This window comes from Chitinophaga sp., from assembly GCF_036569185.1.
Lineage (GTDB): Bacteria > Bacteroidota > Bacteroidia > Chitinophagales > Chitinophagaceae > Chitinophaga.
This window is the reverse complement of record NZ_DATCRD010000239.1, coordinates 1-53,121: the sequence shown is the minus strand read 5'-3', so window position 1 is coordinate 53,121 and position 53,121 is coordinate 1. Positions and strand designations below refer to the sequence as shown.

51 protein-coding genes are annotated in these 53,121 nt (G+C 46.6%); 25 read left to right on the top strand and 26 right to left on the bottom strand.

Annotated features, from left to right (window positions below):
• Positions 1-452: 452 nt before the first annotated feature.
• The 9 genes from VIM72_RS18350 (at position 453) to VIM72_RS18310 (ending at position 15,165) form a co-directional block, all read left to right on the top strand.
• On the top strand, positions 453-3,521 hold the full coding sequence (locus VIM72_RS18350; RefSeq protein ID WP_332004283.1) for a TonB-dependent receptor: 3,069 nt from the start codon (positions 453-455) through the stop codon (positions 3,519-3,521).
• Positions 3,522-3,532: 11 nt separating this feature from the next.
• Positions 3,533-5,260 (top strand): RagB/SusD family nutrient uptake outer membrane protein, encoded by a 1,728-nt coding sequence (locus VIM72_RS18345; protein WP_332004282.1) that lies wholly within the window; start codon positions 3,533-3,535, stop codon positions 5,258-5,260.
• Positions 5,261-5,296: 36 nt separating this feature from the next.
• The gene (locus VIM72_RS18340) at positions 5,297-8,092 is read left to right on the top strand and encodes a TonB-dependent receptor (RefSeq protein ID WP_332004281.1); all 2,796 of its coding nucleotides are present in this window, start codon (positions 5,297-5,299) and stop codon (positions 8,090-8,092) included.
• Positions 8,093-8,121: 29 nt separating this feature from the next.
• Entirely contained in the window at positions 8,122-9,792 is a 1,671-nt protein-coding gene (locus tag VIM72_RS18335) for a RagB/SusD family nutrient uptake outer membrane protein (RefSeq protein ID WP_332004280.1), read from the top strand.
• A gap of 35 nt (positions 9,793-9,827) precedes the next feature.
• Positions 9,828-11,378, top strand: a complete 1,551-nt coding sequence (locus VIM72_RS18330; RefSeq protein ID WP_332004279.1) for a right-handed parallel beta-helix repeat-containing protein — start codon at positions 9,828-9,830, stop codon at positions 11,376-11,378.
• 47 nt (positions 11,379-11,425) lie between these two features.
• Positions 11,426-12,268 carry a glycoside hydrolase gene (locus tag VIM72_RS18325; RefSeq protein WP_332004278.1) on the top strand — a complete coding sequence of 281 codons (843 nt, stop codon included), beginning with the start codon at positions 11,426-11,428 and terminating at the stop codon, positions 12,266-12,268.
• A 295-nt stretch (positions 12,269-12,563) separates the two neighbouring features.
• The gene (locus tag VIM72_RS18320; RefSeq protein WP_332004277.1) at positions 12,564-13,466 is read left to right on the top strand and encodes an NAD(P)H-binding protein; all 903 of its coding nucleotides are present in this window, start codon (positions 12,564-12,566) and stop codon (positions 13,464-13,466) included.
• Between the two features lie 14 nt (positions 13,467-13,480).
• Positions 13,481-14,218: an SDR family oxidoreductase gene (locus VIM72_RS18315; RefSeq protein ID WP_332004276.1), complete on the top strand. Its 738-nt coding sequence runs from the start codon at positions 13,481-13,483 to the stop codon at positions 14,216-14,218.
• 32 nt (positions 14,219-14,250) lie between these two features.
• A complete protein-coding gene (locus VIM72_RS18310; RefSeq protein WP_332004275.1) occupies positions 14,251-15,165 on the top strand; it encodes a helix-turn-helix domain-containing protein in 915 nt (304 codons plus the stop codon).
• 10 nt (positions 15,166-15,175) lie between these two features.
• On the opposite strand, the gene VIM72_RS18305 is transcribed toward VIM72_RS18310, so the two are convergent.
• From VIM72_RS18305 to VIM72_RS18275, 7 genes are all read right to left on the bottom strand, one after another.
• Complete coding sequence (locus VIM72_RS18305) at positions 15,176-16,096, bottom strand: hypothetical protein (RefSeq protein WP_332004274.1); 921 nt, start codon at positions 16,094-16,096, stop codon at positions 15,176-15,178.
• A gap of 169 nt (positions 16,097-16,265) precedes the next feature.
• Positions 16,266-17,156 (bottom strand): DUF2268 domain-containing putative Zn-dependent protease, encoded by an 891-nt coding sequence (locus VIM72_RS18300; protein ID WP_332004273.1) that lies wholly within the window; start codon positions 17,154-17,156, stop codon positions 16,266-16,268.
• A gap of 137 nt (positions 17,157-17,293) precedes the next feature.
• A complete protein-coding gene (locus VIM72_RS18295) occupies positions 17,294-18,031 on the bottom strand; it encodes an SDR family oxidoreductase (protein WP_332004272.1) in 738 nt (245 codons plus the stop codon).
• 93 nt (positions 18,032-18,124) lie between these two features.
• Positions 18,125-19,018 (bottom strand): SMP-30/gluconolactonase/LRE family protein, encoded by an 894-nt coding sequence (locus VIM72_RS18290; RefSeq protein ID WP_332004271.1) that lies wholly within the window; start codon positions 19,016-19,018, stop codon positions 18,125-18,127.
• Complete coding sequence (locus VIM72_RS18285) at positions 19,011-20,177, bottom strand: mandelate racemase/muconate lactonizing enzyme family protein (RefSeq protein ID WP_332004270.1); 1,167 nt, start codon at positions 20,175-20,177, stop codon at positions 19,011-19,013. Before VIM72_RS18285 ends, VIM72_RS18290 begins: the two co-directional genes overlap by 8 nt.
• A 28-nt stretch (positions 20,178-20,205) precedes the next feature.
• Positions 20,206-23,031, bottom strand: coding sequence for a glycoside hydrolase family 2 TIM barrel-domain containing protein (locus VIM72_RS18280; protein WP_332004269.1), 2,826 nt, complete (start codon positions 23,029-23,031; stop codon positions 20,206-20,208).
• A 2-nt stretch (positions 23,032-23,033) separates the two neighbouring features.
• Positions 23,034-23,753, bottom strand: coding sequence for an RraA family protein (locus VIM72_RS18275; protein WP_332004268.1), 720 nt, complete (start codon positions 23,751-23,753; stop codon positions 23,034-23,036).
• Between the two features lie 177 nt (positions 23,754-23,930).
• Between VIM72_RS18275 and VIM72_RS18270 the strand changes: the two genes are divergently transcribed.
• Positions 23,931-24,812, top strand: a complete 882-nt coding sequence (locus VIM72_RS18270) for an AraC family transcriptional regulator (protein ID WP_332004267.1) — start codon at positions 23,931-23,933, stop codon at positions 24,810-24,812.
• Positions 24,812-24,997 carry a hypothetical protein gene (locus VIM72_RS18265; protein WP_332004266.1) on the top strand — a complete coding sequence of 62 codons (186 nt, stop codon included), beginning with the start codon at positions 24,812-24,814 and terminating at the stop codon, positions 24,995-24,997. The genes VIM72_RS18270 and VIM72_RS18265 overlap by 1 nt, the downstream gene beginning before the upstream one ends.
• A gap of 93 nt (positions 24,998-25,090) precedes the next feature.
• Here the strand turns inward: VIM72_RS18265 and VIM72_RS18260 are convergent, their stop codons facing one another.
• From VIM72_RS18260 to VIM72_RS18245, 4 genes are all read right to left on the bottom strand, one after another.
• On the bottom strand, positions 25,091-26,755 hold the full coding sequence (locus VIM72_RS18260) for a RagB/SusD family nutrient uptake outer membrane protein (RefSeq protein WP_332004265.1): 1,665 nt from the start codon (positions 26,753-26,755) through the stop codon (positions 25,091-25,093).
• A gap of 20 nt (positions 26,756-26,775) precedes the next feature.
• Complete coding sequence (locus VIM72_RS18255; RefSeq protein ID WP_332004264.1) at positions 26,776-30,234, bottom strand: TonB-dependent receptor; 3,459 nt, start codon at positions 30,232-30,234, stop codon at positions 26,776-26,778.
• A gap of 157 nt (positions 30,235-30,391) precedes the next feature.
• The gene (locus VIM72_RS18250) at positions 30,392-31,534 is read right to left on the bottom strand and encodes a FecR family protein (RefSeq protein ID WP_332004263.1); all 1,143 of its coding nucleotides are present in this window, start codon (positions 31,532-31,534) and stop codon (positions 30,392-30,394) included.
• Positions 31,535-31,631: 97 nt separating this feature from the next.
• Positions 31,632-32,213 (bottom strand): RNA polymerase sigma factor, encoded by a 582-nt coding sequence (locus VIM72_RS18245; protein ID WP_332004262.1) that lies wholly within the window; start codon positions 32,211-32,213, stop codon positions 31,632-31,634.
• 620 nt (positions 32,214-32,833) lie between these two features.
• Here VIM72_RS18245 and VIM72_RS18240 point away from each other — a divergent pair.
• From VIM72_RS18240 to VIM72_RS18230, 3 genes are all read left to right on the top strand, one after another.
• Entirely contained in the window at positions 32,834-33,400 is a 567-nt protein-coding gene (locus VIM72_RS18240) for an isochorismatase family cysteine hydrolase (protein ID WP_332004261.1), read from the top strand.
• Positions 33,401-33,510: 110 nt separating this feature from the next.
• Positions 33,511-33,816, top strand: a complete 306-nt coding sequence (locus tag VIM72_RS18235; RefSeq protein WP_332004260.1) for an HP0495 family protein — start codon at positions 33,511-33,513, stop codon at positions 33,814-33,816.
• Positions 33,817-33,943: 127 nt separating this feature from the next.
• The gene (locus tag VIM72_RS18230; RefSeq protein ID WP_332004259.1) at positions 33,944-34,615 is read left to right on the top strand and encodes a YceI family protein; all 672 of its coding nucleotides are present in this window, start codon (positions 33,944-33,946) and stop codon (positions 34,613-34,615) included.
• Between the two features lie 138 nt (positions 34,616-34,753).
• On the opposite strand, the gene VIM72_RS18225 is transcribed toward VIM72_RS18230, so the two are convergent.
• Positions 34,754-35,218 carry a hypothetical protein gene (locus VIM72_RS18225; RefSeq protein WP_332004258.1) on the bottom strand — a complete coding sequence of 155 codons (465 nt, stop codon included), beginning with the start codon at positions 35,216-35,218 and terminating at the stop codon, positions 34,754-34,756.
• Positions 35,219-35,416: 198 nt separating this feature from the next.
• On the opposite strand from VIM72_RS18225, the gene VIM72_RS18220 reads away from it, so the two are divergent.
• Genes VIM72_RS18220 through VIM72_RS18210 form a run of 3 tightly spaced genes read left to right on the top strand, consistent with a single transcriptional unit; the run spans position 35,417 to position 37,378 of the window.
• Positions 35,417-36,496 (top strand): sensor histidine kinase, encoded by a 1,080-nt coding sequence (locus VIM72_RS18220; RefSeq protein ID WP_332004257.1) that lies wholly within the window; start codon positions 35,417-35,419, stop codon positions 36,494-36,496.
• Positions 36,497-36,506: 10 nt separating this feature from the next.
• A complete protein-coding gene (locus VIM72_RS18215; RefSeq protein WP_332004256.1) occupies positions 36,507-37,220 on the top strand; it encodes a LytTR family DNA-binding domain-containing protein in 714 nt (237 codons plus the stop codon).
• Positions 37,221-37,225: 5 nt separating this feature from the next.
• Entirely contained in the window at positions 37,226-37,378 is a 153-nt protein-coding gene (locus VIM72_RS18210) for a hypothetical protein (protein WP_332004255.1), read from the top strand.
• A gap of 66 nt (positions 37,379-37,444) precedes the next feature.
• Here VIM72_RS18210 and VIM72_RS18205 read toward each other — a convergent pair whose 3' ends face one another.
• The 7 genes from VIM72_RS18205 to VIM72_RS18175 all read right to left on the bottom strand — a co-directional run bounded on the left by VIM72_RS18205 (position 37,445) and on the right by VIM72_RS18175 (position 42,284).
• Entirely contained in the window at positions 37,445-38,302 is an 858-nt protein-coding gene (locus VIM72_RS18205) for a class I SAM-dependent methyltransferase (RefSeq protein ID WP_332004254.1), read from the bottom strand.
• 101 nt (positions 38,303-38,403) lie between these two features.
• Positions 38,404-39,204 carry a helix-turn-helix domain-containing protein gene (locus VIM72_RS18200; protein WP_332004253.1) on the bottom strand — a complete coding sequence of 267 codons (801 nt, stop codon included), beginning with the start codon at positions 39,202-39,204 and terminating at the stop codon, positions 38,404-38,406.
• Positions 39,205-39,443: 239 nt separating this feature from the next.
• A complete protein-coding gene (locus VIM72_RS18195; protein ID WP_332004252.1) occupies positions 39,444-40,019 on the bottom strand; it encodes a YdeI/OmpD-associated family protein in 576 nt (191 codons plus the stop codon).
• A gap of 13 nt (positions 40,020-40,032) precedes the next feature.
• Positions 40,033-40,413, bottom strand: coding sequence for a DoxX family protein (locus VIM72_RS18190; RefSeq protein ID WP_332004251.1), 381 nt, complete (start codon positions 40,411-40,413; stop codon positions 40,033-40,035).
• 6 nt (positions 40,414-40,419) lie between these two features.
• Positions 40,420-40,887 carry an SRPBCC family protein gene (locus VIM72_RS18185; protein WP_332004250.1) on the bottom strand — a complete coding sequence of 156 codons (468 nt, stop codon included), beginning with the start codon at positions 40,885-40,887 and terminating at the stop codon, positions 40,420-40,422.
• A gap of 1 nt (position 40,888) precedes the next feature.
• Positions 40,889-41,209, bottom strand: a complete 321-nt coding sequence (locus tag VIM72_RS18180; RefSeq protein WP_332004249.1) for a metalloregulator ArsR/SmtB family transcription factor — start codon at positions 41,207-41,209, stop codon at positions 40,889-40,891.
• Between the two features lie 94 nt (positions 41,210-41,303).
• Positions 41,304-42,284, bottom strand: a complete 981-nt coding sequence (locus VIM72_RS18175; RefSeq protein WP_332004248.1) for a hypothetical protein — start codon at positions 42,282-42,284, stop codon at positions 41,304-41,306.
• 110 nt (positions 42,285-42,394) lie between these two features.
• Here VIM72_RS18175 and VIM72_RS18170 point away from each other — a divergent pair, with 110 nt between their 5' ends.
• Together VIM72_RS18170 and VIM72_RS18165 are read left to right on the top strand one after the other, a co-directional pair.
• Entirely contained in the window at positions 42,395-42,802 is a 408-nt protein-coding gene (locus VIM72_RS18170) for an AraC family transcriptional regulator (RefSeq protein WP_332004247.1), read from the top strand.
• A 53-nt stretch (positions 42,803-42,855) separates the two neighbouring features.
• Positions 42,856-43,611 (top strand): SDR family oxidoreductase, encoded by a 756-nt coding sequence (locus VIM72_RS18165; RefSeq protein ID WP_332004246.1) that lies wholly within the window; start codon positions 42,856-42,858, stop codon positions 43,609-43,611.
• A 60-nt stretch (positions 43,612-43,671) separates the two neighbouring features.
• Here the strand turns inward: VIM72_RS18165 and VIM72_RS18160 are convergent, their stop codons facing one another.
• Positions 43,672-44,460: an AAA family ATPase gene (locus VIM72_RS18160; protein ID WP_332004245.1), complete on the bottom strand. Its 789-nt coding sequence runs from the start codon at positions 44,458-44,460 to the stop codon at positions 43,672-43,674.
• Positions 44,461-44,646: 186 nt separating this feature from the next.
• Between VIM72_RS18160 and VIM72_RS18155 the strand changes: the two genes are divergently transcribed.
• Positions 44,647-45,360, top strand: a complete 714-nt coding sequence (locus VIM72_RS18155) for an SDR family oxidoreductase (RefSeq protein WP_332004244.1) — start codon at positions 44,647-44,649, stop codon at positions 45,358-45,360.
• 64 nt (positions 45,361-45,424) lie between these two features.
• On the opposite strand, the gene VIM72_RS18150 is transcribed toward VIM72_RS18155, so the two are convergent.
• Positions 45,425-46,909, bottom strand: a complete 1,485-nt coding sequence (locus tag VIM72_RS18150) for a tetratricopeptide repeat protein (RefSeq protein ID WP_332004243.1) — start codon at positions 46,907-46,909, stop codon at positions 45,425-45,427.
• A gap of 304 nt (positions 46,910-47,213) precedes the next feature.
• On the opposite strand from VIM72_RS18150, the gene VIM72_RS18145 reads away from it, so the two are divergent.
• The 5 genes from VIM72_RS18145 to VIM72_RS18125 all read left to right on the top strand — a co-directional run bounded on the left by VIM72_RS18145 (position 47,214) and on the right by VIM72_RS18125 (position 50,240).
• Positions 47,214-48,323: an alpha/beta hydrolase gene (locus VIM72_RS18145; RefSeq protein WP_332004242.1), complete on the top strand. Its 1,110-nt coding sequence runs from the start codon at positions 47,214-47,216 to the stop codon at positions 48,321-48,323.
• Positions 48,324-48,362: 39 nt separating this feature from the next.
• Positions 48,363-48,575 (top strand): hypothetical protein, encoded by a 213-nt coding sequence (locus VIM72_RS18140; protein WP_332004241.1) that lies wholly within the window; start codon positions 48,363-48,365, stop codon positions 48,573-48,575.
• A 62-nt stretch (positions 48,576-48,637) separates the two neighbouring features.
• A complete protein-coding gene (locus VIM72_RS18135) occupies positions 48,638-49,090 on the top strand; it encodes a DUF6265 family protein (protein WP_332004240.1) in 453 nt (150 codons plus the stop codon).
• Positions 49,091-49,127: 37 nt separating this feature from the next.
• Complete coding sequence (locus VIM72_RS18130) at positions 49,128-50,078, top strand: hypothetical protein (RefSeq protein ID WP_332004239.1); 951 nt, start codon at positions 49,128-49,130, stop codon at positions 50,076-50,078.
• 24 nt (positions 50,079-50,102) lie between these two features.
• The gene (locus VIM72_RS18125; protein ID WP_332004238.1) at positions 50,103-50,240 is read left to right on the top strand and encodes a hypothetical protein; all 138 of its coding nucleotides are present in this window, start codon (positions 50,103-50,105) and stop codon (positions 50,238-50,240) included.
• A 36-nt stretch (positions 50,241-50,276) separates the two neighbouring features.
• Here the strand turns inward: VIM72_RS18125 and VIM72_RS18120 are convergent, their stop codons facing one another.
• From VIM72_RS18120 to VIM72_RS18100, 5 genes are all read right to left on the bottom strand, one after another.
• Positions 50,277-50,783: a DinB family protein gene (locus tag VIM72_RS18120; protein WP_332004237.1), complete on the bottom strand. Its 507-nt coding sequence runs from the start codon at positions 50,781-50,783 to the stop codon at positions 50,277-50,279.
• Positions 50,784-50,786: 3 nt separating this feature from the next.
• Positions 50,787-51,209: a PaaI family thioesterase gene (locus VIM72_RS18115; RefSeq protein WP_332004236.1), complete on the bottom strand. Its 423-nt coding sequence runs from the start codon at positions 51,207-51,209 to the stop codon at positions 50,787-50,789.
• Positions 51,210-51,264: 55 nt separating this feature from the next.
• Positions 51,265-51,894, bottom strand: a complete 630-nt coding sequence (locus VIM72_RS18110) for a GNAT family N-acetyltransferase (protein WP_332004235.1) — start codon at positions 51,892-51,894, stop codon at positions 51,265-51,267.
• A 173-nt stretch (positions 51,895-52,067) separates the two neighbouring features.
• Positions 52,068-52,820 carry a TlpA disulfide reductase family protein gene (locus VIM72_RS18105; RefSeq protein WP_332004234.1) on the bottom strand — a complete coding sequence of 251 codons (753 nt, stop codon included), beginning with the start codon at positions 52,818-52,820 and terminating at the stop codon, positions 52,068-52,070.
• A gap of 32 nt (positions 52,821-52,852) precedes the next feature.
• A partial coding sequence (locus VIM72_RS18100; RefSeq protein ID WP_332004233.1) for a DUF2200 domain-containing protein occupies positions 52,853-53,121 on the bottom strand: 269 nt, incomplete at its 5' end.

Sequence of the window (53,121 nt, the reverse complement as noted above, 5' to 3'; positions counted from 1 at the left end):
GAAAGCCACCTTTGATGAAGCCACCCAGGAAGTAATGGTAGGAGGTAAGGTGTTCAAGATGTAAAGCGCGGATTTTGTCTGACTTAGGATTTAGATGATTTCGCTGATTACGCTGATTTGATTACTTTGGATTTAAAAGGATTTGGGGAGATTTAAGCGAATACTTTCGCCTAAATCTCCCCAAATCTTTTTAAAATCATTACAAAATCAAATCAGCGTAATCAGCGAAATCATCCTAATCCAGAGTCAGACAATCTCACATTCCTGATCTCACCCCCTAAATAGGCGAATCTCTCCCCCTTGTTTCAGGATGAATCATCCGAATTTTACCCCTGTCAACCAATGTAATGTGTGGCACATGGCTGCCGTCATTTTCAAAAGTAATATCCAACGTTATGAAGAAAAGCTACTGTAGTGTGTGGTCTTTTTTACGGATAACATATGTTGTCCTCTTGTCCCTGACCACTTTGCCACTCTTTACTTTTGCCGCCGAAAAACCGGCTGGTGTCATTATTACCGGTAAGGTAACCGATGAAAAAGGCAATGCCCTGATAGGTACCACTATTGTGGTGGAGGGCACCCAGAAATCCACTTCCGCCGACGCGGATGGTAATTACCGGATAGATGTGCCCGATGGCCGGCGGGTACTGGTATTTTCCTGTATAGGATATATTACCCGTAAAGTGCCGCTGGGTAGCGGGTCTGTATTGAACGTAAAAATGCAGCCCGACGAAAAGAACCTGGGGGAGGTAGTAGTGGTGGGTTATGGTGTGCAGAAGAAAGTGACCGTTACCGGCGCGGTGGCGTCTATCGGTACAAAAGAATTACTGCAGTCGCCCGTGGCCAACGTATCCAATATGCTGGTAGGGCGCTTACCCGGCCTGATAGCTGTGCAACGCAGCGGGGAGCCGGGTCAGGATGGTTCCAGCCTGAAGATCCGTGGTATTGGTACCCTGGATGCCGGATCCGGCTCCGATCCGCTTATCATGGTAGATGGTATTGAACGCTCCAATATCAACCAGATAGATCCCAACGAAATAGAAACCATCAATATCCTGAAAGATGCGTCTTCTACCGCAGTGTACGGGGTGAGAGGCGCCAACGGCGTTATCCTGATCACCACCCGCCGTGGGAAACTCGGGCCCCCCAGGCTGAGCTTAACCTCCAACCTGGGCCGGCAAAGTCCTACCCAGCTGCCCAAAATGGTGAGCAGCTATGATTACGCTCTCCTGAAAAATGAAGCGCTGAAAAATGATGGGAAGGAGCCTTATTTCACACAGGAGGACCTGGAACTGTTCAAATCCGGGAAAGATCCGGTGTTCCACCCCAGCGTAGACTGGTTTGATGTAATGCTGAAACCCTATTCATTGCAGTCGCAGCACAACCTGAATATCAGCGGTGGCACCCAGCTGGCGAGGTACTTTATTTCAGGTGGTTATTTTGATCAGAACGGGGCATACCGGTATGCCGACTATAACCCCGAGTTCAGCGCCAATCCAAAATACAAGCGGTATAACTTCCGCTCCAACTTCGATTTTGATGTAACGCCACTGTTTACGGTGAAGGTAAATCTTGGCGGACAGGTAGAGAATCAAAACTACCCGGCCAAATCTGCCGGTGATATTTTCTTTGATGTGCTCTCTGCCAATCCCTTCAGTAGTCCCGGTATTGTAGATGGCAAGCTGGTAACCATTTCCGGCGCCGTAAATGGCAGGAACCCGTTGCTCACCATGCTCAATGCAGGCTACCAGCAACTGTTCAAAAGTAACGTGAATTCTTCCGTTATCCTGAACCACAAACTGGATTTTATTACAGCCGGTTTATCAGCCCGTGGTACCATTGCCTATGATAGCTGGTACAGCCACTCTGTGAGGCGCTCCAAGAATAATGTGACTTACCTCGCTGTGAAAGACCCTGCCAATGCCGGTAATGTTTTGTATGTACCGCAGGGCGAAGAGACCACGCTTGGCTTCAGCGAGGGATATGATAAGAACCGCAAAATATACGGTGAACTGGCGCTGGATTATAACCGGACTTTTGGCCCGCACAATATAACCGGGTTGCTGTTGTATAATCAAAGCAAAGCCTATTCGCCCAACCTTACCTATAAAGTGCCCAATGCCTACCTGGGCATGGCCGGCCGCGTTACCTACAATTACAAAAGCCGCTATCTGGTGGAATTCAACATGGGATATAACGGTTCGGAGAACTTCCCGGAAGGTAGCCGGTTTGGCTGGTTTCCCGCGTATTCAGTTGGTTGGGTAGCCTCCGATGAGCCTTTCTTCCCCAAAAATAAATACCTCACTTTCCTGAAAATAAGAGGTTCTTATGGAGAAGTAGGTAATGATAAACTGTCAGATATTTTCAGGGGTGGCTCGCGCTTCCTGTACCTGCCTTCTGCTTTTGTGTATGGCGGTGGATATAATTTCGGAGAGGTGGGCTCTTCTTACCAATGGTATGGAGGTTCTTATGAAGGTAAACTTGGCAACCCCGATGTTACCTGGGAAAGAGCAAAGAAATCGAATATTGGTTTGGAGATGAAATTGTTTGATAACCGCTTCTCTTTTACCGGTGATTATTTCCAGGAGAAGCGCAACAATATCCTGGCCATGCGCGGCGCGGTGCCTGGTATTGTGGGTGTGAGCGACCTTCCCGCGTATAACCTGGGCAGGGTAAGCAATAAAGGTTTTGAAATGGAAGCCGGTTATAATGATCATGTAGGCAAGGTGAATTACTGGCTGAAGGCCAACTATTCCTTTGCCCGTAACAAGATAGAATTTAAAGATGAGGCCCCGCGTTCCTATCCTTATCAGAATGAAACCGGTAACCCGGTAGGCCAGTACTTTGGCCTGGTGGCGGAAGGATTGTTTAACAGCTGGGATGAGATCAATGATGCAAAAAGACCGCAATCCTCTTATGCTCCCGGTGTGAACGGCCGCGATGCCCTGCAGCCCGGTGATATCCGCTATAAAGATGTGAACGGCGATGGTATTATTAATAACGACGACCAGATGCCTATAGGCTATTCACAGTTCCCACAGATCATTTATGGTTTTTCCTTTGGTGGGTCCTTTAAAGGATTTGATGCGTCCCTGTTGTTCCAGGGTGCAGGCAGGGCGTCGGTTTACCTGGAGCAAATGGCGGCATGGCCTTTTGATACCGACTGGCGCAATGCTATGACTGTTCACCTGGAACGGTGGACAGAAGAAAGATATAAGGCAGGAGAGAAGATCACTTTCCCGCGGTTGTCGCAAAGCCCTGCCGGTAATAACTATCAGCGTTCCAGCTACTGGCTGAAAGATGCCAGTTATCTGCGGTTGAAGAACGTGGAGATCGGTTACACATTTACCGGCGGTATTTTAAAACGTGCAAAGATCGGGAGCGTGAGGATGTATGCCAATGGTATGAACCTGGTTACGTGGTCGTCGCTCAAAACCTATGACCCTGAAGCGCCGGATGGCCGTGGACAGTTTTATCCGCAGCAAAAAGTGTATAACGTAGGGTTGAATCTGCAGTTCTAAAAAAACAAACTATGCAACAAGTAAAATACTATATCATATTAAGCCTGCTGTTGGGCGCTTTCTTTTCCTGTACAAGGGATTTTCTTGAAAAACCGCCATCCGTGGATATTACAGAGGATACTATTTTCTCGAAGATCAGGAATGCAGAAACATTTTTATACGATGTATACAGCAACAGCATGCCTTCGGGCCTGCCAACCGGGTGGAGCAATTCCACCAGCGGCGGTATTGTAGCCGGCGTACTTGCAGCCGCCTGTGATGAAGGGGATATTGCCGACAGCTGGCCTGGCGCCAACCGTTTTAACGAAGGGCAGTGGGATGCCAACGACAACCCCGAAGATGATTTCAGTACCCACTATAAAGCCATCCGTAAGGCCAATATTTTTATGGAGCGTATTGACGGCGTACCGGATGCCAGCGGGGAATACAAAACACAGCTGAAGGCGGAAGCCCGCTTCCTGCGCGCCCTGCAATATTTTGAGCTGGTGAAGCGCTACGGCGGCGTGCCTATTGTGGACAGGCGTTTGCTAAACAGCGATAACCTGAAGCTGCCCCGTAATAAACTGGAAGATTGTATCAATTTTATTGTGTCCGATTGTGACGCCGCTCTTGGCGCATTGCCTGCTGCGCAGGAAGGTTTCCTGCGGGGCCGTATCAGCAAAGGCGCGGTGCTGGCGCTGAAATCGCGGGTACTGTTATATGCGGCAAGTCCCTTGTTTAACAGCGCTACTGCTTATGTAGCCACCACCGATGCCACAGCTACCCTGGTAGGCTATCATAACTATGATGCAGCCCGCTGGCAGAAAGCGGCCGATGCCGCCAAAGCGGTGCTGGACTGGGCGCCTACCGGCAGCTGCCGCCTGATCACCGAATTCGGAGTGGATAATAATTATGAATATGTATGGTCGCAGCCGGATAATGCGGAGATCATCCTGGCTAATAAATCCAATGGCCGTTGGGGTATTTACGGCGACTATTTCAACTTCACCATGCCGGTAAATATTTATGGAGGATGGTATGGTATTTCTGTGCCGATGAATTTTGTAAAACTCTATGAGAAGAAAACCGGCGGCGCCCAGATCTGGCCACAGTCGGGCGATAATGCCAATGCCATGTACGCTTCGCTGGACCCCCGCTTTGCGCAATCTGTAGGGTATAACGGGGCCAGCTGGAACAGTGAAATAGGCGCCGTGCAGATGTATATCAAACCGGATGGAAAACCGGCGCTGCATGGAGGCGACCGTGGCGGCGGGCAGTGGATGCACAAATTCCTGCCACGCAGCGTTACCTGGTCTACTTATGGCGCTACCATCAACTGGCCTGTGTTCCGCCTCGCAGAATTTTACCTCAACTATGCAGAAGCGCTGAATGAAGCGCAGGGGCCGGTTGCAGAAGTATATACTGCTGTGAATACCATCCGCGCCCGTTCAGGCATGCCTGCACTTTCAGGTAAATCAAAAGAGGAAATGAGAATGGCTATACGAAATGAGCGGGCAATAGAACTGGCATTTGAAGAGCACCGCTACTGGGATGTACGCCGCTGGAAAATTGCCGGTGATGAAGGTGTGATGAACGGAAAGATGTATGGGCTGAGATTAAAGCCTATCGACGGCAGCAGCGAATTTCATTTCGAACAGGTAGTGTTTGAACAACGGGTATGGAATGATAAGATGTACCTGTATCCATTTCCCAACACGGAAATATACAAGCAATACATCGTGCAAAACCCCGGCTGGTAAGCAGGGCGCCTGATCCTAAACTTCAAATCTGAAAAAATGAACTGTATATATAAATTAAGAACAACAGCATTGCTAACGGTAACGGGCACACTCTTTTCCCTTGCCGCATTAGCGCAATCTGCTACAGATACCGTTCCGGCAACCGCAGATACCACGCTGCAGGTACCAGTGGCATATGGAGAGCAGCCATGGTGGAAAGTAACCGGCGCTTATGGAAGAGTGAATGGCAGCGTGTTAAGGAAATCGGCGGCCGCTACGCTCAGCAATGGCCTTTACGGCCGCATACCCGGCCTCACGGTAATGCAGGGCAACGGCGAACCGGGTTATGATGCGCCTTCCATGGCTATACGCGGCCTCAGCTCTTACCGTGGTGCAGGGCTCCTTATTTTTGTGGATGGTTTTGAAAGTCCTTTTGACCAGCTGGCTGCAGATGAAATAGAAACGATCACTGTGCTGAAAGATGCCGCCGCCACCGCTATGTATGGTATCCGCGGCGCCAATGGCGTATTGCTGGTTACCACTAAAAGAGGCTTCAGCGGTAAACCTAAAATATCTTTCCGTGCGCAAACCGGTTTCCAGCGGCCGCAACGCCTGCCTGAGTTCCTGGGATCATACGATTATGCCACGCTTTATAATGAAGCATTACGCAATGAAGGCAAAACAGATAAGTATTCACCTGCCGACCTGGAGGCATATAAAAATGGAAACGATAAATACTTCCATCCTGATGTGAACTGGTATGATGAGGTGCTGAAGAAATCGGCGCCTATGTCGGAATACAACCTGAACCTCAGTGGAGGCAACAGCAATGCCACTTATTTTGTATCGCTGAATGTACTGAAGAATACAGGACTGTATAAAAATACCGATTCAAAAAGAGAGGAAAATTCCAACGCAAATTTCCTCCGGTATAATTTCCGTTCCAATGTAGATATTAAAGTGACAAAGCGGCTGAGCACTTCGCTTGACCTGGCGGGCAGGGTGGAAGACCGGAGCTATCCCGGTGCAGGCGCTCCTGAAATATGGGGCAATATGATGCTGATACCACCTAACGCATTTCCTGTGCGTAACCCCGATAATTCCTACGGAGGCACTTCGGTATACCGTGGCAACCCCGTAGGACTGGTACTTGGCCGCGGCGTAGCCACCACGCATGCCCGGGCATTGCAGGCCACCATGCGTTTCAGTTACAGCCTGGACCAGGTTACACCCGGCTTAAAGGCCGGGGCGGCAGTATCTTTCAATAACTGGTTCCAGGGCAATGATGATAAAACCAAACAGTTTGCTGTATTCCAGCTGCTGAAAGATCCTGCGGGCGATACCATCTATAATAAATTTGGCGATAACACCAGCATCGCGCAGAATGATGGGGTAAACGACCAGTGGAGACGCACCAATACCCAGTTCACCCTTACCTACAACCGCACTTTCGGGGAACATAGTATTGATGCATTGGCGCTTTACCAGCAGGATGTATATACTATTTCCGGTAACAACGTTCCCTATGCTCACCAGGGTACGGCAGGCAGGGTAACGTATGCGTATAAACGAAAATACATTGGTGAATTTTCCTTTGGCTATAATGGTTCCGAGAATTTCCCCAAAGGCAGGCGCTTTGGCTTCTTCCCGGCAGTATCCGCAGGCTGGATCCTGTCTGAAGAACAATTCCTGCAGCAGGCGCAGTGGATCAGTTTCCTGAAGCTGAGAGCTTCTTACGGGCAGGTGGGCAACGACCAGGTAGGTGGGCGCCGCTTCCCCTATAAGCAATATTATAACGGTGGCGCGGGCTACTACTTCGGTACCGATAACCGCTATGCCGGCGGTATGGACGAAGGAAGTCTTGCCAACCCGGACATCACCTGGGAAAAAGACCGCAGGGCCAATATCGGTATTGACGCTTCGCTGCTGCGTAACAGGGTCACCCTGGCATTCGACTTCTTTGATGAAAAAAGAAAAGATATCCTGGCCGAAAGATATGGCGCTATTCCCGGCTATATTGGCGTAGGACTGCCAGCAGAAAACGTAGGCAGTGTAAGGAACCGTGGCTTTGAATTGCAACTGGGCTACCAGAGCGAAGTAAAACGCAGCTTCAGCTATTTTGCTTCCGCTTCCGCTGCTTTTGCCCGTAATAAAATATTATACATGGCAGAAGCGCAACAGCCCTATACCTACCTTAACCGCACCGGGCAAAGCATTGGCCAGCCTTTTGGATTGCAGGCTATCGGTTTCTTTAAAGATGAAGCCGACATCAGCGCCAGCCCCCAGCAGATCTTTGCGCCTGTGAAGCCTGGTGATATCAAGTACAAAGACCAGAACGGCGATAACATCATTGATATATACGATGAAGTGGCCATTGGCAAACCACTGTTGCCGGAATGGACATTCGGTTTGCACCTGGGTGTACAGTACAAAGGATTTGATCTCGACGCATTTTTCCAGGGCGTTGCCAATCGCAGCGTGATGTTGTCCGGCCCGCTGGTATGGGCATTTGTGAATGACGCCAAAGCCGCCCCCATCGCCATGGGAAGGTGGACGCCCGAAACTGCGGCAACTGCTACCTACCCACGGCTCACCACTGCCGCCAACGACAACAACTACCGCTCTTCGGATTTCTGGCAACGCAACGGCAGCTTTGTAAAGCTGCGCAATATAGAACTGGGATATACTTTCCCCACATCATTATTGTCGCGCATCAGGATGCAACAGTTACGGGTATACGTAAACGCCGTGAACGTATTTTCATTGGATCATATTCATTTTGCAGATCCTGAAACATTAAGCGGATATCCTGCCATGCGCTCTGTGAACGCTGGTATACGTGTGCAATTATGATCATCATCTCAACAAAAAATTTCAATGTTATGAAATATAGATTTTGGTTACTTTTTACAGGAGTGGTTACCATCATTTCCCTTTCCTGTAAGAAGGATTTCCTGGACAGGCAGATCAGTACAGAGCTTACCAAAGATGAAGTGTTTTCTTCGTATGCCCGTACCCGTGATTTCCTGATAGGCACCTACGCTTACCTGCCTGATGGCTTTAACCGGCTGGACAATGCCATGCTGGACGCCGCTACAGATGACGCAGAGTTTACCTGGGAAGGCAGCGCCATTCAACGTTATAATAACGGCAGCTGGAATCCCTACATCAACCCGGACGATAACTGGAATGCCAGGTACACGGCTATACGCCGCACCAATCTTTACCTGGAGCAATCCGGTAACGTGGACCTTAATATGTATAAGCTCAACCCGGACCCAACCGCGCAGCAGACCTACCGCAATATGACGGCCGACCTGGAGCGCTGGCGTTATGAGAACCGCTTTCTCCGCGCCTATTTTTATTTCGACCTGGTTACCCGCTATGGAGGCGTGCCGCTTATTACCAAAACACTGGGATTGTCAGATAGTCTTAACCTGTCACGCAATTCCTATGATGAATGCGTACAGTTCATTGTTTCGGAATGCGATTCCGCGGCGGCGCACCTGGGTGTAACTGTAGCCGACAATGATCTTGGCCGGGCTACCAAAGGAGCTGCACTGGCGCTGAAAAGCAGGATGCTGCTTTACTATGCGAGCGACCTGAATAATAAAGGACATGTGAAGGAACGATGGATAGCAGCGGCCAAAGCAGCCAAAGAAGTGATTGATCTGAATGTATACCAGCTGGAAAGCAATTACCGGGGACTGTTCCGCAGCACTACCAGCAAGGAGATCATTTTTGCGCATCGCTATGCGCCCGGCAATGGCTTTGAACGGGCCAACTATCCCATTGGTTATGACGGAGGCAGCAGTGGCACCACGCCTACGCAGAACCTGGTAGACGCCTATGAGATGACTGATGGCAGTGCGTTTAACTGGAATAATCCCGATCATGCGCAGCATCCGTACGATAACCGTGATCCTCGTTTAGCCATGACCGTGATCCTCAATAATTCACAATGGAAGGGCCGCGCCGTGGAAGCCTTCACCGGCGGCCGTGAAGGAGCAGGGGTAGACCGTGCTACCAAAACAGGTTACTACCTGAAAAAGTACGTGGATGAAAACCTGGACCTGTTACTGAATAAAACCAGTGTGCATACCTGGATCTTATTCCGCCTGGGTGAAATATATCTCAACTATGCAGAAGCCATGAACGAGGCATATGGCCCCGACCAGGATCCGCAGGGCTTTGGCTTAACAGCTGTCCAGGCCGTGAATAAGGTACGCGACCGCAGTTCTGTGAAGATGCCGCTGCTGCAGACCGGCCAGTGGAATACCGCCACCCTGCGTACTAAAATACGGAATGAAAGGAGAGTGGAGCTGGCATTTGAAGAGCATCGCTACTGGGATGTGCGTCGCTGGGAACTGGGCGTGGCATTGTTTAACTCACCTGTATATGGCGTAAAAATAACCCGTATCAATCCCACTACGTTTAAGTATGAAAAGATGGAAGTGGAAGGAAGGGTATTCCAGCCAAAAATGTACTGGTATCCCGTGCCGCAGGCGGAGAAAATGAAATCGCCTGCGCTTACGCAAACACCGGGCTGGTAAGTACGGGATCATGGATATTTTAAAAGATGATTGATATGAATATTGGAAAGGTGCTCCGGGGCGCAGTAATATGCGTCCTGGGCTTAAGCTTACATGCCGGCGCTGCCGTGCCCCGCACTTATTATATAGATGCGCTCATGGGGAACGACGCCAATAACGGGTTATCGGAACAACAACCCTGGCGCAGTTTACAGCGGGTGAATACGCATGTTTTTGAACCGGGCGACCAGATCCGTTTTCGCTCCGGCCGTATTTACGAAGGACAACTGAAGCCGGAGGGCAGCGGCCATGCAAAGCAACTGATCACTATTGATCAGTATGGAGAAGGATACAAACCGCGTATTCAGGGTAATGGCGTTATGCCCGCGGCCTTATATTTACTGAATGCAGAAGGTTGGGAGATCCGCAACCTGGATATTTCCAACTATGGTCCCGATATAAAAGCTCAGCGTGCCGGCGTGCTGGTGCAGTTAACCAACTATGGCACCGGCTCCGCTATTTACCTGAAGCAGCTGGATGTGCATGATGTGAATGGAAGTCTTGTTAAAAAAGACGGAGGCGGGGCAGGCATTATTTTCAGCAATGGAGGCCGGCAAACCCCTTCCCGGTTCGACAGTATCCTGGTGGAAGATTGTACCATCAGGCGCTGCCAGCGGAATGGCATCCTGGTGAATGGCAACTGGTCGAGGTCCGACTGGTTTCCCAATGAACATGTGGTGATCCGTGGCAACCTGATAGAAGGCGTGCCAGGCGATGGCATTGTGCCCACCGGCTGCGATGGCGTGCTGGTAGAACATAATACTATGCGGGATTGCCCACGGTTGTTGCCCGACAGCGAATCTGCCGCAGGCATATGGCCATGGAGCTGTGATAATGCGCTTATTCAATACAACGAAGTAAGCGATCATAAAGCTCCCTGGGATGGCCAGGGTTTTGACTCCGACTGGAACTGCAACAACACCGTGATCCAGTATAATTACAGTCATGATAACGACGGCGGCTTTTTACTGGTATGCGATGATGGCAGCGCCCGCGCCCCGCAAAGCTGCGGTAATAAAGGCACCATTGTGCGGTTTAATGTAAGCGTGAATGATGGATTACGTACAACCGGCAAACATGCCGGTTTTGCACCGGTATTTCATATAACCGGTCCCGTAGTGAATACCCGTATTTATAATAACGTCATTTACCTGCCGGAAAGGGATATTAAGATGGATAGCACACTGGTGGAAATGGGCAACTGGTTTGGTTATGCCGACAGTACCTGTTTTGCCAACAATATCTTCTACACAAATAATACGGCAGATTATGTGATGAATCAAAGCAAACGTAATTTTTACAGCAACAATCTTTATTTCGGTACACACCTTAACCGCCCGGCAGATAAAGCAGCAGTTATAAAAGATCCGCAATTCATTGCAACGCCACTACCCGGTATGCCGGGAATGGAAGCGCTGAAAGTATTCCGGTTGCAACCGGGATCGCCCGCTTTGCAAAAAGGTATTGCATTACCGGATACTATCGCCACTGATCTGTATGGGAACAAGTTACAGGTGCACCAGAATATAGGAGTAGATGGGAAATAGGGAAGTGAGATAAACGCATTTTATTTTTCACTATAAAAATTCCATTTATGAACACAAGTATGAAAATCCTACTGGCGCTTACCTGCGCAGTAACCCTTTCCTGCGGTAAACAATCGGCCACCGCGGATCTTCAACCCATTGCAAAGGAAAAGAAATCGGCCGTTGCTGCTACTGTTACCTGGGAAACGGTGATTGACAACAGTTCATTTGCCAGCTATTCCGCATTTGAAGCAGCCTGGAACTACCTGTATCCGTGGGGCTCTGATCATAACGGTACCGCACGTATGTACGGAAGTACATCAGATCACAACCACATTTACCTGAATAGCGGCGTGCTTACGCTTAAGGCGGCACGGATCAACTGGAATGAAGGGAACAGCAGCAGCGATCCGTATTTGCCTATCCATTATCATAGCGGGGCAGTACATGCCAAGGCGCAGGTGCTGGTGAATGACCAGTTCCCCGACTGGGAAGTAAAGGGCGATTTCCAGGCGCCTTCTGTAGCCGGTTCCTGGCCTGCATTCTGGCTTACCGGTGTAAACAGCTGGCCGCCGGAAAGCGATATCCTGGAATTCAAGGGAAACAGCACCAACTGGCAGAATACTTTCAGGACCTGGCAGGATGTATCCAGTATTTTAACCAATGTTTCATCTCCTGGCAGCTGGCATACTTACCGTGCGTGGATCACCAAAGTGAGCGCTACCGATGTGAATATTCATTATTATATAGATGGTGTATGGAAAGGCATGCACACGGCTAATTTCGTGGGCAAGCCCATGTATATTATCATCAACCTGCAAATGGAAGGATCCAGTGGCAGCAATGGCCCTGCAGGGGATACTTACTATAATGCAAGAAATATTTATGTAGGACGCAACCGGGTGTCGTAATAATGAAGAGATAAAATCCCATATGCTGCCATGGCATATGGGATTTCTGTTACTGTTTAGCGGTTTGTACTAACTCCCTGATATAGTTGTTACCTCTGTCTCCCCCGTATAATATGTATAGTATAATAGTTTAAGTGATCAATGCTGTTTACCCCTTAAAAGACGACGCCGGAATCATACCATTACATCATCTTTTTTATACAAAATACTCATTTGAGTTAAGGAATTCCCCATTCAGGTTACACCCGCTTGCTGGTCTTTGTTCACCTTTGCAATAACAAAAAACAGGTATAAAATGAATATCGTTATTACAGGATCTTTAGGGAATATAGGAAAGCCTTTAACCCAGGAACTGGTACAGAAAGGGCATGCCGTAACAGTTATCAGCAGGAAGGAGGAAAGGAAGAACGAAATTGAAGCAATGGGCGCCAAAGCCGCCATAGGCGCTATGCAGGATGCCGGTTTCCTGGCCGCCACCTTTAAGGGAGCGGATATTGTTTACCTGATGGAGTCGTGGGAAGGCATGGGCAGTTTATTCGACAGGGACGCAGATTTTGTAGCCGCTTTCCGCAACATCGGGAATAACTACAAACAGGCGGTAGAACAATCAGGTGTAAAACGGATTGTGCACCTCAGCAGTATAGGCGCTCATACGGATAAGGGAACCGGTAGCCTTTTTCTTCATCATACCGTGGAAAACATCCTGCAACAATTGCCCGGTGATGTTGCTATAAAGTTTATGAGGCCGGTGAGCTTTTACACTAATATATTCAGGTATATGGAAACCATCAGGAAGCAGGGAGCTATTATACAAAGCTATGGCGGTGATCGGAAAGAGCCCTGGGTGTCGCCCCTGGATATTGCCGCTACTGTTGCAGCAGAAATGGAAAAGCCTTTTAACGGAAGAACCATACATTATTTAGCAAGCGAAGAAGTATCCCCCAACGAAGTGGCTGAAATTATAGGCGAAGCCATTGGAAAACCGGATTTGAAATGGCTGGTAATCCCCGGGGAACAGATGCTGGATCATATGTTGGAGGCAGGTATGAATGAGTGGATCGCCAAAGGTTTGGTGGAGATGCAGGCCGCACAGGGAAGCGGCAGCCTGTACGAAGATTATTATAAAAACAGACCTGTTATGGGCAAAGTAAAACTGGCAGATTTTGCGAAAGAATTTGCGTTCATCTATCATAAATAAAAAAATAAAAAGAAATGAAAAGAGCACTCATTACCGGGGCTAATAGAGGTATTGGTTTTGAAACCGCCCGCCAGTTGCTGCAACAGGGATATTACGTTTACCTTGGCAGCCGTAGCGCAGAAAATGGCCAGGCGGCAGTAGAAAAGCTTAAAGCCGCAGGATTAAATAATGTGATGGCTATACAACTGGATGTTACCGATCCTGGTTCGGTAAAAGCCGCCCGTGCCAGCGTAGGAAGGGAAACTGATGTGCTGGATGTGCTTGTGAATAATGCGGGTGTTCTCGGCGGTTTCCCCCAGGCGGCACTTTCATCAGGGATAGAGGAATTTAACGAAACGCTGGATACCAATTTATATGGGGTTATAAGAGTGACACAATCATTTGTGGATTTGTTGCGGAAATCTCCCCAGCCGCGTATAGTCAATGTCTCTTCCAGCGGATGTTCACTTACCCTGCACTGCGATCCCACCTGGAAATATTACAGCCATAAAGCGGTGCTCTACAATTCCTCCAAAGCAGCACTCAATATGTATACCATTAACCTGGCCTACGAATTACGCGATACGCCATTTAAGGTGAATGCCGTATGCCCCGGTTTTGTTGCTACTGATTTTAACAATTACCGTGGAACAGGCACTGTACAGGAAGGCGGCGCCCGCATTGCCAAATATGCGATGATTGGTGATGACGGCCCATCAGGGAAATTTATCAGCGAGGAACATAACCCCGAAACCGGGGAAACGCCCTGGTAATACATAACAGATCTATTTCGTAAATTTATAGTATGAAAAAGGAAGAAAATACGTTTTATAAATTTGAATCATTATCCGACTTTCACCGGGTGTTTGGGCTGCAAAAGCCCTTACACCCCCTGATCAGTTTTATTGATATCAAAAATATGCAGTTTAATGCCGATGGGTTTCCTCCTTCTATTGTGCTCAATTTTTATAAGATTGCCTATAAAATATATGTTTGCGGAAAAGCCAGGTACGGGCAAAACTACTACGACTTTGGCGAGGGAGGATTAGTGTTCACCGCACCTAACCAGATATTTGAATCTCCCGATGATACAGCGCATTCGGGCTATTTGTTGCTTATACACCCTGATTTCTTTTTATCCTATCCCCTGGCAAAGAAAATAAGGGAGTATGGTTTCTTCTCTTATGCGGCCAATGAAGCATTGTATTTGTCGGAGAAAGAAAAGGCCACTATTATGGCAATATTCTCCATCATGGATGAAGAATTAAACAGCCGGATAGATGATTTTAGCCAGGATGTAATTATTTCCCAGATTGAGTTACTGCTGAATTACAGTAACCGTTTCTATAAGCGCCAGTTCATTACAAGAAAGGCAGCCAACAGCGGAGTATTACAAAAACTGGAAGAAACGCTGGAGGCATATTTTAATACAGAAAAGCCTTCCACGCAGGGAATCCCTACTGTACAATATCTTTCGGAGCAATTAAATATATCGGCGAGTTACTTAAGCGATATGCTGCGCTCCTACACAGGACAAAATGCACAGCAGCATATCCATCATAAGATCATCGAAAAAGCAAAGGAGAAATTATCGACCTCAGATTTATCCGTTGCTGAAATTGCTTACCAGCTGGGTTTTGAGCATCCACAATCCCTCAGCCGCCTGTTTAAAACAAAAACAAAGCAGTCGCCTTTGGAATTCAGGCAATCATTTAACTGATAACAGCTCATTAGTAGAATACAGCTATGCTGTCTGGTTTCCAGTTGGTATCGTTAAGGTCTACCTCTATGCCACTGCCAGCGGGAGGAAAGAGATTCCCTTTAAGAACGGTACGTTTGCCGGTTTCAAACTTCACATCCTTAATCACCTTGCTGGCCAGCAGGGTGCCATTATTGCCCCAGCACATCACCGTGATAGACGGAACTGTGTAACTGCCCTGCAAAGGAAAATAGGCCTGTGTTTTAAAGCCTGGTTTACCCTGGTTGTAAGCAGGTATCTGGAACCGGTAACCGGTGTAATTGGAGTAGGCGGTTCCGTTAGCAGGGTTACTCACTTCCCCGGTAGGGAAATTGAATACTCTCGGTATGCCGCCAAAGCGGATGTCCATCCACGCGGCATCTGCGGGCAACGGATCCTGGATAATGAATTGCAGCCGGGCTACAATCCTGTCGAGTGATACTTTTGCATTGGCTGGTCCGTTTACCACCATTTCAAAGTGCGTACTGAAGGCATCACTGCCAGGGTATTTGAAACCCGCGTTGGTAACGTGGGAGAGGTATTCATCTCCGGTGGCTAATAATGTAAATTTATAATTGCCGGGTGGCAATGTATCCCTGATAATACCAAAAGAAGCAGTTCCCGCCTCCTGTACAATTACACGTTTTATAGCTGCCTGCGCGCCTGTGCCGTACACTTTGTAATAAAGGTATTTTACGTGCCCATCCAGGGAGTCTTTTGCAAGTGATGCAGCATCGGATGTTTTTCTTCCAAAACTATCCAGCTCCTGTGTAAAACCTCCGGCATCGAAGGTAACAGGGAATGCAGTTTCATCGCTGTTTCCGGGTACTGTAGTATTGCCGGATGATTCTTTTTTGCAGGAAAGCAGTAGCATAGCCGCGGCGAGCGATACGAGGGGAATGTAGGTAGACATGGTTGAAGAATTTAGCATGTTTAAGTTATGCTTTATCTGTCGCCTTTTTTGTTACTTGTAATAGTAAACTTTGAATCATGTAAACGCATATTGGTAGCTGGTTCCAGGTATATTAAAATCGTAGAGGCCAGTCTGCAGACCGGCCTCTACGATTTTATCCAAATATTTGTTACATATATTTTTTCAGGTACCCGCTTTTGGCAAGGAAGGCTTTATAATCTTTTATATCAAGGATTTCTTTTATTGCCTGTTTTTTATCTGTAGCCTTAATAAAATATTGCTGCGTAATTTTATAGCCCATCCAGTAACCGAGATCGCGGGGCCGGTCATCTTTCCTGGAAACATCATACAGCCAGTCTTTGAACTCAGTGCTATCCATTCTTGTTACAAACTCTTTGCATAACCAGTCTTCGTTTTTGTTCCCATAGTCAACTACAAGCTGGTTGGTATTTGCGCCGGATATCAGTTCCCCTAAGAAATCAGCGCTGCCTTCCACGATGCTTTGTTGTAATAGGGTAGGGTGTTCCAGCCAGTGCTTCTGTTGAAAATGGATCAGTTCATGTGCTACGATGAACGGCACGTTGTTGATGTCGGATTGTTTTTCGGCACCAATAAACAGCCCATCTTCGTTAAAAGTACCGCCGGAATTCCAGGCGCCTATCACGAAGTAAACAGGTGGATATTTAGCTTCCCGGTACCAATATTTTAACGCATAGAATGCGCTCCTGCATTGTTTTTCCTTTTCTTTCATCAATAGGGTGGTGGCTCTTACTTTTTCGTATTCAGCCTGGCGTTTTTTAACCATTCCGAATAAATGGCTGGCGCTCCTGATCCTGTCGGGGATAAATCCTTTCACACCGGCACTACCGATATCGATATAGCCGCTGCCAAAGGGGTTGACCGTAGTATCTTTTTTAAAGAGATCAAAAGCTTTCCAGAAATTATCAATGTCTTTTGTGAGAAAAACAGCACTGTCGGGATCACTTGAAAAAACGGTTTGGGCTTGAGTACGGGCACTAACAATTACAAATGCCAGCAATGGCAGACAAAATTTTAACATAGCAAATTGGTTTTAAAATGGCAGGCGCAAAATAGAATATTCCGGGAAGAAAAAAAATTACCGGGGAGATAATTTGTTACCTGGAACGTGTCATGTATTTATGCCCCGGATGTTTAAACCTGTTGAAGAAAACTGGTTTAAACATCCTGCATTAATGCGGATCTGCCGCCATCTACCAGGTAAGTGGTGCCTGATGAAAACGCTGCGTAGGAGCTGGCCAGGAATACGCACCAGCCCCCAATTTCTTCCGGTGTGCCCAATTTTTTTACCGGGTGCAGGTTTTCGGTACGTTTTCTTTCCTCCTCGGGTGAAGGAAATGAATTGAACCAGGTTTGATTTCCAGGTGTGTCAATAAAACCAGGCGCTACGCCTACCGTGCGTATCAGCGGGCCCCATTCAATAGCAAGACTCCGTACCAGCCCTGTAAGCGCGGTTTTGGCAACATTGTAGGGAAAACATCCGGGTATGGTAGAGAAGGCGTGGTTGGAGGTGATAATAATGATCACACCATTTCCTGTTTTTTCAAGATGTGTTTTGCAGGCCCTGGCAAGTTCCCAGTGCGATGCCAGGTTTAATTGGATATTCCGGTTCCAGTCATCTTCAGAACAATTCGCGGCGCCGGTGAAAACATTGCCTCCTGCGCATGAAATCACAATGTCGATACGCCCCTGCCGCTGCGCTACGGCGTTTACAAAACCAGTAACGCTACTCTTGTCTGTTACGTCTACTGCAGTTATCCCGGCGCTCCCGTTAATATCGCAGCCTTCTACAGTAGCGCCGGCGCGGGCCATCATTGCTGCAATGCCGGCTCCTATACCCGACGCTGCACCGGTAACAATGACCACTTTCTTGTCCAGGTTTATTTCAAGCGACATACCATCTGTTTAAAATTGTTTTGAAAGACAGGCATCTTATTATCTCCCCGGAAATTACAAATAAACCACCACTCCATAGGCAGGCATACAGTTCTAAACGCATAATGCCGGCATGGAAAATGTTTGTGCAGGCACACCGGTGAAAGGAAGTTGTACGGCAAACAAAGAGCCGCTATCGGGATAAGTTTGCAGTTGCTGCTTTGTTAACCCGTCTTTTGCAGTGGTAATAAAAAGCTGGTTCATACCGGCGCCGCCAAAGGTGCAGGAGGTTACATGGGGGGCATCTACCCATACTTTACCAGTCAGCTCACCGGTGCGCGGATGATACCGGTGTACGGCATTGCCTCCCCACATGGCTACCCAAAGCATCCCTTCATGATCAATGCACATGCCATCCGGTAAGTCCTTTGTTGTGGTAACGATCCTGCTATTGCCCAGGGTACCTGATAGCAGGTCGAATTCATACGCCCTGATATTGCGTTCCAGGGTATCAATGTAATACATGGTTTTATTGTCGGCCGACCAGCAGATGCCGTTTGAAATACTGATCCCGTCCAGCATTTTTCTCAGGGTGCCGTCGTAACAGTACAATGCGCCCTTATAAGGAAGCCCTCCTGTATGCATGGTGCCAAACCACAGGCGTCCCATGGCGTCGCATTTACCATCATTGCATCGCAGCTCCGGGGCTTCGGCCTCAACAGGGGTAAGCACCAGGGGAGGCATACCGTTTAACGAAGACATAACCAGTCGCCCCTGCATAGCCAGCAGGAACCGGTCGTTACCGGCAGGAATAATCAGGCTGGTAAGACTGCCTGTATTCCACCGGCGATGCGCCCCGGAAACCGGGTCAAAACAATGGACCCGCCGGGAAAGGATATCAACAAAGTATAATTGCCGGCGATGTCCGTCCCATACCGGTCCTTCGCCAAGCGCAGCATCCGCCGGGTAAATCACCTGCGCCCTCCACTCTCTGTACCTGCTATACATAAAAGCCCGGTTTTGGTTGAAGGATACCGGGATGCTTTTCCATCTCCGTTTCCACGAGGTCAACGCCCAAACCCGGGCGGGCGCTCAGGTGAAGGTGCCCGTTTTTAACCATATCTGCAATCGGGTGAGTGATGATGGTATCTCTCCAGGGTACATCGTTAAACATAAATTCCTGCCGGAAAAAATTCGGAACTGCTGCACATACCTGCGCCGATGCCAGTGTGGAAAGCGGACCGTTAGGATTATGCGGCGCCAGCAGCACATTGTAGGCTTCCATCATAGCGGCCATTCTTTTCATTTCCGAAGGGCCGCCACAGCGGGTAATATCAGGCATCATGATATCGCATACATTTTTTTCCAGCAAAGGCCGGATGCCATGCCGGGTATAATGGCGCTCTCCCACGCAAATAGAAACATTGGAAGGGATACGCTCTCTCATTGCCCGGAGATTGTCTGCGCTTTCCGGTCCCGCAGGTTCTTCATACCAGGTGATATCCAGCGCTGCCAGTCGCTGCGCCATTTTTACCGCCACCCTGTAGTTCAGCATGGCATGGGTTTCTATCATGATATCGAAATCGGGGCCTACCGCTTCCCTTACCGCCTTGCTTACTTCAAATGCAAGATCCTGTTGTGCGGGCGTAAGCGTAAGGTTGGAAGAAAGATCTTCTCCGTATAAATAATTGGTATGTGCAAACGGGTCAAATTTTAAACCGGTGAAGCCGGCGGCTTTTACTTTCTTCGCCTGGGCTGCGTAATCAGCTGCATTATGACCACCGCCGGTAAACCAATAGTTGGCATACAGCTGTATTTCCTGCCGGTAGGCGCCGCCGAGTAACTCATAACAGGGCACTCCCAGCGCTTTCCCTTTCAGGTCGAGCAGGGCCATGTCAATGCCGCTGATAGCGCATAAACTGGCGCCATATGGTCCCATCCAGTTCAGATCGCGGTAAAGTTTTGTCCAGATAAAATCCGTTCTCATCGGGTCCAGGCCAATAATACGCTCGCCTACATGTTTGGCAGCATTGTAAACAATAGGGCTGCCGGGCCAGTTGGTGGCTTCGCCCACACCGGTAAGCCCGGTATCGGTATAAATTTTCAGCAGGGTCCAGTTATATTTCACTCCCTCAACAAGCCATACTTTTACATCAGTTATTTTCATGATCAGTATTTTTAATCTTTTGATTTGCTCATGGCAGACTTAATGTCATCGTTCCTTTCAGCGTTTTATTTTTAATATTGATCTTCCCGTCTGAATGAGGCGATCCGTAAAAAGGCTCCGATCCGTTATTGCTGTAATCCGCAATCAGCCACTGGATAGCGGCATCCTGCCACCAACAGCGGGAATGTTGTTTGCTGTCAGACAATACCTGTAATGTATTGCCCGTCTTATCAGAAAGGGAGGCATGCCAGATGAATTTTTTGGTAGACCTGAAATCATTTGATCCCAGTTCATTGGCATCATCTTTCCAGGGGCCTTTGGGCATCACGCCAAATTCTTCCACTGCATTCAGCTGCTTCGCATTAAGATGTGCTTCACCACTATTCCTGCCTATATCATCGGGGTTATAACTGCTGAATTCTCCTTTACGCACCCAGCTAAGGGTTTCAAATGTTGGCGGAAGCTGCATGAGCAGGCCATACTGGTAAGGAATGGAATCGGTTCCCTGGTAATTTACTTCGTAGGTGGTGATCAGCTCACCGGAGGGCGTAAACAGGTACGACTGCTTTCCTTTCCCGGCAGTATAGGTAAGATCAGCATCTACTCTAATACCGGCAGGCGACTGACTGGCTTGAATCCCGCTGGAAAAAATGGTATACAGCGGGTAGTTTTTTAACGGAGAGATGTTGTTCTGATAAGTTTCCCCTGCTACATTGGGCTTTCCGCCATCGTCGCTGTTGGCAGGCGCCACACAGAATACAGGTCCCTGGCGCAGGAGGGTGTCCGTATTTTTACGGAGGCTGGTAATGATGCCTTTGGTTTTACTGATGGTGTAGGTGTAAGGGCCTTGTTGTATAAAAATAGCGCCGTTGTTCTCTGTCATGCTGAGCGTATAGTTAGCTTTTGGAGATACAACAGGAGGCGCTTCTCCCAATTGTTCCTCCGCGCATATAAATCCCCGGGGATCTGTAAATGTAAGATGAACCGGCCCGTCTTTTTCTTTGGGTATGCGTAGCGTACCGGTGCTGCCGGCAGGAATGGAGGAGGAGAGGAGCTGTCCGTTGGCGCTGATCTTTACTGCTTTTAAAGAAGTGAAATCATACCGGTTCTGGATGGTGAGCTCAATATAGCCGTTACGTTCACGCATACCCGTTATCTTCACAGGACTATAGGCTTTTTTTACGCCGGCGTATTCCGGCTTAGGTCTTCTCCATGCATCTATAGGGCCCCAGGGGCCGTATCCAACAATTTGTCCGCCTGGCAGGTGGAAGATATCATCTATACCACTCCATATAGCGCCGCCAAGACATCCCTTATAATGATAGATAGAATCATAAAACGTTACCAGCGGCGCATTGTAAGCGCTGCGGATGCCCGGGTCTGTAGCCAGCTCGCGGCGGTTGTAACAGGAGAGATGCGCGTATTCGCCAAAAAGAACAGGTCTGACGGATTTCGCTGCATACGCGGGCCCGTTGATATCCGGGTAGTGATATACCGCGATATCTGCCTTGCTATGTGCATTATTGTACCCTCCCCAGCATTGGTCGTGGAAGGTAGTGGGGCGGGAAGGATCTGTTTTCTTCACAAAGGCCAGCACCTTTTCCCAGAGCGGGCTCCATAGGGATTCATTGCCCAGCGACCAGATAATCACTGAAGGATGATTTCTTCCTGCATGGATGTTATCGGCGTTAGCCTGGATCATATACGGCAGGAATTTCTCATCTTTATAATTCCACAGTTTCCAGATGGGCGATGCGCCATGTTGCACCCAGGTGAGCGCGGCTTCGCTTTCCACGAACAAACCCAGTTCATCTGCCGCGTCCAGGAATTCTTCGGAAGGTGGGTAATGGGAAGTCCGGATATAATTGCAGTTGGCATCGCGGAACAGCAGCGCATCCTGGCGGCTTAACGCAGGCGTGATACTGCGGCCTGTGAGCGGATGCACATCATGACGGTTCACCCCGCGCATTTTTACCGGCTTGCCGTTTACCAGCAGTTCATTGCCTTTCACGGCCACCTGTCGGAAGCCGGTTTTATAGTGAGTGACAAATATGGTTTTCCCGTTTTGCAGTAATTCCACCTGTAGCTGGTACAGGTAAGGATGTTCCGGATTCCATTGTTGGGGCGCTTTTACGGGAAGATGATATTCTTTTTGCAGGCAGCCGCCCGGCGCAATACCGGCTTCAGGCACGCTATTGAATTGCTGTACTGTTTTTCCTGTGGCGTCTTTTAATGTAAAGCGCAGGGAGGTAACAGCCGGCGTAGCTGATTCGTTGGCCGTTTCCGTGGAGATGTGCAGCGTAGCGTTTTTGTATTGAGGATCAAACGTGGTGTTGATGGCAACATCTGCCAGGTTCACCGCTGGCAATGCAAACATGCTTACTTTACGGATTAAGCCGCCAACGGTATGCACGGCGTATTGGGAGGTGCATGCCAGGTAATCGCTGATGGTGAGCGCCTGTACTTCAACGGTAAGCGTGTCTGTTCTGCCGTTCAGCGCATCGGTAATATCCATTTCGAAAGGCACAAATCCGCCTTCATGTTCTCCCACTTTTATGCCGTTTACTTTCACCAGGGCATGACTGCTTACTGCATCAAAACGGAGCTTTATGCGTTGTCCTTTCCAGGATGCCGGAACAGGGAGTGCGCGGGTATACCGGGCTGTTTCGCCTTCGTTCACTGTAAAGCCCTGCATCACCCATTCTCCCGGTACCTGGATGGGGTACTGCTCCTGGAAGGTCCAGGTGCCGTTCAGGGAAATCACTTCCTCCGGCCGTGGCGACAACCGTTGTGTTTGCGCTGAGGCAGAAAGGAAAAGGACGGTGGTAATAATTGTCAGTATCCTCTTCTTCATGATTACATTATTCCGTATTTCTCAAATGCCTCGGTGGCGCTCATGCCTTCCAGGATTTTTTGTTGCACCATTTTTTCTCCTCTTGCTTTCTCTATGGCCAGCGAGAAAATTTCTTCTTCTGCGTCGCGCGGAACGATGCAAACACCGTCTATGTCGCCAAGAACAATATCGCCCGGCATTACTTTCACGCCCCGTATTTCCAGTGGCACCCTGAAGTCTATTACTTTACCGCGAGGCGCCTGGTCCTGTGCATACCTGCCGTAGGAAAATGTAGGGAAACCCAGCTGCAGGATACCGCGGGTATCGCGGGAATATCCATCTACAACGGCGCCTGCTGCACCCAGTTGCATGGCGCGTGTGCTCATCAGCTCCCCCCACAGCGCATAAGCAGGCGAAGCCCCTGTGCAAATATATACCTCATTCTTCTTCAGATCATCCAACGCCTGCAACATCAGTCCAAAGGGTTGCTTCAGTAATTCATTGCGGCCTGTTCCAGGTTTGTCTGCAAATACATCTGCTTCCAGTACCGGCATAGCGCGGCCTACTACGAACATATCTGTATGAAGCGGTTGTATTTCCGGTGGCAGGAACTGGTGCATTAATCCTGATTTATCCATAATGTCGCCCACCACCGCAGTGTATAACTCCTGTTTTACAATGGCGAACAGCTCATCATCATTCTTCCATAACCGGCTTACCGCATGGTTGCTGTGCTTATTCATATCTTTCCTGGTTTTTGCTTGTCAATGCGCCGGTACTATTTACCAGCGCTGGTTTCGGTTGGCAAAATAGTAGCTGTGGGCCGGTTGTTTCATAACTATTTTAGCTAAAACATTAACGATATTATCCATTTTTACTGTTTTTTTCAATAAATAGGTAATAATAGTTATCTTTCGGAGATGAAAGCAAGATTGATGGACACCGGGCTTGGTGCTAACAGGCAATTCCGCGTGAAGCATGTGGACGAGTATTTTTTGAATTCACCTTTTCATTTTCATGAGAGTTGTGAAATTGTGTTGATTGAAGAAGGGCACGGGAAACGTATTGTAGGGGATCATATCGATGATTTTGACAAGGGGGATCTTGTGCTGATGGGCCCCAATCTTCCCCATATCTGGCAGAACGATAACAGCTACTTTCAGAAACGGAAAAATCTCCGGGTAAAAGCTACCGTATTATATTTCGAGCCGGCAATGATCCTTAACCTGGTAGAAGGAATGGAGGCGGCTGCAGCGGTAAAATCCCTTTTCATTCATGCAGGCAGGGGACTGGTTGTTAAAGACGACACCCACGCGAAACTGCTGGAAAAAATTCATACTATACGCGCTACCGACGGGCTTAAAAGGATGTCTGTTTTCCTGGATATTATTGACACGCTTTCAAAGAGCAGCGACTATGAACATCTTGCCAGCGATCATTACCGTAATGCTATGTCGGTGAAAGATGCCGGCAGGTTCAATGATGTTTACCAGTTTCTTATCACTAATTTCTATCGTGAAATCCCGCTGGAAGAAGTAGCTGGTGTTGCGAAAATGTCGCCCACTGCATTCTGCCGTTACTTTAAAGCGAGAACACAGAAATCATTTGTTACTTTCCTGCAGGAAATACGCGTATCCCATGCCTGTAAGTTATTACGCCAGGATAAATTGTCTGTAACGGAAGTGGCCATGGAAAGTGGTTATAACAACCTGGTGAACTTCAACAAATGTTTTAAAGGAATAACGAAACTCAGTCCTTCTGAATACCGCAAGAAAACAAAGAATGAAATGGCGACTGCCTGATGTATACCTGTACCAGGGAAAATGGCAGCAGGCTGCCGATGCGCCAGCGTATCCGCCATGAGCGTCGCATTGAATTTGCCGGAGAAGGGCTTTATTATTCCGATTACCTGATGCCATTTCCGCAGGGGTATATTGACAATGACCCGAATATGAAAGGACAGCAGAATCCGGGTTACGGTCAGTAGGTTTTTGGGTGAAATATAAGAGGTACTGTTTTAATTTCCAGATAATTATCTGGAAATTAAAACAGTACCTCTTTACGGTATCGCTATTCCCTGCTACCAACCGGAATTCTGTGGCGCCAGGTTCGGATTTAAGTTAAGTTCCTGCAATGGAATCGGCAGCAAATACATTTTATCATTCCAGGTGCGCGATGTAATGGCATATGGACGTACATAGGAATTGCTGTTTACCACCACATTGCTTACATCATAGGTGTATTGTGCTCTCATAGCGGGCAACAGTTTCATTCCCAGGATGGTTTCGTTGTTATTGATAAGCGGTCCTGCATGCCATCTGTGAAGATCGTCGAAACGGAATCCTTCGGTAGCCAGCTCAATGCGGCGTTCTCTTCTTATTTCATCTATCAATATACTCACGTCAGGGAAATGTGTTTGCGGGTCCCGTTGGAGGCTGGCCAGTTCCATATGTGGCATGCCTACCCTATCCCTGAGCTTATTAATGGTATTATCCAGCACATCCTGGGTACAGGTGCCCAATTCTGCTCTTGCTTCGGCATCAATCAGCAGCGTTTCTGCATAACGGAATATGAAGAAATCATAAGTGGAATTGTTCGCATTCCAGGCGCTTATGCTGGACGAGCGGCCTTTTATACCCTGGTACCCGGTAGAAGTAACATTGGTGCCTACTCTTGGCAGGGTAATCAGGTCTCCATTCAGAAAATCAAATCCCCTTGTTGCAATGGTTTGTTTAAACCTGGGATCCCGGTTTATGATTTCCATGCCCAGTGAGTCGTCGCCTTTATACCGGGGGCTTAATGCGGTGGGCAGCCCATCTGTACACAGATAGGTACGTACAAAGTCTTTGCTGTATCCATCGCCGGATTCTCCCAGCTGTCGGTCTACGTTATTGTAGGTATTGGCAGAGGCCATATAGCGCATAGACATGATCGCTTCAGGATTGCCTTTCAGCTCGTCCTGGATAAAGAGGTTATAATAATCCGACTGTGGCTTACCGGTAGAATAAATGCTATAGTTTTTTGAGTTGATGAGCTGTTCGGCGGCATCAGCAGCTGCCTGGAGATAAGCGGTACCATCGCCGGCCTTGAAATATTTCCTGTAGGTACCTTCCCATAAACTTACTCTTGCCTTGAATGCAAGCGCCTGGTACTTGTTAAGCCGTCCGTCCTGCGAAGGGGCTACCGGCAGATAGCTCACAGCGGTATTGAGGTCTGTCAGCAGGGCGTCCATCACTTTTGCATGAGATGTTTTGGGGCCGAATAACTCAGCGGTGCTGGTATCTGTGAGATAACTGGTAATATAGGGCACATCCCCATATGATCTGACAAGATTGAAATACTGCATGGCACGGAAGAAAAGCGTTTCGCCGACGTAGATATTTTTGACGGAGTCCGGGATATTCGCTTTCTGATAACTCATCAGGAACAGGTTACAGGCCCTGATATTGGTATAAGGCGTATTCCAGTTTGCGTCGCTTTGTGGAACTGTATATGTTCCCGCCAATAATGCATTCAATGTCTGGGGAGCCTTATCATCCGATTGAGCATCCGCGTTTACCAGGAATTGAGTGGGCAGCCATGCATAATATTGGTTGCAATATACCTGCAGATCACTTTCAGTATTAAAAAAGGTTTGCGGTGTAATAGCGCTCAATGGCTGCCTGTCGAGGAACGCATCCTTCCGGCACGAACTTATTGCGCACGTTACTACTGCTATAAAAATAATATTAATCAGCTTTTTCATAATAATACGTTTGAATCGTTTTATAAACCAACCTGAATACCAGCAGACAACGTTTTATTAAGCGGGTAAGTGGTGTAGCCGGAAATCAGGTCCGGGTCAAAACCGCCGAATAAAGAAGTAATTTTAAAGAGGTTTTCCCCGGTTACATATACCCTTACATTTTTGATCTTCGAATTTCCAAACAGGGCATTGGCGAAAGTATAACCCAGGGTTATTTGTTTAAACCTGGCATAGGCTACATTTTGCAGGTATTTGGTTTGTGTTTGCTGGTTGCCGCTTCCGTTAAACCTGACCCGTGGGAAATACGCATCGGTATGATCGGGTGTCCAGTAATCCATTGCGTATGCGTAAGGGATACTCCATTCGCCGCCTGCAAAAGCATTGAATACATTGGTGCCGGTTGGACTGAAATTCTGTTTCAGCAAGCCTTGTACAAAGGTGGTGAAGTCGAAGCCTTTATATTCCAGGTTGATGTTGATCCCAAACCTGTAACGTGGCTGGCTGTTACCGATAACGGATAAGTCGCCATGATCTGCCAGTGTTCTTTTCCCGTCATTTATTTTTTTATCGCCATTCAGATCTTTGTATTTTATATCTCCCGCCAGCCAGTTATATCCTGCCAGCCGGCTGTTATCTACTGCCTTTGCTTCTGCGTCTGTCTGATAAAATCCATCGGTGGTATATCCCCATATTTCGCCCATCTTTCTGCCAGGGTTCAGGTCATTGATGCTCTGCGTCGGATTCTGGTTGTATTTAGTAACGGTGGTTACAGCGTCTGAGAGGTTAATGCTAACCGCATAGTGGAGCTTATCATTTATTATTTTGTCCTGCCAGGTGATATTGAACTCCCAGCCATTTGTGCGGAGAGAGGCGGTGTTTTGCCTGGGCGCACCAGTTCCGAGCACTGCCGGAAGTTGCTGACCGGCGGTAATCAACCCGGAAGTATTGGTAACGAAGTAATCGAAGCTGCCACTTAGTTTTTCTTTCAGGAGCGAGTAGTCGAGCCCGAAGTTAGACGTGGCTATCTTTTCCCAGGTCAGATCACTGCGTACCAATCCGGCGGGCGTTACTACGATCCCTGGCTGATTATTGAACAGGTATCCTGTAACACTGTTTCCCATTGTAGATAATGTAGGATAGAAATTGCTGATGGAGATCGTGTTATCAGCAGCACGCTGATTAGGCAGATTTCCGTAAGAAGCACGCAGCTTTAACTGGTTGATCAATTTTACATCCTGCATAAAGCCTTCCCGGGAGATATCCCAGCCTGCAGACACGGAAGGAGAAAATACATACCGGTGTCCCTGCTGAAACCTGGAGGTACCATCATACCTGCCATTTACTTCCAGCAGGTATTTATCTTTGTAGGCATAGTTAACCCGGAAGAAAGTCCCTATCAGGGCATATTCTGCTTCCAGGCTATTGATGGAAGGTTTGGGGTCGTTATTGAGCCCTATGGCCGGTATAGATGGCACAATAATATTGATGGCAGTGGGCTGTATGTTAATGTAGTGCCGGTATTCCTGGTTATATCCCACCATGGCCTTTACGGCATGTGCCTTCGCAAAGGTATTTTCATAGGTGGCATAACTGTTAAAAGCATAATAGGTATTATTCCACCGTGTTTCAATCACGCGGGGAGTTTTAGTCCATGGAAAAACATCGAGGAAAACGCCGTTCACCCCGTATTCATTGAAAGGAACAAGATTGGCTTTGTCATAATCCGTGTTACTGTTCCACGTATAGTCGGTAACGATAGTAAGGTGTTTTACCGGTTGTAGTATTGCTCTGGCGGTAGCCCAGTAGTCATTTACATTATCCACGTCCCGGCCTCCCAGTGTATTTATAGCCACCGGGTTGGTGAAGCTACCCTGACCGGAGAAGTTTCCATCGGCATGTTTTACAGGCATTACCGGCCGGAGGTCGCCGGGTATCCATGAGCCGCCCTGATTAATAAGCGTTAGCGCCGGTTTATTGTTAGTGGTGCGGGTCATGCTCATATTAAGGTCGAGCGATAGCCAGTCGGTCACTTTCGATGTCAGTTTCAGGTTGGGCGTGTACCGGCGGTAAACCTGGTTAGCCGATTTCTGAAGTCCGTTCTGGGCATAGTAGCCCATGCTTGCCATATAGGTCAGTTTTTCGGTACCACCTGCCAGCGACAAATTATGTTGTTGCATTGGCGCCCATCCGGGATACAGTGTTTTTACCCAGTTGTTGTTACCTACATAGCGGTACAGGTTAGGGTTGCCCGGGTCTACATACATATCTGGATTGTTGGCCGGATCATTATAGTAAGCCATGATCATAGTGGAGTCCTTAGCTGTAAATGGACTGGTAGAAGTATATCCCCCGGTGATACTACCGGTATACTGGGCCTGGTTAAAGAGGGTAAGGAATCCTTTGGAGTCAACATATTTTGGAAGATTGGCCGGCTTTGATATCGAATAAGAGCCGGAGTAATTCAGGCTGGGTTCTCCTGATTTTCCTTTTTTGGTAGTGATCAATATTACACCGTAGGCAGCACGACCGCCATAGATGGTGGCGGAAGCCGCGTCTTTGAGTACGGTCACATTCTCCACATCAGAGGGGTTTATCAGGTTGGGATCACGTTCTACCCCGTCTACCAGTATCAGCGGGCTTCCCTGGCCTGCGCCGTTGATAGTGGGTAATCCACGGATATTAAATGATGCGCTTGTACCGGGTTGTCCGTTTCCCATGCTTACGTTCAGGCCGGGTACCAGTCCCTGTAAACCATCTGCCAGGTTCACCAATGGCCTGCTTGCCAGTTTTTCAGCACCAACAGATGCTACCGCGCCGGTCAGATGTATTTTCCTGGTACTGCCATATCCTACGTTCACCACCACTTCCCGGAGGGTACCAGTGGAAATTGTCAGCACTACATTGATAGTGCCGTCCTGCTGTATGGTTACTTCCTGTTGATCATAGCCGATATAAGAAAATATCAAAACTTCTCCCGGGCTGGCGTTGATACTATAAGTGCCTTGCGCATTGGTAATAACGCCTCTGCTGCTGCCTTTTACATGGATGGACACGCCCGGCAGTGCGTTACCAGTTGAATCGGTTACGCGGCCATGTATTTCCATCCTCTCCCGGAAAGCTCCCAGGCGTTTGATGGTAATCGCCTTTTCAACGATCTCATAAGTTAAAGGCTGGCCTTTGAAACAGATGTCCAGAAAGTCTTTCAGCGGTGCGTTCTTTATATTGATTTCCCGGATGACTTTTGCATCGGATAGTAATTCATCCCGGTAGAAAAACTGGTAGTCCGTTTGCTGTTTTACCATTTGTATTGCTTCCAGCAGCGATACATTTTTCCCATAAATAGTGATCTTTTGTGCCAATGTTTCGGCGCGCAGCTGAGTAACGGCAATCAGTATTAATAAACTGCTCAGCTTCATCATCAGCCATGATTTTGGTTTCCTTTTACGCTGGTAAAAGGTAAGGTTGGAAAGCTTTATCATATGCTCGTGGAGATTTGGTTTTTAGAAAATAACTATCTGCTGAGCGGACAAAACCTGTCCCTCAAAATTTCCTGACGGTGCACTATTGGTCACCGGCATTCTTACCGGCATGTGCTTTTACGGGAATTATTGTTTTATGGCATCGTAATTACAGGCTTTAATAAACGATTAACTTATTCTTCTCTATTTTAAACTGCAGTCCACCCGTTTCCAGTATTCTTAATACCTGTGAAAGATTGTTGTCTCTCTTAATAGATCCGGAAAAATGCCCGGTTGGGATTTTGGTTTTGTATTCAATGGTGAAATTATACCATTGTGATAGCATTGACAAAATAGCCGGAACATCCCAGCCGTTGAAATTAAATTCATTGTTCTTCCATGCGAGTGCTTCTTCCATATCAGGATGCAGTAAGAGGTTAGACATTCCGTTTTCAACAACTGCCTGTTGCCCGGGTTTCAGCATCATTCCATTGTTCACGTTTACTTTCCCCTCTATGAGGGTTATTTTCGTTTGTACGTCATCGTTATAAGAGCGGATATTGAAATGCGTTCCCAATACCTTTACATTGCTTTTGCCCAACTTCACAATAAATGGATGTGCAGGATCATGTTTCACTTCGAAGTACGCCTCTCCGTATAAAGAAACCGTTCGCTCGTTCCCGGTAAAGGCATTGGGGAAAGTAATGCCCGATGCGGCGTTGAGTAATATGGAGGTGCCGTCTGCCAGTAACAGGTGAACAGGCTTACTACCTTTGGGAACGGTGAGTGTATTGGATACCGGCCTGGTAGTGCTGCCGCTGAACGCAAGGGTGCCATCGGCATATTTTATAATTTTTACATTTTCCTGGTCCGCCACCAAGCCGGATGGGGCATCTTCAAAGTGAATGCTACTGCTGTTTTCAGGCTTCAGCAACCCGATAGACACCGTGGGCGCTGCGATATCGTTTCCTGTTATCACATGGGTGGGAGAGGACATCCCTTTTTTATGCAGCAGATAACTGCCAACGCCAACAACCAGGGCAATGCCTGCAGCGATGCCCGACATATACATCAGTCTTCTTCTGAAAACATTCACTGGCTTTACAATATTCAAAAACATCTTTCTTTTCTCCGCGGGGGTAAAAAAAGGAGTGTCTTCCTGTTGAAAGTAAGCGGTTTGAGAAAGTTTCCCGGCTTCATTATCCATTCCTGGTTCTTCCAGGAGCTGCATTAGCTCCTGCACATCTTTTTCGGCAATGGTATTGTGGCACCACTGCTCAAAGAGTGTTTTCATTCTTTGCTGTCTTGAAAACTGATCCATGAAGATATGTTTTTCGATACGTGGCTTACTGTTTCTAACCGTCTTCTATTATTTGACGCAGGAAATTTAAAAAAGGGGGTATTGCGGGAGAAAAATTTTATAAATTTTTTATGATGGCGAAAAAAAGCCCGGTAGTTACAATCCCGGAAACCTCTGAAATGATGGACTGGGTGGCTATTTGCAGGTACTTTTTGACGGTCTCTGTCGATATATGCATTTGCGCGGCAATTTCCTTATGGGAAAGTCCCTCATGCCGGCTTAATATAAAAACCTTTTTTTGTTGCGGTGGTAACTGGGCGATCGCTTTTTCTATGGCACTGAGCTTTTCATCTTCCCAGCTATTGTCTTCCTCGTTCCAAAGGTTATACGTAATCAATTCCTTTCCGGCCCTTTCCCGGATAGCCTTTCTCAATACGGAGATCGCCTGATTTTTAGAAACGATATACAGCCACCCACGAAAGTTACTGACATCGGGGAGCTTATACCTGGTATTCCAGATCTTCAGGAAAACATCCTGCACTACTTCTTCCGTTACTTCTTTCGAATGAGTGAGTTTGAAAATATATGTTCCGAGAATATCACTAAACCGGGTAATGAGATATTCAAAAGCTTTTTCGTTACCATTGGCAACCTGAGCAAGCAATTCTCCTTCCGGCATGTTATTGTAATGATGGAACACAATCCTAAATTAAGGAAGTTTGCAGAGATACCATGGAGTGGATAGTATCCTACAATTAAATGAACAAAAAGTATTATTCCTGGTTGGATAGTTGTATATTTTTCTCATAAATTGATATAAAATTAACTTGCGCCTTTTGCCATGCCTGCTCCGGATTCCCTAATCCAGGTGGGTTTACTGCTCCGCCAGGGTGTTCATGCACCTTTACATCCTGTGTGGCCTGTGCCTCTGTACGCCTATTTAACAATCTTATCAGCTCTATCATATATTGCGTCATGGGTACCCGGGAGGCTACTCCTTTAGGGATCATATTGTGCATTTCAAACACCGGTGCTTCTCTTTCAGTTGCACCAGCTCTGCGTGTATCATTCTTTTTATGCTTCTTTCGACCGAAAATAGATTTTAGTCCAACTATTTTTATGAGCGTAAACGATTTTTTCAGGGCTTTTCAAAATCCTGGTAATGCAGATGGCAGCTGTTCCGCACAGACGTGGCAGGGTAATTGTTTTTTTGCCATAACGAGCTATTAGTATAAATTTCTGAACAGGCCGGTGGTTTACGGAACAGGAAAGATCAGACAGCCGGAATTGATTAACGGGTAAAGAATTAAATATATAAAGATGAAAGAACAACTCACAAACACAGCGCTCCTGGTGATGGATATGCAGGAGCAAATGCTGAAAGGACTGCCGGAGGCAGGTCCTTTGATAGAAAAAACCGCAAAAGCGATCAGTAATGCCCGGAACAAGGGAGTGCCGGTTATTTATGTGGTGGTGGGTTTTCGTAAGGGAGTGCCGGAAATCAGTTATCGTAATAAAACCTTTAGTGCAAGGGCGGCGACCCTGAAGCAGCAGGACATGGAGCAATGGATGAAAATTGCGCCGCAGCTGGCTCCTGCAGAAAATGAGGCGGTGGTGGTAAAGCGCCGGTATAGCGCGTTCACGGGTAGCGACCTGGAAGTGCTGTTGCGGGGCATGAACATTTATCACCTGGTTTTGGCGGGCGTAGTTACCAGCGGTGTGGTCCTTTCCACCCTGCGGGAGGCGGCTGATAAAGACTTTCAGCTTACAGTACTTTCAGATGCCTGCCTGGACCGTGATCCGCAGGTGCATACTTTCCTGGTGGAGAAGATCTTTCCTCAGCAGGCGGAGGTAACCACCGTAGAGGCATGGACGAATGGGAAGTAGGTATTTTCCCCGCGCGGGATACAGTATCCGGGCCCTTTGCAGTTATATTGACCGGATGTTAAGAAAAAAGGGACTATTTTGCAGGTTGATTCAGGATAAATAGTATTAATATGTCTACAGGTGAAAATGTAAGTGCCGGCTTAAACGGAGATCCATATGAAAATTTTCGTTCATTGTTGCAGCAATCCGTGGTATTTCCCACTGAATATACTTTTAAGTTTATTATCAGGGCCGATAAGGACAAGATAGCAGATCTGAAGGCGATGTTTGCCAATGCGAAAGCCAGTATCAGCGAAACCAGTTCTTCCGGCGGGAAGTATAAGTCATTCACCGTACAGGTGCTTGTGCAGGACGAAGAAGAGGTGATTGCCTATTATAAAGAGGTATCAAAGATCGATTCGGTGATTATGCTGTAAGGGCAGCCGCCGGGTAAAAGCATATATGAACGAATTGTTATAATATTGACATTTTTCGATGTATGTGTCGCTGATTAAACCTTATTAAGTAATTTCGGCCAGTTACATATAAACTATATTTAAATTTATGAAGCAATCAGTTCCTGCTTTTGCCCTGCTGCTCACGCTTGCAGCATGTGGAGGTGCTTCGACCGACCAGGCGAAGACCGAAGAAAAGAAAGAAGCGGCTGTAGCCACAGGCGCAGCTTATGTAATTGACACCGCAACTACAACCGTTCAATGGCGCGCTACCCACAAAGGTGGATTTGCGCCACGTTTTGGCAGCATCAGGGTAACTGATGGCAGCCTGAACGTTGAAAACGGAGCAGTTACCGGTGGTAGCTTTAACGTAAACCTGGGCAGCCTGGCGGTAGATCCGGCCTCTGTTACTGAGCCTGATAAAAAACCGGCCGACCTGGAAGGGCACCTGAAAAGCCCCGATTTCTTTGATGTGGCCAAGTATCCGCAAGCCAAATTTGTTATTACATCTGTAGCGCCTTTCGACAGCACCAAGCAGAAAAGCCTGCTGGCTGGTGCCACCAACCTGATCAGTGGTAACCTTACACTGAAAGACAGCACCCTGAACATCACTTTTCCTGCACAAATCACTGTTAGCGAAAACGACGTTACTGCAAATGCAAAATTCGTGATCGACAGATCTTCATGGGGTATCAACTACAAAACTGAAGGTAGCCCTGAAAACTGGATGATCAGCAAAGATGTTGAAATTGGCTTCAGCCTGAAAGCAGCAAAGAAATAAGTTGCTTACTGTACTAAAAAAAAGCAGCCTGGTATATTGTACCAGGCTGCTTTTTTTCTGCCCATCTCTATGTCTCAGGACGTTCAGTGAAAACCGGGAGCCGCAGATCCGGCCCCCGTTATCATTATAGAATACCAGTTAACGGGAGTGAAGAAAAGCGAGTGTTTCCTCTGCTTTGTAAAGTTCCCGTGCCGCGTAGTGAAGACTAAGCTGGTGCGCTGTATTCATCTTTTCCAGTTGCAGCAACTCCTTTACCGGTATTACCATACTGAGATCAGTACCGGTGGCATTGGCAAACGACCATTTTTTCAGCGTGTTGCCGTTCTCATCTTTCAGGGTAATACTCCGGTTGCTACCAGCACCACCACTTAAAGAGCAGTGTTTATAAATGATATGCAGCTCATCGCCGGAGCTTGCCTGGCTCAGTTGCAGCACCCTTAAATTCAAAGGCTGGTTGACCGATTGTTTCAGGATAAGTTTGTTGTTAAGATAGATCTCATAACTATCCAGTCCAACTTTCGGCGTGAAGCTAAATGCTGTAAAGCACAGCGCTACCAGCATACACATGGTGATGAATGCCCTGTTAAATGTTGTACGTTTCATGATAAAAAGTTTAAGTGAAAAATACTGTCGGATCCCTGGTAACAATATTAGGAGAAAAGAAAACGAAGGAGAAAATTAGTAGAGCAGCAAACAAAATAATCGATGAATGAACATCCTCCTTTTTTATTGTTATCTTCCTCTACAATTTCTGCTGTTGGTCGACATTATTTTGCGGGGTAAGCGCTTTTATTTTCTTTTATGATGAATGATATGAAAATGGAGTTCCTGGATAAACCGCTGCAGCTGCCGTTTTCAAAACGCAGTGTTTCTTTAAGGCATGCCCTGGCGCATAGCGCTTACTGGGTGCTGATTACGGGATTCTTTATATATGAGAAAAGGTATCTTATATACAAAGCCAATATGCCTTATTTTGTTGCCTGTGTTACAGTAAGAATTGCCCTGCTTATAGTGATCGCCTATCTTAACCTGCATTACTTTTTACCCCGGTACCTCCTGAAGAAACGCTATCTTGCTTATTTTACTGCCGTTGTTATTTCTGTGCTGGGATACCTGGCAGCGCAAAGCCTGTTCGATTATTACCTGTATGGCTATGTGGTGGGGCCTATGCGCAACAGCGACCTGGTGGAATCGTTATCGTACAACTTCTTCAGCACTTTATGGTATATCGGTTTGATGCTGGCCCTCAAGTTAAGTATGGACTGGTATGGACAGCAGCTGATGATCCAGAAGATCACGGTGGAAAAGCTGAATGCCGAAGTTAATTTTCTCCGTGCACAGGTAAATCCTCATTTCCTGTTCAACGCATTGAATAACCTGTACGCGCTAACGCTGAAGCAATCGGCGCTGGCGCCGGATGTGGTGCTGAAGCTGTCTGATATGATGGAATATATGTTGTATGACAGCACGGATGCAAAGGTGTTGCTGGAGAAAGAAATCACGTACCTGAATAATTATATTGAACTGGAGCGGCTCAGGTTTAGTGCGGAATCCATGATTGTATTGAATGCAGATGTTGAATTAAACGGGGAGGAAATTGCTCCTCTTTTATTATTGCCCTTGCTGGAAAATGCCTTCAAACACGGACTTAGCAAACAAGTTGAAAACAGCTGGCTGAACGTGGATATCCAATTGCAAAAGGCAACATTGACAGTAACGATAGAAAACTCCAAACCAACCACTGCAACCCGTAAAAGCAAAGGCGGAATAGGACTTGATAATTTACAGAAAAGACTGGAACTGCTTTATCCGTCCAGACATCAGCTTGAATTAGAAGACAGGAAAAGCTCCTTCCTGGCCAAACTGGTAATTGAACTGTAAACTGCATACCATGTTGAAATTTGTTATTGTAGATGATGAGCCGCTTGCGCTTGAAGTATTGGAAGGCCACCTGAAAAGAATGGATGGAGTAGATTCCGTTGTGATGTTTGGGAATGCGGGAGCTGCTTTAAGTTACCTGGAAAAGCATTCCGCCGATGTATTGCTGCTGGATATTGAAATGCCGGAAATGACAGGCATTGAGTTCCTGAAGGCATTGACCAATCCCCCGTTGACAGTGTTTACTACTGCTTACCGTAACTATGCTTTTGAAGGTTATGAGCTGGGGGTGATAGATTTCCTGCTGAAGCCTGTTTCTTACAATCGTTTCAGCCAGGCCATCACGAAGATAAAAGAGTTCCTGGCACTGAAGGCGCAGCATGCCAACATTGAGAATATGCCCGGGGAAGGCAATCCTGATTTTATTTTTGTAAAAAGCGGAGTACAGCGGATCAAGCTGGAGTTTAACGAAGTAACGCATATACAGGGGCTGAAAGATTACGCGATCATTTATACACAGGGAGGAAAGGTGCTGCTGAAAGGCTCTATTAAAGCGATGCTGAACATCTTCCCGCAGCACCGTTTTGTGCGGGTACATAAATCATTCATTGTAGCTGTGCAGAAAATAGTACGTCTTGAAAGGAACCGCATTGTATTGAATGGGCAGCAGATCCCTATCGGGAGAAACTTTAAGGAGCAGCTGGAGAAGATACTGAATGCGAGGTAGGGTATGTGGCCAGTCCGGCACTATTGAAATGCTGGCGCCGCCCGGAGGCGGGCCCTGAAGTAGGCGTACCGGTTGCGCCGGATGAATTTCTGCCACCGCCTGAAATGAACAACGCCCAAAGGAAGAAGATGCAGGAAGTAGCTGAAAAGTATGGGTAGCAATTGTACCCGCCTGATTATTTCACATGGTCTGCGCCCGGAAACCAGGCGGGGGAATGACTGGGCTCAAACGGTACGCGCCACTAAAAACTCCTCTCCACTTGCAGGACTAAATCCATCTGTTCTCCCTGTAAAGTAGCGCCTGGCGATATCCCCGGAAGATATAATTTCCATTTCTTTAAACCCGGCTTCCCGCGCCAGCGCCAGCATTTCTTCCGGGGAAAAAAAGCTGATGAAGGGAGTACCGGCTGCGCGTGCGCCTTTTTCCGATATCTGTTGCAGTGGTCTGTCTTCTTCTTCCATAAGATCTGCCGGCAAATAAAACGTCATGGCCAGTTTTGAACCGGGAGCCAGTGTGGCAATCTGTCGCAGGGTGTCAAGAATGGCTTCCCTGGTAAGATACAGCGTAACGCCGGTACAGGCTACTACGGAGGGCTTCCCGGGATTGAAACCTGCTTTGATCAGTTGTTCCCACCAGGAAGCCATTTCAAAATCGACCGAAACAAAGTGCAGCCAGTCGGGGAGGCCAAATCCAAGTTCTGTTAACCGTTGTTGTTTCCATGCCTGGGTACCAGGTTGATCTATTTCAAATACCTGCATCCGGGAGGCGATTTCCGGTTGCCGCTGGGCAAAGGTATCGAGCCCTGCGCCCAGGATCACATATTGCCGGGTGCCCAGCTTATATGCTTCCTTCACCATATCTTCAATAAAACGGGCGCGGGCCACCATGGAGGCCCGGAGGCGCTTTGTAAAATCAGGATGCATATCCGGGCGTTGCTGCCAGTCTGCCTCCGGGGCTGCGAGCTGCAGGCCGATCTCGTCTTCAATAATATGGGGCGCTGCGTCTACCTGAACATGTAAGGCTCTCCACAGCGCCGTACGTACGGCGGTATTATCCGGTACTGCTTTTTTATCCTGGGTCATGTGTTATGGTTTGGGTGATGGCTATGCTATGAGCAAGTTAAGTTCAGTAATACCACAAAATTAGCTGTTACCGTTTGGGCGAAATTGTAAAAAACCGACAGTCATTTTTTTAATTCCCATTCGGGAAAACCCGGCATTCTTTCAATGGCTTTGCGCTGGTAGATGCGCGGGCTTACGCCTGAAAACAATTTAAAATCACGGATAAAATGGGATTGATCGAAATAACCCAACGAATAGGCGATGTCTGTAAGTGAGCGGAAGCCGCCTTGCCGCAACAGTGATAACGATGCCTGAAAACGGCAGATACGCGCATATAAAATAGGCGTAATGCCGATATGAGCCAGGAACAGGCGTTCCAGCGACCGCTCGGATAAATTCAGTTCGCGTAAAACATCGGCCAATCTTTTTCCCTGTTGCAATGCTGTTGTAGCATACACCAGTTTAGGGTTATAGTGGTTGTACCGGTGCGTTTGCGCAAGCAGGAATTTAGAAAGACAGCTAACCTGTTGCTCTACTGAAGTGCAATGGAGCAGCTGTTCGCACAGGGATGTTTTGGTAAGATAACTGATGCAGGCATTTTGATCGGTAAGCTCATTGGCATTTAATCCAAACACCTGCTTAAGTGCCGTTGGCTCAAAGATGACGCCAACGGTACGAAAGTTGCCGCCGCCCTGTAATTGTCCATACTTTCTCGCCTGTCCGAATACAAATAACTGTGGCAGCTGTTCTCCCTCGAAACCTGTGAACAGTGAAGGGTTTTCCTGGAAAATGAGCCCGGGTGAACCGCTACTCATTACTGTAAAGGATTTTTGCGATACGTCGGCAGCTGAGTTTTCCAATACCCAGAAAGAGCGCACAAATTTTTTGAGTGAAGCCGGAGGAGGTATTACCTGGTAACTCATTTGTTGTCTGTTATTGTAAAGATAACAGTAAATACTATTATACCCGGATGATTGAGCTGTAAACCTGGATCGTGATAGCAGTAAATACTATTATATCTGCGGCGATCCTGAAATTAACAACTTACTCTTCAATAAAAAAGTAATTATCTGTACCTGGAATCGGATAGCCGTTCCCGTTATCCCTTAATGTTTCCTGGTTCACTGGAATGTTTTTTCAACGTTGGAATGTTACCAGCATATTAGTCATCCAATCCCTTTCCGTCAAGTATTTGCTGCAGGTATTTTTCAACCCGCGACTCCCGGGTTTTGGATTGTTTGGGACTGGAGAAATGGAGGAGATAGGCTCTTTGTCTTCCTGGCGTAAGTGCGTCAAAAGCTTTCTTCAACGCCGGCATTTTATCCAGTCGTTCCTGGAACTCTTCCGCCACGGCAAATTGCGATGGTTTTTTGAATTTCACCTTCAGACCGGCTTTTTCCACTTCAATAGCTTCGTAGATGTAAGCCTTTAATGTGGGCGCCAGCTGTACGATTTCCTTTACATTGGTGAACCGGATCTGGCGCGCCGATTGCACGTTTTCTGTTTGCTGTATCAGGAGACCTTCGGCATCATGCAACAACGCACCTTTGAAAAAGAGGAATGCGCAATATTCTTTAAACGCATGTATTAACACGATGTTGTTTCCCTCGAAAGTATAACAGGGACAGCCCCATTTCAACTCTTCGGTAAGACTGCAATCGAGCGCTATCTTCCTCAGCTGTCGCTGCTCTTTCTGCCACTTTTCTTTTTCAAAGTAAAAATCAACCTTGGGATTCATGATATTTAATTTTTTATTGATTAACCGGAATGAGTTTCCTGTCGGCTGGCCGGAAATACCAGGATGTTATAGTTAATGCCAGTAATAACAGGCAGGGGAAAATTTCTTTTGTGGTACCCGACAGGATATGTGAAAAGGCAGCACCCGACATAGCAAAGAAAAAGCCTGCATACGCCCATTCCTTAATTAAAGGAGATCTGGGAACAAGTATAGCCACTACACCCAGGAGCTTCCATGTACCTAATATAGTTAAAAAATAATCAGGATAACCCAGGTTGGCGGTAAAATCCTGCTCTTGTTTTATTCTGAGCAACTGTACTATGCCGGTGGATGTCATTCCCAATGCCAGCCAGAGCGTAGCTATCCAATAGATAATTTTGTTTCTCTTTGTCATAAGGCGTTATTTTAATTTGCTTACAATGTCCTGTAATTTGTTATGCGCCATGTTTATACCATATGCAAAAGGCATTTTCAGCTGTTGCTCCCTCAGCTCAATTGATCTGTATATGATCTGCATTTTCAGCCTGCTGGTATCTTCTGTAACTTTTTCAAACTCCAGGAACTCAAGCTGTACATCAAAGGGGGCATTCACCATTTCAAATGTCCGGGTGATTTTCCGGTTGGGAACAAACTCATGTATAACTCCATGCGCTTCGAACACTACCTGGCCCTGCTCATTTGATGTTTGATACTGCCAGCTTCCATGCGCTTTGTTTTCGAGCTTCAGTACTTTGGTACCCATCCACTGCTCTATAATTTCAGGCTCCTCATAAGCTTTAAAAAGTAATTCCAGCGGCAGGTCAAATTCCCTTGTTATAAACAGTTCCTGTTTGCCATCCTCCGCATGAATTTTTGTTTTCTGTTCCATATTATTTGTTTTTATATTTTTTCATGATGGATTCTAATTTGTTGAACCGGTCGTCCCACATTTTGCGGAATGGTTCAAGGAAGTCTGCTATTTCTTTCATCTTTTTAGGATTTAAGTGGTAGTGAATTTCTCTTCCGTTCTGTTCCTGTTTAAGCAGTTCGCATTCAGTAAGTATCTGCAGATGTTTTGATACGGTTGGCCTCGCCGTGTCAAAATTCGCAGCTATGGCGCCTGCCGTCATGGACTGGGAGGCTACCAACAGGAGTATGGCCCTTCTTGTAGGGTCTGCTATGGCCTGGAACACGTCTCGTCTTAAATTCATCGTGTAGCTATTTGACTACAAATATATGTGTAGTTATTTAACTACACAAATTTTTTTAGAGAGATAGATAAATGGGGTTAGTATATAATAGCCATTAAAAGAAATTATACCCGTTGAAGGACAGTCTCTGTAAATATTTATACTCCCCGTTTTCCCGGAGGAAAACGTAATTCTCCCAAAAAGAATCATCATCCAGTGTGCAGGAAGAATTCAGGTAGCAGAAATCATTCAAATGGGTGATGTCTTTTAGCTGCTCAATGAGATCTTGTGCGTGAGGAACTCCTGTATCAGGTGAAAAGTAGGTCCACTCATAAAATTCATTTTTCCCCGGTATGTACACCAGGTACCGCAACACGGCAGTTTCTTCATGCCTTCCTTTGGCCGCCGTTGCTAATAATACAAAGCGTTTATGCTCCGGGAACAGGCTGGTAAAGTGCGGGTTTGCAAGCAGGCCGCTTATTTCATCGTATTTACCGGGATAGTATATGCGCAGCTTTTCAGCCAGGGTATCCAAAATTCCTATGTCCAGGTAATACCTGAAAGCCTGGTTCACCTTTTCTTTTTTTCTTTGTTTAATATCAGCTACCAAAAAGGGAGCGTCTTCAAACTCTTTCCATGATACGTTGAATTTAGCCCATGGTAGCTGCTTGTATGGCTGATAAACCTCTTTCCCGAAGATATCGTCCTGGATGATCCATGCTTTGGCCCTTTTTTCATCCAGGTTCTGGAAGTAAGTTAAGGATGGTGAAACATACCATTGCTCCTGGTAGTAAGCTCCGGTAAAAGCAATGGCGTAAGCATCATATTTTTTGGGGTCAAAAGCATCAGGCGGGCGTAACTGCCAATCATTTTTCTGCCCTGCAGGAATGTCCTTTGGCGGAGCGCTAATGACAGAGTGCCCGTTAAGCTGGTAGTTCAGCCATTCAAGGTCTTCCTCCGTAAATTCATCCACGTAGGTAGCAGCAAAGAACATATCCTGCCCGGGATTAAATAACCCGGTAAAGTATCCCTTTAACAATCGATGGTGTACCCTTGGATGAAGAAGCTCTTTAACGGCGTCATAAGATTTCATCATCCTATTAAATTAGGAAAATTTGATTAATATATGGTACAGCTTCCGGAAGCTCAGCATATTTTCAATGCGGATATATAATCTCCAGCCCCTACATTTGTAAAAAAGTAATGATGACTGATACCGGCAACAAACGAATAAAAAGGAGCGAGGAGATCACCAGTCAGTACTTTGTGTTTTTAGACAAGCACATTGATGACCTGGTAGCGGGTAGGGTGAATGAAATGATGGAGCTGAATGAAATTGCAGCTGAGTTGCACGTTTCTCACAAACACTTAACCGATACCATTAAGCAGACCATGGGCGCCCACCCCTGTCACTTCTACGATCAGAAAATTATTGAAAAGGCCCAACAGCTTTTACAGGAAACAGACTTCTCTGTGGCGCATATCGCCATCACGCTGACTTACGATCCCTCCAATTTTTCAAAATTCTTCCGGAAATATGTAAAATTAACACCTGATCAATGGCGGAAGAATAATCCATCCCTTAAAAAACTTCCGAAAAGTTCACCACGATAAAACTAACAGGTACATGGAACTTTGTCATAGTTTAAACAATAAATATTTTCATTATGGCAAGAAATGATTTAAAAGGAAAAGTAGTTTTGATTGCAGGCGGAGCGAAGAACCTGGGAGGTTTATTGAGCCGTAATTTTGCAGAAAGAGGTGCAAAGCTGGCTATTCATTACAATAGTGAAAGCACCAGGACTGATGCGGAGAAAACGCTTTCTGATGTACAGGCCCTCGGCGCTGAAGCCTTCCTGTTCCAGGCGGATCTGACCAATGTAAAGAATATTACCAGGTTCTTTGATGAAGCCATTTCCAGGTTTGGAGGAATAGACATTGCTGTAAATACCGTTGGTAAAGTGCTGAAGAAAGAATACATAGCTACCAGTGAAGCGGAGTACGACAGTATGGCCGTTATCAACTCCAAAATAGCCTATTTCTTTATCCAGGAAGCAGGTAAAAAACTGAATGATAACGGTAAAATCTGTACCATTGTTACTTCCCTGCTGGCGGCATTTACGGGCTATTACTCCACTTACGCGGGCATGAAAGCACCGGTGGAAGATTTTACCCGCGCTGCCTCCAAAGAATTTGGCAGCCGTGGTATATCGGTATCAGCAGTGGCTCCCGGCCCAATGGATACCCCGTTTTTCTACGGACAGGAAAGTGAGGATGCAGTAGCTTATCATAAATCCGCTTCTGCATTAGGCGGACTTACAGACATCAAAGACATTGCTCCCCTGGTGTTGTTCCTGGTAACAGACGGATGGTGGATCACCGGGCAAACTATTTTTGCCAACGGTGGTTATACCACACGATAACTAAATACAGACAGCGGAACGGGAAGCGGACTTCCTGTTCCGCTATCTGTATTTATTATTTTACAGATGCCGGAGATAAAACGCCGGGTTACTGAGAAACGAATGGGTAATACGGTAATGCTCTGTGTCTTCATAAGCTGTTTGCCGTATTTCATCTTCGCTTATCTCATAGAGGAGGGCTCCTGGTATACCCATAATGATCGGGGAATGTGTGGCTACGATAAACTGGGAGTTTTTGCTTTTCAGCGCCTCCAGGATAAAGGATATCAGCGATAATTGTTTAAGGGGAGATAATGCGGCTTCCGGTTCATCCAGCAGGTAAATGCCGTTATCATTTATTTTTGTTTGTATGATTTTCAGATAGGCTTCCCCGTGGGAAAGCGCCAGGAGGTTTTCCCCGTAATCCCTCCGCATCATATGCAGCAGGGTATGCATGCTTTCAGCCATTTTATCGAGCGCGCTATCAGCTACTTCACCCCGCATATCCTCTAAAAAGGCATTGTTACCGTTCTTTTGCTGTTTTAGTTTGTAGATATAGTCGCCGAAATCTTCCGCCCGGAAGAAGAAGCCATTCAGTGGCTTCCTTACCTGTTCCAGTTGCAGGTAGGGCTGTAATGACCTGGCGGCGTTAAAGTCATCCCTTTTGCCGATATGATCGCCTATCAGTGGCGTATTCATACGCATCGCAATACTTTCCAGCAGCGTGGATTTACCGGTACCATTGTCGCCGGTAAAGATGGTAATCCTGTTGTCTATGGCTATATTCTTTCCATGCTTCACCGCCGGCACGTTGAACGGGAATGGATGTGAGTGAGACGTGTTTATGGATAAGGACCGGAGAAAGGGCATAACAATAACATTGAATTGAAAGATTAAGATACTATTTTCCTATGTAAAAAAACATTTACCGGAGGATAAAAATGAGTGGGCATATGTTGGTATAAACTGCCTGTTACCGGCAGAAGATCCCCGGTATAGCTTTCGTTAAATAAATTTTCTATTTTTCAGTTTTAAAGTACTTAAAGTATTATCCTGATGAACACTGATAAACAAATATGCCTTATTACCGGCGCCAGCAGTGGTATTGGGCACGCTATAGCTGATGCACTGAAACAGGAAGGGAATAACCAGCTGATTATAACCGCCCGCAGAAGCGATCGGCTTGAAGAACTGATATCCCCCAATGTAGAGGTACTTCCCGGGGATCTTAACTCCCCGGAGTTCCAGGACTCCGTGATCTCGCATATCTGGAGCAGGTATGGGAGGTGCGATTACCTGTTCAATTGTGCCGGCATCATTGAGGTGGGCACTATAGAAGATATGGATATAGACAGGATGACGGCTATGCTTCGTTTGAATATAGAATCAACGTTCCGTCTTACTTATGCCATGTTGAAGAAATTCAGGCAACAGGAATCGGGGCATATCGTTAACCTGTCGAGCGTACTGGGCACCAAAGTAAGGGCCACGGCTGGTGCATATGCAGCCACCAAATTCGCCATGGAAGCCTTGTCGGAAGCGCTCAGGATGGAACTGACGGATTCCCGGATAAAGATCAGCTGTATAGAACCGGGACTGGTAATGACGGAGCTGCATAAAAACTGGAAAGTGCATCCGAAGGAAAGTATGAATATCAGTCATCCTTTATCTACTGCAGATATTGTGGAGGTGGTGAAATTCATTATGTCACAGCCGGAGCATGTGAACATCCCGAAGCTGATGATTCTTCCCAAAGGACATAATATTTAGTAATATGCCAATGGCAGACCAACTTTTTTCTGCCGGACAGCTGTTGTGAGGATTTGCTGTATCGTCAGAGCCCGAAGCATCCTCCTCCGCCTTTTTTTGTCAATGACACCCGCTTCACATTTTCACCGTCCTGTTTTATTTCTACGAATTTCTGAAGCCGCTCATCGTAGTTGTCCTGTACATGACGTTTGCTCCAATAGTGCACCATCACCGGGCCTTCCCGCTGGTACCCATCGTAAACATTTACTGTTTTATGAACAGTGAAATCGAAATAAGCTTCCAGGTAATATTTCCCGGGTGCAAGCCCTTCAAATGTGAACTCTCCATTTTCATTGCTTTGTATTAACACCGCGTATTTGCTGGCTTCCTGGGTCATGAATACGGATGTATTTTTGTTTTTATTCTTTTTTCTCAGGTCGATCCATTCTTCCAGATAGGGGGTAACCGGGTATAGCGTAATGCTGATCCATTTTGCATAGTAAACCTGTCCTTCTTTATTTGAGCATGCCCTGCCTGAAATACTTGCTCCTCCTTTTTCAAATATGAATTTTGCCTTGGAGGCATCGAACCTGGATGCAGGATAAATTGCTTCCTGCCGGGTGGTATTGGATGGTGCATTTTTACCACCCAGGTCCTTATACCTGAGCCAATCGGCATCAGCGGCGCCAAAATCTCCCACTGCTTCATAGGTGAGGGCCCTGTTCCAGTAATAGGCGGGTTCTTTTGGGGCAAGTTCTACTGCTTTGGTATAATCTGCAATAGCGCGGCTATAATCAAGTTTATTTATAAAAAAATTGGCACGCCAGTTATAGCCTGTAGGTTCTTTTGGATTAAGCGAAATAGCTTTATCATAGTCTTTCAGTGCAGTATCGTATTCTTTCAACAGTTCATAGGCTTCTGCCCGGCCAATAAAGGCGTCGTAATAGCTTGTATTGATGGCAAGGGCCCTGGTATAGTCGGCCACCGCTTTTTCGTAGTGTTGCGGATTTTTATCAGTATGCCTTTTATGCAGCATTCCTCTCAAAGCATAAGCCAGTGCAAACTCCGGAGCCAGGTCGATGGCATAGGTAGCATAAGCGATGGCATCGTCATTGGTGTCTGTGAGATCGCTTTTTTCTACCAGTGCACGGGCGTAGGCTTCCAGTGCCACAGCAGGTTTGACTTCCACTGTTGTTTTATATAGCAATGTTCTTGCAGAGTCTGTAGCCCTGTATCTTATTGTTTTATCTTCTCCCTTCAATACATAGTTATAAGACAGGAACGCATAGTAAGTGCCTCTCCGGGCGTTAACCGGCGCTAACGAAATAGCTTTTTTCAGATCGGTTTCAGCCCCGGTGTAATCGCCTGCTGCGGTTAGCGCCCTTCCGCGCACGGCATAAGCTAAAGCCATATTGTTGTCGGCTTTGATAGCGTTTGTAGCATAGCTGAGGGCTGTAGCAAAGTTGCCGAGCATCAGCTGGGCCAATGCTTCATCGGTGAGTCCCCGGGCATTACTCTTTTGAGCATTTCCCGTGGTAACGCAAAGGAAAAAAACTGTTGTGGTTGCCAAACACCTGGATAAAATTTTCATGATGCTGTAATTGTCTGGTATCTTTTTATAATTTAACCAACAGCCGTTGTATGGGCTTTTCTATTCTCAATTTAAGAAAAATAGTGGCACTCCGGAATTTCCATTTAGTTTTGATACAAGTGGAAGTCCCTTTTCTGTTATCCTTGCCGGTAAACTTACGGTATGCCTGAAGTAATAAGGGCTCTTTGTATTTTAATATTATATTTTTGGAGAAGAAAGATCTGGCAGGGAAGATAAAATAGAAAGTGATGAAATCTCTTTTTGTAATCTTAAAAAAGATATAATGTCCGTTGGTAAGATACGCTTATTGTTATTGGTAACAGCGCTGCTTTGTATGGTCCAGCGTCCTCTCATAGCTCAGAACAAAAGACCTGGCTATAGCGAGTGTGATCTCAATTTCAACAGTAATGGAAATGAAATTTTTGGAAAACTGATCACTCCTGTTGAGTATAAAGGTAAACTGCCTGTTATTGTTTTTGTACATGGTTCGGGGCCGGAAGATTACAGTTCATCGGATAACTACAGGTATTTATGGGAAGAATTTACCAAAGCCGGCTTTGCCTGTTATTCCTGGAACAGGCCGGGTGTTGGTCAATCCCAGGGGAAATGGTATGAACTATCCATGGAAGACAGGGCCAACGAGGTGATCAGCGCAGTAAATAAACTCAAAACGCTGGATATAACCGACACTTCAGGCATAGGATACTGGGGAATCAGCCAGGCGGGTTGGGTTATTCCCCTGGTAAGTGAAAAGATAAAGCCTGCTTTTGTAATAACCGTTTCTTCGCCGGTAACTACCGCTTTCAGTCAGGAATTATACAGGGTGAAATCGGAAATGAAGGCGGATGGTTTTTCCCGGACGGATATACGTAAAGCGGTTGCCTACAACCGGAAACTTAAAGAGATGATAAACGGGGATAAGCCCTATGAGCATTTTGCAGCATTGCAAAAGGAGATAAAGGGCGCTAAATGGGCGGATAATGTTATTGGGGGAGATGAAGTAGTGTATAAATATTTAAGTATTGTTTTGAAGAAAGACAATCCTCCGCATTTAGAGGGCCTTAACTGCCCGGTATTAGCCATCTGGGGTGAAAATGATCTGATGGTGCCTCCCCGGAAAGGAGCCGCAACATACAGGAAAGTAATGAAACGTATTGGCAACGCCCAGGCTTTGATAAGGATCATTCCCGATGCCGATCATACACTCACATTTAACCATACCGGTAAACGGGCTGAAACCATAGAAAGAAGGGAACGGTATAAAGATAATCCCAAAGAAATATTCGCGCCTGGCTATGTATCGCTAATGACGGATTGGTTAAAGCGTTTGAATCTTCATCACAACCAGGTTTTGTCGGCACATTTTCCGTCCATGTCTACTTCCCATAAATGAAAGCAGGTAACGGGCTAGTTTTGTGTAACAAACGTTTTTATGAAAGCAGCTACAGAACGTAAAATAATCCGCTGGTTACACATTATACTCAGCATTCCCATACTGGGATATATTTATGGGCCGGTTGCCGCCAATCCTCCCGCTGCAAATGCGGTGCGCTGGGTATTCCTGCCGGTAGTAGTATTAAGCGGCCTCTGGATGTGGAAAGGGCATCTGCTAAAGAAGAAGCTCAGGAAACAGGTAAGAGTATAGGCAGGCATTTTTTGTTGTGGATAGGAATATGTCTTATTTTACATACCTAATCTTTGGGTAACATGAAACGAGTGCTCCTATCATGTATGCTAAGCATTCTTACAGCGGTTGTATCCGGCCAGGCAGCAACAGATTTCCCGCAACTGAAATGGCTGGAGGGCACATGGAAAAAGATCAGCACGAAACCGGGCCGCGCAGGGTATGAGAAATGGGAGAGCAGCACTCCTTCTTCCATGAAAGGCACAGGTATAACGCTGCATGGGAAGGATACTGTTTTCTCCGAAAAACTGGAGCTGGTAGTTAAAGGGGATGCTATCTACTACGTAGCGGATGTTCCGGAAAATAAGGCACCTGTCTGGTTTAAGATGACCTCCATTAGTAGAAATGGGTTTACCTGTGAAAACAATGAACACGATTTTCCTAAAAAGATAGTGTATGAAAGGGAAGATAAAAAGTTGAAAGTAACTGTTTCAGGTAATGGTAAGTCTGCCAGTTTTCTATTTGAGAAAGGATGATAAAATTTGTATGACCTGTTTGAAAATTACAATTTAAATGGATGTACTGAACTGGCTGCTCGACGGTGATCCTGCTATCCGCTGGCAGGTATTGCGTGATCTTATGCATGCACCGGCGGAGGTGTACACTGCTGAACGTGAGCGGATAGCCACCGAAGGCTGGGGCGCAAGGCTGCTGGCCTTGCAGGACGAAGATGGCCAATGGGCCGGGGGGGCCTGTTTCCCGGCAGCGGGACTTCAAACGGATTCAAAGGAGCCTGGTCAGCCCTGGATATCAACGTTGCCTACACTCCAGTTATTATGGAATTTCGGGATCAATCCTCACACGGAGCGTATGCGCCGTACCATCAGCTTGATCAGGGACCATTGTTGCTGGGAACATGCAGGGCAACCGTTCTTTAGTGGAGAAGTGGAGCCTTGTATTAATGGGAGAACTGTTGCGTTAGGTGTTTATTTTGATCAGCAGGTAGATGATATTGTTGCGCGGTTACTTGAAGAGCAGCTGGAAGACGGAGGTTGGAATTGTGATGTGGAAATAGGTTCCTGCCGTTCTTCGTTTGCAACAACCATCAATGTACTGGAAGGATTACTGGCGCATGAGCGAGCCACCGGTGGCTCTGCAGCATCCATCGCAGCCCGTCGGAGGGGAGAGGAGTACCTGCTTGAACGGCAACTATTCCGGCGCAAAAGCACCGGTGAAATTGTGGATCCTGCCTGGTTACAGTACTCGTTCCCTGTCCGCTGGCATTACGATGTATTGCGCGCCCTTGAGTACTTCCGCCTGGCAGGGGATGCGCCTGATCCGCGCATAGCTGAAGCTATCGGCCTGCTCCGGTCCAGGCAGCAGCCTGATGGTACATGGTTGCTGGAGAACACGCATCCGGGCAGGGTTCATTTCGCCCTCGAAGACGGCGACGGCCGGCCCAGTCGCTGGAATACCTTAAGGGCAATGCGGGTGCTCGGCTGGTATGAACGGTTTATGAAATGAACATGGACGTAAATCATTTGAGTGATGACTAAAAACGCGGCATACAGCTACTCTTACCTGGTTTCTTTTTTATATGTTGGATTTGGTACATTGACAATATTGTCGCTGTATCCTGATAATTTGTTTTACGGCGAATGGGTATCGTGGGGAATGGCTGTTTAAAAGATATATTACAAACACATAAAAGCTGTCTGTCGCTTAAATAGCCGGAACACTGTTCTCCGCCACTTCTTCAGAAGTTAATCCATACATGGGCGGAGTTTTTATACCCAGCAGGTTCAGATAAATATATAGCTCCCCCCGATGGTGGATTTCATGTTCCACCATCGCACGCATCCACTTCCATATCCGCATTTCCACATTACCAGGAGTAATGCATTTCCGTTGCAGGTCTTCATCGCTTAACTGGCGGAATATTGCAAGTGATTGCTGGTGTAATTCATTGAAAAAGGAGAGCACATTATCATAACCATCTGCCAGTTCCTTGCCACAGCTCTGGTAAGCGCTTTTCCGGCCGGCAATGGTTTCGGCAAACATATATCTTTCAATAGTGGCAATATGCCTGATCTGATCACCGATACTGAACTTTCCGGGTAAATAGGACCAGTCCAGCTGGCCGGGTGGTACTACTTTAATAAGCCGGAGGGTACGTTCCCGCACTTTGTCGTAGTAGTCGAGGAAGGGTTGTATTGTAAGTATTTCCATGATTTATCTGCTGGCTTTCATGAGAGTGATCAATGACGTAGCTACCTGTGTTTCTTTACCGTTATTAACAGTGAAAAGGTCGGTTTGCGCAACAGTGAGGGTGGCTCCTCCCTTTATAACCGTGGCTTTGGCGACGAGTTTTTCTCCTTTCGCCTGCCGGAGGAAGTTAATTTTAAACTCGATGGTCAGAAATGAAACATCTTCCTGGTAAAGTGTGGTGGCGGCATATCCTCCTGCGGTATCTGCCAGTGCGGCAATTACACCGCCGTGAAAAATGCCGGAGGTACGTAACAGGAAATCTGTGGGAGGAACAGCAATCTCCATTGTACCGCTGCCGATATCCTGGATGATGGCGCCATAAAATTGCATCAATTTCTGCCGGGCAAAACTGGCTTTGATCCTTTCGCTGATGTGCTGGTCAAACATAAACAGTTCTTTCAGGGAAGGTAGCCATTTTTAGTTATTTGCAAAATACCTGTAGCTATGGAATTACCACCGAGGTGTAAGGAGTATATAATGTCCAGCCAAGTGTTTCATATAAGGCTTTGCCTGCTTCTGTTGCTACCAGCACAGCATTGGTTTTTCCACTGGAAATTGCGATGTCTTCAAGTGTTTTCATGATCATTGTTGCCAGTCCTTTACGGCGATGCAACAGATCCGTTTCTATACGGTCATAAATAACAAAATCATCTACAAAAACCAGCCGCCCGATGGCAGCTATATCTCCATTAGTGGTAAGAACTTTTGCCAGGGAAACGGGCGCTTCATTCCTTACTTCTAATACATACCCATCAGGTAATGCGCTTTTAGGCGATGACATAGTTTTAAAGCAGGTCATCATAAAGCCAGGAGGTTGTATAACCCATCGGGAGGGTATCCTGTTTTTAATGACACCAGGAGGCGCGCATACTTTAAGAAATACCCGGGGCTCAGTAATGGTATTTGCCAGGTCAATAAATTCATTGGTGAAACCGGGAAAAACATAACGGGTCTTTTGCTCCGGCCATCCTACATCGACTCTGAATCCGCTATCACTTTTCGCAGGAAGCGGTAAGCCGCGTGATAAAGACCAGCCTCTAAGCCATTTTTCAACAATAGATGGATCAATCATATCCTGCTGCATATTTATTTATCAGTGATGTGGTTTTTTATGGCATCTCCTCATAATCCGCATTTGCCAGGATAGTTTCCCGGAAGAATATATATTTTTATCGTCTCTTTCGAAATTGGAAGTCAGGGCTACATAAGTCCGGGGATTGGATATTTTAATTTTTTTCCACATAGCTAATTTTCACCTTTAATAAGGTCCTCGATGATCCGGGTAAAGTAATTTGCTTTATCATCTATATCCAGGGGCGCCGAGTTCCCGTTTAAGGGATAGTTACCCTGTATGAATCTTAGTATACCATTTTTGTCAAGGAACAGGTTGGTCGGCAGTGCACTTATTTTTATCTCCTTCTTATACATCTCTCCATTTTCCAACACCTGGAAGTTAAATTTTTTATCTTTCAGAAAATCTGTTAACCGGTCGCCCGCTGCGCTGTTTTCTGTAATTGAGATGAAATTCATTTTGTCTTTGTATTTCTCTTTAAGCATACTTAACTGGGGCATTTCCGCGATACATGGCCCACAATAGATGGCCCAGAAGTTAATAAGCGTGGGCTTCCCCATCAATTGAGCAGAAGAAACTTTGTTGCCACCCAGTTCAGCGAGGTTGAAGCCGGGAAGTTTTTTATTTAGTAGCAAAAAAATAGAATCCTGTTTGTATAACATTTCAAATCCGGGTGATTGTTGCCCGGCTGCTTTTTTTGCTGCATCAAAGGTGATGTAGTTAATCACAGTATCCTTTTCGGTCACCTTATGATAAATAACTGCTGTTAGCGAAAGAGATGATGGGAGCGTCTTTTTTACAGCATCAAAAGATGCTCTTATTTCAGCTTCGGTTAATAATATACCATTGTTAAAAGTATATACGTTCTGCTGCGCAGATATTTTATGTTGAATCAGTATCAGAAGCAAAACAATCAATGATCTCATTGTTGCAATTTTTTGTTAAGATAACATTTTACTTACTTCCTTAAGATTTTCTCCATTGTTTTCCCCTTTGCTAACTCGTCGATCAGTTTATCCAGGTACCGGATTTTTTGCATCAGCTTATCCTCTATCTCTTCTACCCGGTATCCGCAAATTACACCTGTGATTTTTGACACGTTGGGATTTAGTTGGGGAGCCTGTGCGAAGAAGGTTTCAAAATCTGTCTTATTGTCGAGATGTTGTTGAAATTGTTGTTGATTATATCCCGTCAGCCAAAAAATAATTTCATGTACTTCCTCTCTTG

What these genes read in the sequence shown, in the direction of transcription:
- VIM72_RS18305 (WP_332004274.1), bottom strand. Translation starts at nt 16,096, where the DNA reads ATGTCTACCTACATTCCCCTCGTATCGCTCGCCGCGGCTATGCTACTG.
- VIM72_RS18180 (WP_332004249.1), bottom strand. Translation starts at nt 41,209, where the DNA reads ATGAATTTAAGACGAGACGTGTTCCAGGCCATAGCAGACCCTACAAGA.
- VIM72_RS18135 (WP_332004240.1), top strand. Translation starts at nt 48,638, where the DNA reads ATGAAACGAGTGCTCCTATCATGTATGCTAAGCATTCTTACAGCGGTT.
- VIM72_RS18300 (WP_332004273.1), bottom strand. Translation starts at nt 17,156, where the DNA reads ATGTTAAAATTTTGTCTGCCATTGCTGGCATTTGTAATTGTTAGTGCC.
- VIM72_RS18335 (WP_332004280.1), top strand. Translation starts at nt 8,122, where the DNA reads ATGAAATATAGATTTTGGTTACTTTTTACAGGAGTGGTTACCATCATT.
- VIM72_RS18205 (WP_332004254.1), bottom strand. Translation starts at nt 38,302, where the DNA reads ATGACCCAGGATAAAAAAGCAGTACCGGATAATACCGCCGTACGTACG.
- VIM72_RS18115 (WP_332004236.1), bottom strand. Translation starts at nt 51,209, where the DNA reads ATGTTTGACCAGCACATCAGCGAAAGGATCAAAGCCAGTTTTGCCCGG.
- VIM72_RS18240 (WP_332004261.1), top strand. Translation starts at nt 32,834, where the DNA reads ATGAAAGAACAACTCACAAACACAGCGCTCCTGGTGATGGATATGCAG.
- VIM72_RS18285 (WP_332004270.1), bottom strand. Translation starts at nt 20,177, where the DNA reads ATGAAAATAACTGATGTAAAAGTATGGCTTGTTGAGGGAGTGAAATAT.
- VIM72_RS18200 (WP_332004253.1), bottom strand. Translation starts at nt 39,204, where the DNA reads ATGAGTTACCAGGTAATACCTCCTCCGGCTTCACTCAAAAAATTTGTG.
- VIM72_RS18295 (WP_332004272.1), bottom strand. Translation starts at nt 18,031, where the DNA reads ATGTCGCTTGAAATAAACCTGGACAAGAAAGTGGTCATTGTTACCGGT.
- VIM72_RS18215 (WP_332004256.1), top strand. Translation starts at nt 36,507, where the DNA reads ATGTTGAAATTTGTTATTGTAGATGATGAGCCGCTTGCGCTTGAAGTA.
- VIM72_RS18230 (WP_332004259.1), top strand. Translation starts at nt 33,944, where the DNA reads ATGAAGCAATCAGTTCCTGCTTTTGCCCTGCTGCTCACGCTTGCAGCA.
- VIM72_RS18320 (WP_332004277.1), top strand. Translation starts at nt 12,564, where the DNA reads ATGAATATCGTTATTACAGGATCTTTAGGGAATATAGGAAAGCCTTTA.
- VIM72_RS18270 (WP_332004267.1), top strand. Translation starts at nt 23,931, where the DNA reads ATGAAAGCAAGATTGATGGACACCGGGCTTGGTGCTAACAGGCAATTC.
- VIM72_RS18130 (WP_332004239.1), top strand. Translation starts at nt 49,128, where the DNA reads ATGGATGTACTGAACTGGCTGCTCGACGGTGATCCTGCTATCCGCTGG.
- VIM72_RS18255 (WP_332004264.1), bottom strand. Translation starts at nt 30,234, where the DNA reads ATGATAAAGCTTTCCAACCTTACCTTTTACCAGCGTAAAAGGAAACCA.
- VIM72_RS18165 (WP_332004246.1), top strand. Translation starts at nt 42,856, where the DNA reads ATGGCAAGAAATGATTTAAAAGGAAAAGTAGTTTTGATTGCAGGCGGA.
- VIM72_RS18290 (WP_332004271.1), bottom strand. Translation starts at nt 19,018, where the DNA reads ATGTATAGCAGGTACAGAGAGTGGAGGGCGCAGGTGATTTACCCGGCG.
- VIM72_RS18160 (WP_332004245.1), bottom strand. Translation starts at nt 44,460, where the DNA reads ATGCCCTTTCTCCGGTCCTTATCCATAAACACGTCTCACTCACATCCA.
- VIM72_RS18145 (WP_332004242.1), top strand. Translation starts at nt 47,214, where the DNA reads ATGTCCGTTGGTAAGATACGCTTATTGTTATTGGTAACAGCGCTGCTT.
- VIM72_RS18310 (WP_332004275.1), top strand. Translation starts at nt 14,251, where the DNA reads ATGAAAAAGGAAGAAAATACGTTTTATAAATTTGAATCATTATCCGAC.
- VIM72_RS18235 (WP_332004260.1), top strand. Translation starts at nt 33,511, where the DNA reads ATGTCTACAGGTGAAAATGTAAGTGCCGGCTTAAACGGAGATCCATAT.
- VIM72_RS18105 (WP_332004234.1), bottom strand. Translation starts at nt 52,820, where the DNA reads ATGAGATCATTGATTGTTTTGCTTCTGATACTGATTCAACATAAAATA.
- VIM72_RS18170 (WP_332004247.1), top strand. Translation starts at nt 42,395, where the DNA reads ATGACTGATACCGGCAACAAACGAATAAAAAGGAGCGAGGAGATCACC.
- VIM72_RS18330 (WP_332004279.1), top strand. Translation starts at nt 9,828, where the DNA reads ATGAATATTGGAAAGGTGCTCCGGGGCGCAGTAATATGCGTCCTGGGC.
- VIM72_RS18185 (WP_332004250.1), bottom strand. Translation starts at nt 40,887, where the DNA reads ATGGAACAGAAAACAAAAATTCATGCGGAGGATGGCAAACAGGAACTG.
- VIM72_RS18315 (WP_332004276.1), top strand. Translation starts at nt 13,481, where the DNA reads ATGAAAAGAGCACTCATTACCGGGGCTAATAGAGGTATTGGTTTTGAA.
- VIM72_RS18175 (WP_332004248.1), bottom strand. Translation starts at nt 42,284, where the DNA reads ATGATGAAATCTTATGACGCCGTTAAAGAGCTTCTTCATCCAAGGGTA.
- VIM72_RS18260 (WP_332004265.1), bottom strand. Translation starts at nt 26,755, where the DNA reads ATGAAAAAGCTGATTAATATTATTTTTATAGCAGTAGTAACGTGCGCA.
- VIM72_RS18120 (WP_332004237.1), bottom strand. Translation starts at nt 50,783, where the DNA reads ATGGAAATACTTACAATACAACCCTTCCTCGACTACTACGACAAAGTG.
- VIM72_RS18345 (WP_332004282.1), top strand. Translation starts at nt 3,533, where the DNA reads ATGCAACAAGTAAAATACTATATCATATTAAGCCTGCTGTTGGGCGCT.
- VIM72_RS18155 (WP_332004244.1), top strand. Translation starts at nt 44,647, where the DNA reads ATGAACACTGATAAACAAATATGCCTTATTACCGGCGCCAGCAGTGGT.
- VIM72_RS18190 (WP_332004251.1), bottom strand. Translation starts at nt 40,413, where the DNA reads ATGACAAAGAGAAACAAAATTATCTATTGGATAGCTACGCTCTGGCTG.
- VIM72_RS18325 (WP_332004278.1), top strand. Translation starts at nt 11,426, where the DNA reads ATGAACACAAGTATGAAAATCCTACTGGCGCTTACCTGCGCAGTAACC.
- VIM72_RS18195 (WP_332004252.1), bottom strand. Translation starts at nt 40,019, where the DNA reads ATGAATCCCAAGGTTGATTTTTACTTTGAAAAAGAAAAGTGGCAGAAA.
- VIM72_RS18140 (WP_332004241.1), top strand. Translation starts at nt 48,363, where the DNA reads ATGAAAGCAGCTACAGAACGTAAAATAATCCGCTGGTTACACATTATA.
- VIM72_RS18250 (WP_332004263.1), bottom strand. Translation starts at nt 31,534, where the DNA reads ATGGATCAGTTTTCAAGACAGCAAAGAATGAAAACACTCTTTGAGCAG.
- VIM72_RS18125 (WP_332004238.1), top strand. Translation starts at nt 50,103, where the DNA reads ATGACTAAAAACGCGGCATACAGCTACTCTTACCTGGTTTCTTTTTTA.
- VIM72_RS18275 (WP_332004268.1), bottom strand. Translation starts at nt 23,753, where the DNA reads ATGAATAAGCACAGCAACCATGCGGTAAGCCGGTTATGGAAGAATGAT.
- VIM72_RS18225 (WP_332004258.1), bottom strand. Translation starts at nt 35,218, where the DNA reads ATGAAACGTACAACATTTAACAGGGCATTCATCACCATGTGTATGCTG.
- VIM72_RS18340 (WP_332004281.1), top strand. Translation starts at nt 5,297, where the DNA reads ATGAACTGTATATATAAATTAAGAACAACAGCATTGCTAACGGTAACG.
- VIM72_RS18280 (WP_332004269.1), bottom strand. Translation starts at nt 23,031, where the DNA reads ATGAAGAAGAGGATACTGACAATTATTACCACCGTCCTTTTCCTTTCT.
- VIM72_RS18220 (WP_332004257.1), top strand. Translation starts at nt 35,417, where the DNA reads ATGATGAATGATATGAAAATGGAGTTCCTGGATAAACCGCTGCAGCTG.
- VIM72_RS18265 (WP_332004266.1), top strand. Translation starts at nt 24,812, where the DNA reads ATGTATACCTGTACCAGGGAAAATGGCAGCAGGCTGCCGATGCGCCAG.
- VIM72_RS18110 (WP_332004235.1), bottom strand. Translation starts at nt 51,894, where the DNA reads ATGATTGATCCATCTATTGTTGAAAAATGGCTTAGAGGCTGGTCTTTA.